This is a genomic window from Cyclobacteriaceae bacterium, assembly GCA_025808415.1.
Lineage (GTDB): Bacteria > Bacteroidota > Bacteroidia > Cytophagales > Cyclobacteriaceae > UBA2336.
This window is the reverse complement of the sequence record CP075525.1, coordinates 3,687,757-3,745,427: the sequence shown is the minus strand read 5'-3', so window position 1 is coordinate 3,745,427 and position 57,671 is coordinate 3,687,757. Positions and strand designations below refer to the sequence as shown.

Sequence of the window (57,671 nt, the reverse complement as noted above, 5' to 3'; positions counted from 1 at the left end):
CGCAGTTGAAAATTTTCTCGGGTAAGCTGGCTCACGTTAAGGGAGTAGATGTTTTTCATCATCAGGTCCCAGGTGGGTATGATGTTGCGTGCCTGGTCGCGTATGCTCACCTTTCGTGGGCGAAGCAGTTTTAAGAAAACCACTTCATTGTCGGGGCGGCTGGCGTAATCTTCAGATAGTTCGCCCACTTTGTAACTGCGGCCGTTAAACGTGTACTCATACGCCACGGCAATGGCTTCATCGTTTTGTAGTTTTCGGGTTAAAGTGATGTAACCCAATTGTCTGTGAAATGTGTATTCAGTAGGGCTAAGGATGCGTGCTCCCGTAATTTTTTCGTAGTCGGTTCCGTTATTGCCCTCACCGGCAAAGTAACTGTCAAGCAAACCGTTTATGGCATCGGCATTGCGATCAAGATTGCGCACAGCCGCAAACAGGTTGTTGGCTTCGTTGGCATTGGGCAAGTTTGATCCGCTTGGTGTAACCGAACTGTTGTAAATCCTGCTGGGCTCGGCAAGGTCCATTAAACCCACAACATTTCGAAGTGTACGGGTGTCGTTGTTTCGGTTAAGGATGTAAACCTCTACACGGGTAATGTTAATGCCTGAATAAATTTGTGGCGGGTTGGCGAGCCAGCGTTGAAAGTTATCGCGAAAGAAGTGGCCCAAAAAGAAATGACGGTTTTCGTCATAGCCGGAAGCCACCAATTGGAACGGCCGGCCTTGGCCACTGTTTCCGCCCGGTATATCAATGGAGGCTACCTTGCCGCGTTGTGTTGAGGCAATGGTGGTCACGAACAATTTACCAAACTGCAATTGGGCTTTTACACCAAACAGGTTTTGCGAACCTTGGATAAGGGTATTGTTTAGCGGTAGGCTTACGTTACCGATTTCTAATTTTTTTAAGATGTCTTCCTTGAACCCGGTATACTCCACTTTCATATTGTTCTGAAAGTCGAAAGAGTTGTTGTTGTCGAAGTTGGCGCTCACGGCAAGTTTTTCGCCTACCTTACCGATTACGCTCATGTTTATTTGTTGATCGAATTCAAACCCACCGTTGCGCTGCTGGCGGATGGGAATATTGGGGTTATCAATGCGTTGAAAGGCCACACCGAAATCAAGGGTTACGAAACCACGGGGCACCAGTTCAACATAACTTCCTCCAAAAATCCGGTCGAGCACCGGGCTTACGTAAATTTTAGGGATGAGCCCGCGGCTGCTCACTGCACTTTCACCATCCTGGCTTTTTGATTTCCCCTGCCAGTAGCCTTTAAGCATCTGCCTGTCCTGGTAGGCTTTAAACTCCTCAAACGACATGGTGGTAATGGGCCGGTAATTGAGGTCGCCAATTTTTTCGTAGATGGTGTAGTTGAGGCTGGAGTCGAGCGCTATTTCATAGTTGACCTTTGTGGGGTCTCTCAGGAATAAGGGTGATTGTGTGGTGGTATTGGAAAACGGGTCGCCATAACGGTCGCGCACCTGGAAGGTAGGTCTGCGGCTGGGGCGGTACGACTGTTGTTTGGTGGTGTCCTGGCGTGCGGGCTCCTGCTGCTGGAAAAAGTTTTCAGCGCATGCATGGGCGACAGGCTGCCCGGTAAGGAGCAGGGTGATCGCTACAGGTAGTACTAACACGAACGTTTTGAGCGTCACGCAGGCTTAGGCGTTTTTCAAAGCTTGTTTAACTAAATCTTCCAAAGTAAGTGTATTTCCCGACTTTTTAAGGACGGTATCCACACTTTTCTCCGCAGCACTTTTGGTAATCCCCAGGGTGATTAGTGCTGATAACGCTTCGCTTCGCAGGGTATTGTGCTTCATGCCCGGAATGCCCTGAATGGCTTCTTCCGAGAGGTCTTTTTTAAGTTTGTCTTTGAGGTCTATAATTACCCGCTGGGCAGTTTTTCCACCGATGCCCTTAATACGCTGTAGGGTTGTCAGGTCTTCCTGAACGATGGCTTTTTTGAGTTCATCCGATGACAGGTAGGAGAGCATGACAATGGCTGTACTTGGACCGATACCATTGACTGAGATTAGTTGCTGGAATAGTTTTTTCTCAGCCTCGGTACTGAAGCCATACAACAGGTGGGCATCTTCGCGGATGGCAAGGTGGGTGTGGATAAAAGTGTTTTCCTGCTCTTTAATGTCGGCAAAGGTTTGCAGGGAAATGGCGACATGATAGCCAACACCATTCACATCAACCACTACGTGTGTTGGATCTTTTTGAACAAGCCGGCCTTTAAGAAATGAAATCATGTCGATTTTAGAATGATGATTTACGATTTACGATTTACGATTTTTTATCCCCCAATCGTAAACCTAAATCGTAAATTTTATAGATGGTCATTTTGTTCATGAAGTTGTGCATCCACCACGGCAATGGCAGCCATGTTCACGATTTCACGAACCGAGCTTCCCAGTTGCAAAACATGAACAGGTTTTTTCATGCCTAACAATATTGGGCCGATGGCTTCAGCTCCACCAATTTCCATCAGCAGCTTATAGGCAATATTGCCGGCTGCCAGGTTAGGGAAGATGAGTGTGTTTGCACCACCGTCCACTAAATTGCTGAACGGATAATTTTCGCGTTGGATTTCAGTATTCAATGCAACATTGGCTTGTATGTCGCCATCGATAATCAGTTCAGGGTGTTTGAGTTTGGCAAGCCGCACGGCTTCGCGTGTTTTTTCAGGTACTTCACCACGCGATGATCCAAAGTTGGAGTAGGAGAGTACGGCAATGCGCGGCTCCATGTCAAAGAATTTTACCCCGCGGGCCGTTAAACTGATGATGTCAACTAACTCATGTGCATTTGGATTTAGGTTTACCGTAGTATCGGCAAAGAAAAACGTTCCGGTTTTGTTCATGATGATGTACATGCCGGCAACACGCTGTACGCCTTCGGCCATGCCAATAATCTGCAGCGAAGGCAAAATCGTTTTCGGATAATCTTTGGTAAGCCCTGAAACCAGGGCATCGGCTTCCCCAACCTCAACCATCATGGCGGCATAATAATTACGGTCGCGCATTAACTGTTGGCAATCGCGATAGGTAAGGCCTTTGCGTTGGCGTTTCTTATACAACACGGCTGCATACTCATCAACCTTTGCCGGCTCTCTGCGCGGGTAAATAATGGGGCAATCGAGTTCTAACTTATGTTCGTGTATCAGTCTTTCAATTTCATCTTTGTCACCCAACAATATCGGTTTGGCAATTTGCTGATCTTGCAGTTGTTGTGCTGCTTTCAAAATCTTTAAATGATGGGCCTCGGCAAATACTACGCGTTTGGGGTTTTGCTTTGCACGATCAATAATCCGCGACATTAGTTTTTGATCGATGCCGATACGGTTCAGCAGTTCCTGGTGGTAAGCACTAAAATCGGTAATTGGTTTTTTGGCCATGCCTGAATCCATGGCCGCTTTAGCTACGGCTGGTGAGATGGTGGTGATTAATCGGGGATCAAGAGGTTTGGGGATCAGGTATTCCCTTCCGAACGTAATTTTATCAGCACCATAGGCTTTCACTACAATATCGGGCACGGATTCTTTGGCCAGGTCAGCAATGGCATGAACGGCAGCAAGTTTCATCTCCTCGTTGATTTCGGTTGCCCGTACATCCAGTGCACCGCGGAAGATGTAAGGAAAGCCAAGCACGTTGTTCACTTGGTTAGGATGATCGGAACGGCCGGTTGCCATTATTAAATCGGGCCGGGTTTTTTTTGCCAGGTTGTAAGCAATTTCAGGGTTGGGATTGGCCAGCGCAAATACAATGGGATCTTTGGCCATGGATTTTATATCGGCTTCAGTAAGTATATCGGCTACCGAAAGCCCGATGAAGAAATCAGCACCTTTCAATGCCTCCGACAATGCGTTCAAGTTTCGTGTTGTGGCGAATTCTTTTTTAATGTCATCAAGTCCGGATCGATCGGACCTGATTACACCTTTGCTGTCGCACATGACAATATTTTCCTTTCTAACGCCCAGGCTCAGGTAAAGGCGGGTACAACTGACAGCGGCTGCGCCTGCACCGTTTACAACAACCTTAATCTCATCAATTTTTTTATTTACAATTTCCAACGCGTTGAGCAAGGCTGCACCCGATATAATTGCGGTGCCGTGCTGGTCATCGTGCATGATGGGGATGTTCATTTTTTCCCGCAGTTCGTGCTCAATCTTGAAGCACTCAGGGGCTTTAATGTCCTCCAGGTTTATGCCTCCGAATGTGGGCTCCAGGGCTTTCACAATCTGGATAAACTTGTCCGGGTCTTCTTCGTCAATTTCAATATCAAATACATCAATGCCGGCAAATTTTTTAAAGAGAACACCTTTACCTTCCATTACCGGCTTTGAAGCCTCAGGCCCAATGTTACCCAAGCCCAACACTGCTGTTCCGTTTGAAATTACGGCTACCAGGTTTCCTTTCGAGGTGTACTTGTACACATCTTCTTTGTTGGCCGCAATTTCTTTGCAGGGTTCTGCAACCCCGGGTGAATAGGCCAGTGCCAGGTCGAGTTGGGAGCTTAATACTTTTGTTGGAACAACTTCAATTTTGCCGGGCTGCCCTTGCATGTGATAATTGAGGGCATCTTGTTTTCTGATTTTCAACGACATTGGAAATGTATTAAGGAACCAAAGATAGTACTCTCCACTATCTCTAAAAATCGTTTATTCAAAGTGCAATCTGGTATGTGGTACCTTATATACCGTAAGGCTCAAGGATTATTTTTGCTAACCCCGGATTTAAATGTCCACAGGATAGCTTCTAACTCGCGAATGGTTTCGCGCTGGTCTTTACCCGGGCTGTAGCAAAATCCCTCTATGTAATAGAGGCGCTGTTGTTCATTGTCCACCAAGCCATAACTGATAAATGGCCCGCCCATCGAATTGTTATTGGTTTTCCACAGCCAGCGAAGTTCCATTGCAAACTTGTTATTGAAATTTACCTGGGTTGCCTTTAAAGGTTTAAAAGGCACGGAGGTTTCGGTTTTCACATAGCTCTCCGGGTTTTCCGGATCATCAAACAGGTATTTATGTGCAATTTCGTCTCGCCAGAGGATAAGACTATCGGGCAATAGTTGGTATTCGCTTTCATAAGGTTTCCAACTGATAAAGATATTTTTATCAACCCGGTTGTCCATCAGCCTAAGCCAAACGAAGTCATTTTGTTTATCGGCCACTTTAAAGCCAAAGGGAAGTTTAATTTCAAAGTCGAATTCTTTACGGAGCGCTTCAGTAATGCCTTTTGTTGTTGTGCTTTTTTCAAGCGCATTTAGTATGCGTTTTTTTTCAATGGTATTGAAATAATCCTGGATGCGATTTCCGTTTTGTTGTAATTTTTTGATCAGGTTCTCTTGGGTGTCGCTAAACAGGTACATTACCTCCTGGCCGCGCGAATATTCGTCTCGTGCGGTTACTAACCAAAATGAAGTGTCGGTACGTATCCGGTCAAGTGTTTCATCGGTGAAATTCTCCTTCATGATTTTTGAACCCGAAGTGGTTTGGTCAAGTGTAAAGACAAACACAAGGTTGCGGATTTGGGTAAGCAGGGTATAACCTTTTCTAGGATAAACATAAATCAAATCAAAGAGTGGTTCTTCTCGTGGCAGACCGGGAACTTCAGTTTTAAATATTTTCCGGAGTTCATGTCCCAATTCACCCTTCCATTGTACTGAGTCGAGTATGAGAATCATGTCTCCGGGTTTTCCGGTTGCGGCTGGTAAATTTTCTACCCTTGTTTTTTCAGATGTATTGCAAGACCATAAGCCTGCGGCCAGTAAACCAACCAAAAGTAATCTCATACCACAAGTTTAAGGCATAATGCAGAAATCGCTGCATTCGTCACGAAAAAAAATGCTGCTTAGCTTTGGTGGATTATCGTGAAATGATGAGGGTTTGGCCTGGCTGAATTTTGTTGTCGGTAAGGTTGTTCAGTTCTTTGATCTTTTCAATGGTCATTCCTTCGAATTGCCTGGAAATTCCCCACAATGTATCTCCGGCTTGTACTATGTAGGTCTGGGAAGCGGTTACCTGAACAGGCTGAACGGGCTTAGGTGTTGCGGTTGATGCCACGACCGGACTTTCGGCCGGTGGTTTTATCCATATGGTTAGCGGTTGGCCAATTTGAATAATATTGCTGCTCAGGTTATTCCAGCGCTTAATATCCTCAACACGTACTTTGTAACGCATGGCTATTGCACCCAGCACGTCACCGCTTTTAACGCGGTAAACGATACGGTCTTTACCATAGGTTGTTTCTTCGGTGTTGCGCGCCCAAACTTCCAGTTCGCGTTTTCCTACTTTTGATGCCGAGTCCAAAATGGCCAGCTTGTTTTCGTACAATGCTTCCTTGGCTATTACCGGTATTTTAATAATGTGAGGCTTTACGGCATCGGGAAGGGCATGGCGCAAAACGGAAGGATTTAGTTTTTGCAGGTCTTCGAGGCAAACACCGGTAAGGTTGGCAAATGTTTCGAGATGTAGGTGCTTATCAACAAGAAGCGTGTCGTAGTGCATAAGCATTTCATTTTCGCCATCAATAAAATTATGCTCTTCCAGGTAGTTCATGGTGTAAATCATGGCCACAAACTGCGGAACATACGAACGTGTTTCGCGTGGAAGGAAGGGATAGATTTCCCAGAACGATTTTTTATAACCCGACCTGCGGATAGCTTTCTTTACGTTACCGGGTCCTGCATTGTAAGCTGCCAGTGCAAGTTCCCAATCGTTAAACATACCATACAAATCGCGCAGGTAACGGCACGCTGCATCCGTAGATTTTTCAGGATCCATGCGCTCATCAATATAGCCATCGGCTTTTAAGTTGTAATGCCGGCCGGTGGCATACATAAACTGCCACAGCCCAACAGCACGGGCACGCGAAATGGCTTTGGGGTTTAACCCGGATTCAATTATGGAAAGATATTTTAACTCATCCGGTAACCCGTATTGGCTTAAATATCTTTCAAAAATGGGAAAGTAAATGTTCTTTCTCCGCATTACCATGCGGGTGTATTCACGGTCGCGTACAGTAAAATAGTTTATGAATGAATGAATGCGGTCGTTGTAATGGAGTGGAATGTTTTTTTCGATGCAACTTAACCGATCGCGTATAATGGAGGGCCTGTCGTTGCCCGGGATAAATTCAATGTCGGAACGTAAGGTATAGAAAGCAAAAGCTGTGGTGTCTTCCTTAAAAGCCATTTCTTCTTCCGCCAACGCTATTTCAAGGGAGTCGACAACAGGGTCGGTGCCTTGTGAAAAAGCGTATGAGAAAGTGGTTAGGGCAAATAAAAAAATAAATGCTCGGCTCATGTCAATTCAGTTTCATCAGGTAATCTGAAAACTGTAAAAGGCTTGCCTCCTCAAAATCATTGGCCAAAACCTGCAGTCCAATGGGCAATCCTTTATCATCTACCCCGCAAGGTACGGAAATACCCGGTACACCCGCAACATTGGCCAAAACAGAAAACAAATCGGCCAGGTACATTTCCAGGGGATCGGCAGTATGTTCGCCTAATTTAAAAGCAGTAGTTGGGGCAGTGGGCATTAGTATAAAGTCGTATGTCTTGAACGTTTCCTGCATCTTTGCCCGGATACGTTTACGTACTTTTTGTGCTTTGGTGTAGTACGCATCGTAATAGCTTGCACTCAGCACAAAAGTGCCCAATAAAATCCTGCGTTGCACTTCTTTACTGAAACCTTCCGAGCGCGATTTTTTATAGAGTGATTCTAAATCGGAAGTTGCAGTACTGCGGTGGCCATAACGAACACCATCAAAGCGTGAAAGATTTGAACTGGCCTCGGCTGTGGCAAGGATATAATATGTTGGCAAACTGTATTCCAGTAAGGGAAAATCCAGTATTTCAACTTCATGGCTATTTGTTTTCAGTTTTTCGAGCTGAAGGAGCAGGACGTTTTTTATTTCCGGTTGCAGCCCCGGGGATTCAAGCGTTTCGCGAAAGCAGGCAACCCGATACTTTCTTTCCGTGCGTTGAATAAGTTCGTGTGAATATTGAGGAACAGGTTTTTGTGAAACAGTGCTATCGTATTCATCCGGCCCGGCAATTACTTCCAGCACAAGCGCAACATCTTCAACGCTTGTTCCAAAAATCCCAACGCAGTCAAACGAAGAGGCGTAGGCAATCAACCCGTAGCGTGAAATCCGTGAGTATGTTGGCTTCAATCCAATAACTCCACAAAAGGCTGCTGGCTGTCGTACTGAACCGCCTGTGTCGGAGCCGATGGAGACCCTGCACATGCCTGCTTGTACGGCCACGGCTGATCCGCCCGATGAACCTCCGGGCACACGTGTGTTATCGGCATCGTTAAGCACGGGGCCAAAGGCAGAATTTTCATTGGAAGAGCCCATGGCAAATTCATCGCAGTTTTGTCGTCCAATAATAATGGCATCTTCATCCAGCAAACGTTGAATAGCCGTAGCGTTATATTGGGAAATAAAACCATCCAGGATTTTGCTGCCCGCTTGTAGCGGATGGTGTTGATAGGCGAGAACATCTTTAATGCCTACCACTAAACCGGCCAACCGTCCTGCAGTTCCCGATTTGATTTTATGATCAATAAAGGAGGCTTGTTTAAGCGCTTCTTCTTCGTACACGCTCAAAAATGCATTGAGGTGTTTTTTTTGATGAATGATGCTGAGGTGATGTTTGACTAAGTTCTCACAAGAGACGTTGCCGCGAGAGAGATCGTTCTGGATGTCGCGCAGTGTCGCGTAAGCTTTCAAGCCTTAGTCTTCAATTTTTTTAGGCACTTCCTTGCCTGCCTCATCCACTTCTTTCTTCACATCTTTTACGGCATCCTTGAACTCGCGGATCCCGCGGCCAACACCACGCGCAAACTCAGGGATTTTTTTCGCTCCAAAAAAGATTAAAACTGCAAGTGCAATGAGAACCCATTCCATCCCACCCGGCATTCCAAGCAAAAAAATCGAATTCATGTTTTTGTATTTATCGGGTAAAGATAGAGGTAAATCTGAATCCAAAAAAATGGTTAAAGGATGAGTGGAAACCCACAAAACACAACGAAAATCAATTTCTTAACCAGGTTTGCGGATCAAGGGCAGTGGTATTTTTGCGCAATTGGAAACGTAATTCAGAAACCCCATCGGCATTGGAAAGTACCTGGCCGATTTCCTGGTTGGTACTCACTTTCTGCCCTTTTTTTACATAAACCTCCTTTAAGCCTGAATAGACGGTAAAATATTCGCCATGACCTATAATAATGGCATACCCGATGATTTGGTAGAAGGATATAGAACGTACTTCTCCTTCAAAAATGCATTTCACCTTTTCATTCTCTTTTGTTTGGATGTTGATGCCGTCATTTTGGATAACAATGCCTTTTAACACCGGGTGATTTTGTTTTCCGAATTTTTGTGAAATAAAACCCGATGCCGGCCAGGGGAATTTGGCTTTATTTTCTTCGAATGAACTTGAAAGGGCCAGTGCTGCCGCATTGGCTGCAGTTTTGGATTCGCGTGCGGCACGCTCCATTTCTTCGCGAATAATTTCATTGATGCGTTTATCCAACACGGCCAAGGCTTTGCGGGTATCTTCCAAATCTTTCCTCAGGGTTTTTTCCTGCTTCTCCAGCGATTTCACCAGGTTGTTTTGTTTCACCTTCAGGTTAACCAGGCTGTTGTTTTCGGATATTTCCTGCTTTAACAGCTCACTTTTTTCTGCGCGCCTGGCTTCAATTTGCTTCACCTGAACACCCAATGTGGTTTGCACTTGTTGAATGGCCTCAACCTGTAGCTTTCGCCTCTCGGAATATTGACGCATGTACTGAAGTCGCATCATCAATTGATCGAATGAGGAAGCTGAAAATAAAAATGTAAGTCGCGTGGCGCTGTTGTTTGCTTTTTGTGCAGCAAACAACATAGCGGCATATTCTTCTTTTAATTTTTTTAAGTCCTCTTCTAGTGCCAGTATAAAGCCATTATTATCGGAAATGTCTTTGTCGAGTAAGCCAATTTCGGATTTGATGGATTGAATGAGGTTTTCCTGTATGCGGATGCGCTGGTTTAAGGCATTTAACTCGCCCAGCGAACTCTTTTTTTTGACAGCGGTTTCGTCAAGGATTTTTTCAACCTCTTTTATTTTTTCCAGGTTCTGTTGTTTTTCTTTTTGAAGCTGGGCTTTTGTTTTATTCTGCGCAACAGCACCCAGCACAAACAGAACAAATGCAACCGAGAGCAGGGCTTTCTTACCTACGGTCATATTTTTTGGGAATGTTGAATGGGAATTTTAATTCCTTATCTCCCACTTCAGCCTTACTGTATTCAAAAATAACGGAGGTATTCAATAGCCCGGCCGTGGTTTTGTACAAAAGAGAAATAGTGGCGTTGTAGGGAAATGTTTTTCCGGACACAGGTTGAAAGTTGCCGTAGTTCACCGTAAGGGAATTGTGCGTGTTGTTCTCGCGTAATTCAACTTTTTGGATTTTCATGGTGGTGGCGCTTATGTAATTCATAACGTCCACCGTGCCGGAAGATTGCTTCAATAAAAAGGTCAGGCTTTTTTGGTCTACCCCATCTTCTTCTTTTCGTGACATCAGCAGGTTGCCCAAAAATGCCGATTGAATCACTTTATAATTCACTTCAAAATTAAACCGTTTTGAAAGTTCAATGTAATCGAAAACGTAATATTCCTTGTCAACGTTGCTGATGACAGTAATAGAGTCTTTATTGATCAGTACGCGGCCTCCCTGCACTCCGATAACGGTAAAATTCATCCAGATTACACTGTCTTTTCTTACACGAATTACCGCTTTTACTTCACGTTCTTTGTTTCCGTCTTTGAGCACCATGCGTGCCTTGCCATGGAAATATTCAAAATCTATTTCTTCAATGGCCAATATTGATTTGGGATTTAAATCGCCTGTGGCTGGCGCTATTTTTTTACTGCAGGAAGCAAAGCCCAGAGTAATAATCGCACAACAAAGCCCGAGAAATTTATTCATATATTTTACGGTTGGCAATTTTCCTGTTTAAGGTTTCGCTGCTGGCATTGAGCATGCCTTTGGCTTTCTCCCACTGTTGTACGGCCTGGTCAACCTCTCCCAGTTGAAAAAGAATGTCGCCATAATGTTCAAAGTGGGTGGCATTGGCTTGGCCGGTAGCTATGGCGCGCTCAATAAATTTTCGGGCTTCCTTAAACTTTTGCCTGGTATACAAAACCCAGGCGTGGGTATCCAGAAAAGCTGCATTGTCGGGATTATTTTTGACCAACAGGGTTGACATTTTTTCTGCCTTGTCCAGTGAAGCTTTGCGCAACGCGAGGTAGTAGCTGTAATTGTTCAACACTATGTAGTTGTTAGGGTTGAAAGCCAAAGCCTCGTCATAGGCTTTATCTGACTTATCGTATTCTTTAGTAGCATTGTACGCATCGCCCAGCATGGAATTGATTTCGCTGGTCATGCCCGGGTTGTTTGTTGATAACCTTTTGCTTTGTTCCAGTGAGGTTATTGCTTCCTTGTACTTGCGCTTTCGAAGGTGTGCAAGTCCGTTAAAGTAATAAAGCATGCTTTGGTTTGGGTAATACTCCAGTGCTTTTTCCGAAGTGCTGATTACCGCATCAAAGTCTTCCATTTGTGTTTGCAGGTAAAGCAGGTTTTGCCATACTTCAAAATTCACTTCCCCCAGGGCTATGGCTTGCAGGTATTTTTGTTCCGCTTCTTTGTTTTTGCCTACAGAAAGATAAAGATCTCCTCCCAGTATAAATGTGTTCACTTCTTCCGGGTATTGTTTCTCTAATTTTTCCAGTAGTTCCAGCGCGAAGGTTTCTTTGTTCGTGTCGGTTGATCCTTTTGTTTTCGAGTTGTTCAACTCTGCGTTGTAGGTACCCAATACCATTAACTTGCTGTTGTAGTCCGTTTCGGGGTCATTAAAAATTTTTACCAGAAGTTCGCGTGCTTTTTTCTCCTCATTGGTATCGCGGTACAACCCGGCCAGCATTACCGAAGCCTGGGGTGCAGAAGTGTTCTCATCAATAAATTTTTCGAGTATCCGTAGGGCACGTGGAAGTTGGTTTTGCTGTGCCAGTAATTCGGCTAAGGCAACAACGTATTGTTCTTCATCCGGGTAAGCCCTGGATAATTTTTCGCCTTCTTCGATGGCTTCGTTTATCTTGTCTTGTTCCCAGTATATGCGCTGCTTTTGTGTTGATGATGTCTCGTTTATGCCAAAAAAGATTTCAGCCCGGTTGTACGTTCTTATGGCTTCGGCAGGTTTATTGGAATATTGATAGAGTATGGCAAGTTCGTAAAGATAGTCTTCGGTACCCGGTACTTCCTGAAGCATGGCTTCATAGAGTTGGGCCGCGCGTTCAAACCGTGATAAGTTTGAATAGATGCTTGCACCCAACAGGTAAAAGTATTTGTTTTTGCGCTCGTACTTTAGAGCCTGCTCAATACTTAGTGAGGCACGGATAAGATCATCCTGCTTGCTGCCCCGGGCCAGTACCTCCGCAACTTTGTAATGAATGGTTGCGTGGGTAGGGAGAATATCCAGCGCCTTTTGATAATACACCAGCGCTTTGGCAAAATCTTCTAGGATGAAGTACTTCTCGCCTTCGGTAAAATAAAATTCTGCCTCCCGCGATTTCAAACTGGCAGGAGTTGTATCATCGGCCTTCTTTTTCTTTTGCGCAACCACTAAAAGTGGCAGCAGCAACAGGATGACGAGGAAGCTATGTAGTGTCTTGGTTGTCAATGTTCTGGCAGAATAAATGAATGTCAAAAATAGGGAATTTTATCCAGTGGTGGTGTTTAATCATTTGGTGGTTGGCGAAGTATTTAACTGGGCAAATTCCGTGATAAGCTTCAACTGGCTTTCGCCTTAAATTTTTTAAATTCCACGACATAAATCATACCGGAGAAGGCAAGTACAATGGCAAGCTTTACAGAAAGTGCTGCCCATAGGTTGCTGAACTCAATCCCGTTAACCATATATATCAGTAATATGGTAACGGCCATATAGGTCAGGTCTTTTATTACCGGATAGGGAATTGGGTAATAGCGTTGCCCAATGGCATAACAAACAACAGCCATTAAAAAGTAAACAATTAACGTAACCCAACTGCTGCCCTCATAACCGGCCACCGGAATGAGGAAATAATTCAACACTATGGTAAGTATGGCACCGCCTATGGCAATCCAGGTGCTGTAATACGTTTTATCCGTTAATTTATACCAGATTGAAACGTTATAATAAATGCCCAGAAACAAATTGGCCAGTAACAAGATGGGTACCACATGCATTCCTTCACGATACTCAGGTCGCCTTAAAATATGTTCAAGCACATCAAGGTTGGTACTCACTGCCAATAAAATTATACACCCGAATAAGATGAAGCCATGCGAAACTTTACTGAACAACGCTTTCGAATTTTTTTCGGCTGCTTTGGAAAAAAAGAATGGTTCGGCAGCGTAACGGAAAGCCTGCACGGCTAACGTCATAAATACCGAGAACTTATAGACCGCGCCAAAAATGCCCAAGGCTTCAGCGCTGGTTTTGCCGGCATAAAAATTATCCGGCAACCAAAAGCGCAGCGCCAAGCGCGATAACATTTCGTTGGTTACCCATGCAAGTCCTGCAAACAGTATAGGATACGCATAAATGAGGAGAGGTTTTAGCTTTAACCAATCGAACGTGATTGTAAGCTTGCGCAACACATTCCATAAAAAGAAAACCAGCGCAGCATTTGCCAATAAATTGGAGAGAAAAACATAATCGACCCCAAGTGATGGATTATAAAAACTTTCGATGAAGGGTTTTAAAGATGCCCACGCATGACCTCGTAAAACGGCAGGGCAAACACTGAGGAAGAAAAGGTTAAAGCCGATGTTCAATCCGATATTACCAAGCTTGGCCAGGGCAAACTGTTTTGATTTTCCTTCCAGGCGGAGCTTGGCAAACGGAATGGCCATTACTGCATCGATGGCAAAAATGAGGGCAAACCAAATGATGAAGTTTTCTTTCCCGGGATAGTGCAGGTAATTAACGATGGGCGTGGCCAGTAAGATAAGAATGCCGGAAAGAACGATACTGGTAAATAGTATGGCAGTGGTAGCGTAATTGAAAACTGCTGGTTCGCCATCTTTATTCATGGTGGCAAAACGAAAGTAAGCAGTTTCGAGGCCGTAGGTATACAACACGTTGAAGAAGGCTGCATAGGCATACATTTCGGTAACCACACCGTATTCGCCACTGGCAAAAACGTGGGTGTAATAAGGAACCAATAAATAATTGAGCAAGCGCCCCAGTATGCTGCTTGCCCCGTAGATTACTGTATCGCCAGCCAGTTTTTTAAGTGTGCCCATCGAGTTCCTAAATGATTTTAAATGTAAACTGAAAATTAGTTTTATCAGGATGTTTGTAGCAGTAATTTAAATGTAATTAAGGTTCTCAGGTTATAACTCTCAAATCAGGAACCTCTGATAGCAATTTGGGATCATCACAACCTAGTGCAAAAAGCTTAACTGTAATTTAATTGGCTGTTGCAGGATGTTTATTTCCTGATTGTTCTTTAGCATTCGGAATTCTTAAAATAATCTTTGGTGCAGGTTCAGCGGCACTGTTTTGGTCTACGGTGGGGGTCTCAACAGGCCAAGCATGAAACTGACTATAAAATTCTTCCGTCCACTGAACAAAATTTTTTGGCTTCCACTTTTAATCCTTGCACAGGTTTCTTTCGGCCAGAACTACACCTCAACAAACAGCGGGCCCTGGACAACCGCAGCCAACTGGAACAATACCTCGGGCTGGGGCGGGGCAACACCCCCGCTTACATACACCTCTGGCACAATTAACGTTAACCATAACATGACCCTGGCCAGTGCGGCTTCATTTGGTGGTACAGGATTTAATGTTGCCTCAGGGGCAAGCATTACTACAAGTGCAAACTTTACTTTTTCTAACGGAACGGCCAATGTGAACGGTAATATTAGTGTTTCAGGTAATTTCACCGTATCGAACGGAACAACCAACATCTATGGCACGGTAAGCACCACCGGAAATTTTGCCGTGAGCGGAGGCGCCACGGTAAATGTTTACGGAACGCTGATTATTGCCGGCAATGCCAGCCTTAATGCGAATCTCCGGGTTCATCCTGGGGGTAAAGTAATTGTTGAGGGAAGCGTAACGGTAGTCAGTTCAACCTATCTGACTATCGGTACAGCTGTGGCTCCTCCACCATATGCCGATATGATTATCCACCAAAACCTGGTGCAGCAAAGCAGTGGTGATGTAACCATTAACCGCAATGGGCGTCTGGCTGTTTTCGGCAACGTGACCGACAGTGGAGGAGGAGGAACCTTTATACAGGTTAACAATGGCGGCCAGGCCTATGTGCATGGCAACATTACCTATTCGGGAGGCGGAAGCTCCATTCAAAATAATAATACTACAAATCCTTATGGCTTGTATGTAAACGGAACGGCAACCTCATCGGGAGGTGGTGGCTCTGTAACCGCAAACATGGGCGACCAGCAAACCATGAAAAACACCAATCCCGATTTTTTTACGTGGGTGGCCTCGCAACCCAACAGTCCAATGCCGGTAACCTTACTTTATTTTCAAATTGAAAAGATTGATAAGGGAAGTGTTCAGCTTGCGTGGGCTACTACAATGGAGCAGGACTTTAACTACTTTGAAATTGAGCGCTCAACCAACGGTATGGATTTTATTTCGATAGGGAAAATGGCCGGTGCAGGTTACAACACCGAAACAATACAGCCCTACGGATTTACCGATTCAAACCCGGTTATGGGTTCAAATTACTATCGATTAAAAGCTGTCGACCTGGATGGATCATTTGAATACTTCAACATCGTTTTTGCCCAAATTAAAACCGACAAGCAACTTAGCATCTATCCGAATCCTTCAGACGGGGACAGGGTAGTAATACAACTTAACTTTGAACCCTTGCAGATTGCAAAAATACAGGTAAGCGACTTGACCGGTGCTGTTGTTGCCGAGGCAATGGTTACGGGTATGGAGGTTGAATTTGAGTTTTCAAATCAATTAAAGCCCGGGATTTACATGGTCTCTTATTATTCGCTAGGCTTTAAGCATACCGAACGCATGCTGGTTCGGAATTAATTGATCAGGTAATTTGAATTAAGCTTCCTGTGCGAGAAGCTCCGGTAGTTTTGTTAAAATCTCTGCTGTCATTTCCGGTAACCCGAATTGATGTTTCCAACCCCAGTCTCTCCTGGCAGATGAATCGTCAATAGATTGCGGCCAGCTTTCAGCAATGCCTTGCCTGAAATCGGGGTTATAGGTTATGGTAAAGTCAGGAATATGCCTTTTAATTTCGGCTGCAATTTCTTTGGGCGAAAAACTCATGGCCGAAATGTTGTAGCTGGAACGTACTTTTATTTTTTCGGCAGGAGCCTCCATTAAATCCAGGGTTGCTTTCACCGCATCGTCCATGTACATCATGGGCAGGTACGTATCTTCTTTCAGGAAGCATTCAAATTTTTTGTCCGTTAATGCTTTGAAAAAAATATCCACGGCATAATCGGTTGTACCGCCACCGGGTTTTGTTTTGTAGCCGATCAGCCCAGGGTAGCGTAAACTACGCACGTCTACACCTTTGTTTCTAAAATACCAATCGCACCAGCGCTCACCGGCTTGCTTACTAATACCATATATCGTTGTAGGATCCATTACGGTATCCTGGGGTGTATTTTGTTTGGGTGTGGTGGGGCCAAAGGCCGCAATGGAACTGGGCCAATACACCCGGTCAAGGTTAAATTCTACGGCAGCATCAAGTACATGCACTAACCCGTCCATGTTCAGGTGCCACGCAAACTTTGGGTTCTTTTCGCCCGTGGCGGAAAGCACTGCTGCCAAATGATATACCTGTGTGATTTCATTTTTTTTGATGAAGTCAAACAACGGTTTTTGCTTCAATACATCTAATATTTCAAAATTGCCTTGCGTAAGTATCCCCTGTGGATCTTTTATGTCCGTGGCAATTACATTTTCTTTTCCGTACAAAGCCCATAGCCCCTGGGTAAGTTCAGAACCTAACTGACCACCTGCGCCTATAACTAATATTTTGTGCTTCTTCATGGTATTGATTGGGGCCGAAAGTTACTGAATTTTGGTTTTTTCCTATCGGTTGTTAGGATCAGTTTTCAAGGAAGCGATTAACTTTGCGGCCTCACCATTCCTGTCGGGTTGAGCCTGTAAAAACCTGACACATTAAAACAAACGTCAGCCTTTTGCAGGCTCAGGCTGGCAGTAAGATTTAGCTATGTACAAGAAACTAAAACCTGTATTAGAAAAAGAACTGGCCTCCATTAAAGAAGCCGGATTGTTCAAGAAAGAACGCATTATTATTTCCCCGCAAGGGGCTGCTATAAAAATTGAAGCCATTGGGCAGGGTAGTAAGGAAGTGGTAAACTTCTGTGCCAACAATTACCTGGGCCTTTCATCGCATCCACGCGTCATTGAAGCAGCCAAGCGGGCTATTGATACGCACGGTTTCGGCATGTCATCGGTAAGGTTTATTTGTGGTACGCAGGATATTCACAAAGAATTGGAACGAAAAATTTCGGAGTTCCTTCACATGGAAGATACCATTTTATACGCTGCGGCTTTTGATGCCAACGGTGGTGTGTTTGAGCCGTTGCTGGGCGCTGAAGATGCCATCATCTCCGATGAATTGAACCACGCTTCAATTATTGATGGTGTTCGCTTATGCAAAGCCATGCGGTATCGGTACAGGCATAACGATATGGCCGATCTTGAAAAGCAACTTCAGGATGCAAAAGCTGCAGGTGCAAAACAAATTATGATTGTTACCGATGGTGCATTTTCAATGGATGGCACAATTGCCCAACTCGATAAAATTTGCGACCTGGCCGATAATTACGAAGCCTTGGTAATGACGGACGAATGTCATTCAACCGGGTTTCTTGGAAAAACCGGCAGGGGTGTTCCGGAATACCGAGGTGTGATGGATCGGGTAGATATCATTACCGGAACCTTGGGCAAAGCACTGGGTGGGGCATCGGGCGGTTTCACCTCCGGCAAAAAGGAGATAATAGAATTGCTTCGCCAGCGGTCGCGCCCGTATTTGTTTTCAAACACATTGGCTCCCTCCATTGTTGGTGCATCCATTGAAGTTTTTAACATGCTGTCAGAAACCACAGCATTACGCGATAAGCTTGAACAAAACACAAAGTATTTCCGCACCGAAATGACAAAAGCCGGTTTTGATATCAAGCCGGGCGAACATCCTATCGTACCAATCATGCTGTACGAAGCACCCCTGGCCCAAAAGTTTGCCGAAAAATTATTGGACAAGGGTATTTATGTCATTGGCTTTTTCTTCCCGGTGGTGCCTAAAGGTAAGGCACGCATACGGGTTCAGCTTTCTGCGGCACATGAAAAGCATCACCTCGATAAAGCTATTGCTGCGTTTACCGAAGTAGGCAGGGAGTTGGGTGTTTTGAAATAACCGATAACCTAAAATAGTTTTTCCCGCCCATCAAAGTTCATGGTTTAGGTTAGTGAAAGTGCTTATCTTGAAAAGCCCAAAACCTAAACCATGAAAAACCTATTTGCACTTATCCCATTAACCATTTTGTTTTTTTCTGTGGAGGCGCAACGTGCTAAACCACAACCCACGGCTCCTGCACCTGCCGTAGAATATAACGAATACTTCAAACCCATGAAGTGGCGAAGCATTGGCCCGTTTCGGGGAGGGCGCTCCAATGCAGTAAGCGGTGTTATTGGCGACCCTACAACTTATTATATGGGCACTACCGGTGGGGGAGTTTGGAAAACCGATGATGCGGGAACTACCTGGAAAAATATTTCCGATGGTTTTATGAAAACAGGATCGGTAGGCGCCATTGCTGTTTCTGAAAGTGAACCAAATATTATTTACGTGGGCATGGGCGAACACGCCATACGTGGTGTAATGACACACCATGGCGATGGACTGTACAAATCACATGATGCCGGCAAGACATGGATTAAGCTTGGCCTGGATGCAACCCAACATATCGCCCGCGTGATTATCCACCCTAAAAACCCGGATATTGTTTGGGTAGCCGCACAAGGCGCACTGTACAGTAAGTCGACTGAGCGGGGCATTTATAAAACAAACGATGGGGGTAAATCATGGAAGAAGGTTTTTTATGTAGATGACAAAACCGGTTGTGCCGAACTTTCGATTGATTATAATAATCCGCAGGTGCTCTATGCCGCCATGTGGGAACATGGCCGGTTACCCTGGAAGGTGATTAGCGGTGGGCCCGGAAGCGGCCTTTATAAATCTGTTGATGGAGGCGAAAATTGGACAAAAATCCATGAGGGCCTCCCGAAAGAATTAGGTAAAATGGCCATTGCGGTCAGCCGCTCGAACTCCGAAAAAGTTTATGCGCTCATTGAAAGTGATTCCGATAAAGAACTGGGCGGACTATTTGTTTCTGACAATGCAGGTAAAAACTGGAAACGCGTTAGCAACGATCACCGGTTGGTGCAGCGTGCCTGGTATTACATTGAATTATTCATTGATCCCAAGGATGAACTTACTGTATATGTATTAAGCGCGCCATCACTTCGATCGTTGGATGGTGGGGTAACCTGGGAAGATCTGCCCGGTGTGCATGGCGATTATCACGATTTGTGGATCAATCCGCACAACCCGAAAAACATGGTAATGGCAGATGATGGCGGTGCAACGGTTACTTTCAACTATGCAAAAACATGGTCGTTTCAAAGTACCATGCCAACGGCACAACTTTACCGGATCAATGCAGACAATCAATTCCCATATCATATTTATGCAGGCCAGCAGGATAATACCTCGGTGGTGATTGCAAGCCGCGAGTTGGGCAGCAGTGGTATTACACGCGAAAGCTGGACAGCCTCTGCCGGTGGTGAAAGTGCCTTTCTGGCATTCAATCCGGACGACCCCCGGTATGTTTTAGGGGGTAGTTATTTAGGCACCATTGAAGTGCTCGACACAAAAGCAAAGGCAGGGACCAACATCATGGCCGCACCCATACAATACCTGGGGCGCGATGCAAAAGATATGAAGTATCGTTTCAACTGGAATGCCCCCATCATCTGGTCGAAGCATGAGCCGAATGCTTTTTACCACGGTGCACAAGTGTTGTTGAAAACGACTGATATGGGAAAAACCTGGGAAGAAGTTTCTCCGGACTTAACCCGAAATGAAAAAGATAAGCAAGGCAAAATGGGAGGGCCATACACCAATGAAGCCGTAGGAGCTGAAAACTATGGTACGTTAAGTTATGTCATGGAATCACCCCACGAAAAGGGAGTCATCTGGACGGGCAGCGATGACGGATTGGTCCACCTTACACGTGATGGTGGCGCAACCTGGAAAAATGTAACCCCTATTGGATTAAAGGAATGCCTGATCAACGCGATAGATGTTTCCCCACACGACCCTGCCACAGCTTACATCGCCACAACACGCTACAAGTTTAACGATCATGCACCGGGGCTTTATAAAACTACCGATTATGGTAAAACATGGACGAACATTTCGAAAGGAATTCCTACTAATGCGTTCACCCGTGTAGTGCGCGAAGACGATACGCGTAAAGGGTTACTTTTTGCCGGTACAGAGTTGGGCATTTTTATTTCCTGGAATGGTGGAAGTGATTGGCATCTGTTTCAACTCAACCTGCCGGTTACACCCATTACCGATTTGAAAGTACATCAGGGCAACCTGATTGCTTCAACCTCGGGAAGATCATTTTGGATACTGGATGATCTTAGTTTGTTGCGTCAGTTTAAAGCCGAAACAAATTCATTCACCTTGTTTAAACCGGCCGATGCTTTCCTGGTAAATGGATCAAGCCCGTTGGATAGTATTGATCCTGAATTTAACGGTGCCCATCCGTATATGGGTGTTAACCCTGCCACAGGTGTTGTATTGTACTACAACCTGCCTGAATTAAAAGAGCACGATCACATCACATTGGAGATTAAGGATGCGCAAGGAAACCTTGTTCGAAGCTATACTTCGGTTAAAGACTCGACTTTTGTACGCTATGATGGTGGCCCTTCAGCCGATCCTGTAATGACAAAGTCAAAAGGCCTTAACCGGTTTGTTTGGAATATGCGATATCCCACCATGCCTGGCGTTCCGGGAGTATATATTGAAAGCAGTTACCGCGGTCATAAAGCCATACCAGGAAAATATTCAGCAACACTTAAATCAGGAGGCCTGACCGCATCAGTTGAGTTTCAAATCCTTCCAAATCCATTGTACCCTACCGATGCGGCAACCTACCAGGAGTATCATGCAGTAATGCGTAAAATGGAGCAAGAGGTATTTACTATGCACAACCTGGTAAATACGCTTTATGAAAAGCAATTGCAGTTAGATCAGCTTATCGCAACACTTCCAGTTGGTGCGGAATTCAACGACTTAAAAAAGGATGGTAAAATATTGATCGACAGATTAAAAGCCTGGGATGAAGACATGGTGCAGCGTAAATCAAAGGCTTATGATGATGTGGAGAACTTTCCGAATAAGTTTACTGCGAATTATATGTTCCTGATCAATCAAACAGAAAGCGACATTCCAAGGGTCAATAAACCTTCGCTTGATCGATTGGGAGAACTGACCCTCGAATGGAGTGGATTACATAATCGGGCGAAGGAATTTTTGGAAAAGGATATACCGGCCATGAACAAAAAACTTGGGATGCCGGGGTGGGGGCAATCTGGAAAAAATAATTTTTGGAACAAGGCAAATAAATCCAAGCTCAGTCTGCCTTAACACCATTTTTCACTGGCGTTGTTTCAGCAACTTCGGGTATCGATTCTTCCCAGTTTGTTGGTTCGGTGTTGTGCAGGTAGGCTAATATTTTTTGTTCCACCTGCTTTAATTTGAGCGCCTTCAGGAATTTACCATTACGGGCAAGTATTAGTCGGCCGGTCTCTTCCGATATGGCCAGCACCAGTGTGTCGGTACTTTCCGACATGCCCACAGCGGCCCGATGCCGCATCCCGAAATGGGCAGGCAAATGATCATTTTCACTTACGGGCAATACACATCGGGCGGCCTTAATGCGCCCTTTATGTACAATGATGGCGCCATCATGCAACGGACTGGATTTATTGAAAATGGAAAGGATCAATGCTTTCGTGATTTCGGAGTCCAGCGGATCACCGGTTTCGGCATAGAATTTTAAGGCAGTGTCGCGTGAAAAAACGATGAGCGCACCAGTCTTGGTGCCCTTTAGTGTTTTGCAGGCTTCTATGATTTGGTGTACATCGGTTTCATCGTTGTTATCGCCCCTCCAATTGGTTAAGGTTTTCAAAAAATTATCACGAAACTCTGTACCTCTTCCAATCACCAGTAAAAATTTCCTGATCTCCGGCTGAAAGAGAATGATCATAGCCAAAACACCCACGCCCATAAATTGGCCAAGTATGGTGGCGAGCAATTCCATTTGTGCTGCACGCACAATCAGGTAAATAAGATAGAGTGCAAGTATGCCCAGGAATATATTTACTGCTATACTTCCACGAATAAGTTTATACACCTGGTACAATAAAATACTTACCAGGCCAATATCCACCAGGTCAACCCACGTAACATCCAAAAAGCCAATTTTAAAAAGTAAGATCATTGGTGTAAAGGTACTAAACTCTTCCGTCAGCGTGGGTGAGGTGTGTAAAAAGTTTGATGGTCTCAACAGCTTCCTTCACATCATGCACACGAAGGATTGACGCGCCCTTCATTAAAGCAACCATATTTAACGCAGTTGTTCCGTTAAGGGCTTGTTCAGGTGATGTTTGTAGTGTTTTCCAGATCATGGATTTACGGGAGATGCCAATCAGCAGAGGCTTTCCCAATGCCTTAAGCAACTCCAGGTTATTCATTAACTGAAAGTTTTGGTCAATAGTTTTAGCAAATCCAAACCCTGGATCAACGAGAATATCTTTTATACCTGACCTTTGCAGGTCAGCGATTTTTTGATGGAAGTAAACAATAATTTCATGCACAAGGTTGGAGTATTGCGTAAAACTGCCCATGGTTTGTGGCGTACCCTTCATGTGCATGCAGCAATAAGATACCTGTAGTTTTGCCACAGTATTGAACATTTCTGCATCAAGTTCCCCACCGGAAATATCATTGATCATATCCGCCCCTTCATCAACGGCCATGCGGGCAATGGTTGATCGAAAGGTATCCACAGAAAGAATAATTTCAGGGAATTTTCTCTTAATGGCTTTTATGCTGTTTACTACACGATTGCCCTCTTCATGTTCTGAAATATTTTCGGCACCGGGGCGCGATGAATAACCGCCCACATCAATAATGGAAGCTCCTTCAACCATCATCTGATCAACTTTGGCCAACACCTCGGCCTCATGCATTTGCCGACTGCCGGCATAAAAACTATCCGGTGTAATGTTAATCACCCCCATCACTAACGGAGTGTTTAGGCTAATCAACCGCCCGGCTATGTTCAGTGTTTTGTTTGTTGAAAATGCTGTATTTTGCCCCGCTGAAATCATGATACACGAAAAAACTGCCACCGAATATAAGCAGGTGATAGCCACTTGCAAAGGCTTGTTCCTGAAGAAGACAAAAGACTATGGAACAGCCTGGCGCATCCTTCGGTTGCCGGCCATTACCGACCAGATTTTTATTAAGGCAAAACGGATACGCAGCATCCAAGAAAAAGGCTCGCAACGGGTAAACGATCCGGTGGCCGATGAATTTATCGGTATTATCAACTATTGTATAATTGCGTTGTTGCAATTGCAATTGCAGGAGTCAGCCAAAACGGAACTTACTGTTCAGGAAGTTGAACCGCTCTATGATGCGGCCGTCAGCGAAACGTTTAACCTTCAACAGGATAAAAACCACGATTATGGCGAAGCCTGGCGCGATATGCGCGTAGCGTCCATGACAGATATTATTCTTATGAAATTGTTACGGGTGAAACAAATTGAAGACAATGCAGGTAAAACCATCGTAAGCGAAGGGGTTAAAGCCAATTATCAGGATATGATCAACTATGCTGTTTTTTGTTTAATCAAATTAAAAGAGAATAACGGAGCGATATGAGAAAGTATATTGATGGGTTCTCACGTTTTTTTGTTGGAGGGTTGTTCATTTTTTCCGGATTGATCAAACTCAACGATCCGGTAGGTACCGAAATAAAACTTGAAGAATACTTTGAAGTTTTTGCTACTGATTTTGGTTCGTTTTTCCAGGTATTCATACCGTATGCGCTACACATTGGTTTGGTGTTGGTTGTACTGGAAATTGTTTTGGGTGTTGCCGTGCTTATCAATTATCGCATGCAGTTAACTACCACGGTATTGTTGCTGCTTATCATTTTCTTCACCTTCCTTACCGGTTACTCCGCCATCTTGAATAAAGTTACCGATTGTGGGTGTTTTGGTGATGCCATTAAACTAACACCGTGGCAATCGTTTTATAAGGATCTAATCCTGATCGTGTTTATCCTGCATTTGTTTTGGTATCGAAAATCCTATGAACCGGTTTTGCGTACCCGCGAAGGGCACGCTGTTATCCTTGGTGTAACGGCAATTAGTTTTTTACTGGGCATTTATGCCATCCGGCATTTACCGTTTATTGATTTCAGGGCGTATAAGATTGGAAACAACATTCCTGAACAAATGAAGTTACCCCCCAATGCCAAACGCGACAGTGTGGTGATGACATTTATTTACGAACATGCTGGTACACGAAAAGAGTTAACTATGGATCAACTTGGCCAGGTTGATTCAACGTATACCTTTGTTGATCGAATCGATAAAGTAGTGCGTGAAGGCGACCGGCCCAAAATTATTGATTACCGTGTAGAGAGCACTGACGGTGAAAATTTTACACAACAAACTTTTGAGGGAGCAAAACTGTTGATTGTTACCTATAATGTGAAGGATGCTTCAGTTAAAAATGCTTCAACAATTTCGAAGCTCATTAACGAATTGGAAGGAAAAGTTGAGGCAATTATTCTCACGTCATCTTCTGCAGTGGATGTTGAGGCATTCCGGCATGAGCACCAGTGGGCAGCACCGTATTTCTTTGCCGATGCCACCGTGTTGAAAACGATTGTCCGTTCAAACCCCGGACTTACGTTATGGGTAAATGGTACGGTGAAGGGGATGTGGCATCATAACGATACGCCAACAGCCAGTGAGGTTTTGGAGTTAATAAAATAAGTATTTGAAAATTTTTCTAGTAGGTTTACCCGGTTCTGGCAAAAGTACCTTCGGAAAGCAATTGGCCGAAGCACTTCAATTGCCTTTTATTGATCTGGATAAAGAAATTGAACAAGCCTGCGGTATGCCTGTCGCTGAAATTTTTGCTTCCAAGGGAGAGCCATGGTTTCGTGAACAAGAATCAGTTACGTTGCGGACTATTGTTGGGAAGGATCATTCATTTGTAATGGCAACAGGTGGCGGCACACCATGCTTTCATGGAAGTATGGAGCTAATGAACCAGGCGGGAACGACTATTTTCCTGGATATACCTCTAAACATCATTGAACAACGGATTTCAGAAGTTGAAAAGTCGGCAAGACCGTTGTTTAAAAGCGAAAGGAGTGTTTCTGAAAAGCTGCAACAGCTTTATGAGCATCGATTACCTTTTTACCAGCAAGCGGTAATCCATGTAAACGAACCCCCTTTGCTGAATAAGGTATTGGCTGAATTACTATCTAAAAAGTAAACCCAACGGACATTATTACCGAAGTAAGCTGGTTTTTAAGGTTAACGATTGGCCCTGTATTATCTTGGAAAACATAAGGGCTATATTCACTGCGCCCTGTTGAACGAAGCCAAGCCATGTCGATAAAAAATTTCTGCAGGCGCACGCCCAGTCCGGCACTAATGGTTTTGATGCTGCGGTCAACATCAATGGAGGCAGCATAAGGATTTGCCATTACGTTGTACCCGGTGCGAAAGCGCAGGATGTTATAGCGAAACTCGGCCCCAATGCGATAGTTAATAGTGTTTGAAAAGAGTGCTTTAATTGCCTCGTTCTCAGGATTAAATGAAATGCCACTGATGTCTGAGTTGTATTTGGCTTTTCGGTAATTCACAAACTCAACATCTCCCGTAATAAATCCATACGACCCCAGAAAGAATGCCGTACCCAAGCTGAACTTTAGCGGGGTTACCAGATTGTATTCCGAGATTATTGGTGCATTGGATTCATAACTTAAAACATTCAGGATATCGCCTGTACCAAGGTAGTTAAAATTGTTCCATCGGGTACTAAGGCGCGCAACGTATGAATCGGTAATCTGGTAATAGGTTGGGGTAACAAGGGAAGCCCCTACCTGGATAAAATCCGTTGGCCTGTAAATAACTCCCAGTGTTAAGTTAACACCCGTTCCTTCAATGTCTATTGTTTCCTCTAACTGCAGGTTATCTAAAGGATTATAATCGGGATCCAGGTCAAAAATAAAATTTGATTCCTGGTAGGTGGATGAAAACTTATAGCGCATGGAAGTAACCCCAATGTTGGCCCCAAAAAATACTTTGTCCTGAAAATTTCCACCATAAGCAAAGGACCACTGGTATTGTGCCCCCTTTGTTGATATGCTGCCATTTCTTCTTAACCTGCGAATGTCATCCGGATCATCGTAGAGCCCCAGGGCCGAGAAATAAAAGCGTTGTGGCCCACCCCAAAACGTAGAGTCATCAATAAGAAAATTGTCGTAAGCCAGGCCCGTAGGAAAGTCAAAATTCAAATCATTGTTTAAAGTACCGTTGGCATCTTGTATAAACCAATCTACTATGGAGGATACATTGTCATTTCCGCGATAGCGCAACGATGTGTTGAGATCGTTCGTGCGGGTCATGCTGATGGCGAATGAGCCTCCTAAAAATCCGCCCCGGTCTTCGCGTGGTGAATTGAATACATAACTTAATCCGGGTATGTTCAGTTTACTGTTTGTCTCTGCTTCTTTTTCTCCGTTATGGGAAGCGTCCGTTGAAAAATAATTTAGTCCAGGGCTAAAGGTAAATTCCGACCGGTTGTACATACCCAATCCGGCAGGATTAGATAGTCCGGAACTGAAGTCGCCCCCTAACGCTATTTGCGCACCGCCCATGGCCTGCACACGGGCACTTCCTCCGGGTTTCGTACGACTAAACAATAACGCGTTATCAACAAACCCCTGTGCGAAAACCTGTGTTGAAAAAGACAACACAAGTCCTGCGAGTTGTAGAGAAACCCTGAAATTCATACCCGTAGGATGTTAAAGATTAGTTACCGCCCCGCCTGCTACCTCCGGAAGGAGCACTTCCACCCGAACTGCCACTGCTGCGACTTGGGGAAGAAAAGCCACTGCTACCGGAAGAACCGCTGGATCGGGTTGGTGACGAGAAAGTGGATGATCGGCTTTCGCGCATAAACCCTGAGTTTGAATTACCGCTTTGAATGGTGCGGTTTGAACTATTGTCCCATGTCCTTGATCCACTACTTGTGTTGTTATTGCCTAAGTCAGTTGACCTGCGAGACGGACGAACATAGTATTCATCGGCTGTTGCCCGGCTGCGCCCGCTTGAGTTATCGTTAACCAGATTATTTGATCGTGCTGGTCGGCCATCACTTACTGAGCCTACACCTGCTGAACTGGATGACGGGCGCTTTCCATAATTGGCGCGATAGCCATCATTAATAACTATTACTGTAGGGCGGTTCCAACTGTTCCAACCCCACCAGGAGTTGTAATAGGGATTACCCCAGCGATAACCCATACCCCAGTTCCAACCATTACCCCAAGTGGGTCCCCAAGTGTTGCCCCAGCCCCAGCTATAGCCGGCAGTCATGCTCCATCCATTGCCCCAGCGATTGCCCATCCATGGATTCATCCACGGATCGTTCCAACCCCATGGGTCATTCCAACCCCATGGATTGTTCCAGCTATTGTAATACGAAGGACCAAACCAACCCGGGGCATACCAATTATTAAAGTTGTTCCATTGGTTATTGTTACGACCACTGTAATAGCCGGAGTTATAATTGAAATTGTTTGCAGAAGCTGGCGTGTATCCATCTACAAAGTAATTCTGTTCATTCTCGCTTACTTGCTCAGCATACGATCGCGAAATATACTCTGGGTTAACATTGCGTGCAGAATAACTGTCCGTAGGATTGCTATACTCATCGAGCATAGTAGTTTCGTTGAAATTCTTCTTTTTGAAGGTTTCATAACTATTGCTGCTGGCGTATACTTCTCGCACATTCGTTTCCCTGGATGTTTTTAACTTTTCCCGGTCTTTGGAACGGAAATACATGTCATCAACTTCCTGCGCAAATGTATTCACACTCACCACGGTCACTAATCCGATTATCCATTTCGTTTTCATAAGCATGGTATTTAATTCCGTTACCTGTTTTTATCTAAACGTAAAAAATGCCTATTTGTGTTCAGTAAAGATATGAAAATATGCCGTTTTATCTTTAAAAATGCCGGTTTATCCGTTCTTTCGCGACTGCTCGACTGTATATTTGCCGCAGTTTTAAAATAACAAGAATTATACCAACATGGGCAAAGAAATTCCCTCCCGAAATGATGATTATTCGTTGTGGTACAATGAGTTAGTAAAGAAGGCCGACCTTGCAGAGCATTCGGATGTACGTGGGTGTATGGTTATCAAGCCCTATGGGTACAGCATTTGGGAGAAGATGCAACAAGCACTCGATAGAATGTTCAAAGACACCGGGCATGTAAATGCCTATTTTCCGCTGTTTGTCCCTAAAAGTATGTTTGAAGCGGAGGAGCAAAATGCGGAAGGTTTTGCCAAGGAATGTGCCATTGTTACGCATTATCGCCTCAAAAATGATCCTGAAAAAAAAGGAAAACTAATTGTTGATGCTGACGCAAAGCTGGAGGAAGAGTTGGTAGTAAGGCCAACCAGCGAAGCCATTATCTGGAGCACCTATAAAAAGTGGATTCAGTCTTATCGTGATTTGCCGTTGCTTATTAACCAGTGGGCCAATGTTGTTCGTTGGGAAATGCGCACACGTTTATTCCTGCGCACAGCTGAGTTTCTTTGGCAAGAGGGCCATACGGCCCATGCCACTGCTGATGAAGCTGTGAATGAAACCAAACAAATGTTGGATGTGTATGCAACCTTTGCCGAGCAATACATGGCCATGCCGGTGATAAAAGGAAAAAAGTCGGAAGGCGAAAAATTTCCCGGAGCAATAGATACGTATTGTATTGAGGGCATGATGCAGGATGGAAAGGCATTACAAGCCGGGACATCACATTTTCTGGGTCAAAATTTTGCCAAGGCATTTAACGTGCAGTATGCCGGTAAAGATGGAAAGCTTGAATATGTGTGGGGGACTTCATGGGGCGTGAGTACGCGATTGATGGGTGCTTTGATTATGGCCCATTCAGATGATGATGGTTTGGTATTGCCCCCGAAGCTTGCACCCATCCACATAGTAATTGTTCCGATTTTCAGAAATGAAGAAGAATTGAAAAAAATTACTGAGAAAGTTGACCCTATTATCAGTGTACTTCGTCAACAAGGTTTATCGGTAAAATTTGATACGCGTGATACCCACAAACCAGGATTCAAATTTGCCGAATGGGAGTTAAAAGGTGTGCCCGTGCGGCTGGCTATTGGCCCGCGCGATCTTGAAAACGGAACTGTTGAAGTGGCCAGGCGCGATACCAAAGAAAAACAAGTGATGAAACTGGATGCGGTTGGCCAACAGGTACCTGCTCTGCTTAACGCCATCCAGGAAAATATTTACAACCGGGCGCTGACCTTCAGGAATTCCATGATCACGCCTGTTGATTCTTTCGATGAATTCAAAAAGGTACTTGATGAGAAGGGCGGTTTTGTGTCAGCTCATTGGGATGGAACACCTGAAACCGAGGCCGTTATCAAGGAGCAGACGAAGGCCACCATTCGTTGTATTCCGCTGGATGCCGTAGAGGAAAGCGGCTCCTGCGTTTATTCAGGCAAGCCTTCGGGCAGGCGTGTGCTGTTTGCACGTGCCTATTAGCGTTTTGTTCAAAAATATAAAACAGGCTTGACGAAGTCGTGAGGCTTCTTTTTGTACTTTTGGTTCCTGTTGAAATTTCCCTATGCTCATGTGGTTAGCGATAGCAGCATTGATCCTTGCCGGTATTATCCTGATTGTGGTTGAGGTAATTTTTATACCGGGAACAACTATAGTTGGCTTGCTGGGGCTTGCTTTTACGATAACCGGCCTGGTATTCGGGTATAGCCAATTTGGTAGTGAAACCGGCACGTGGATTTTGCTGGGCACTTTGGTTGCCATGATTGTATTGCTCTACGTAAGTTTTAGAAAGGGTGCCTGGAAAAAGTTTTCACTTAAAACCAGCATCGATAGCAAGGTAAACGAAGGTATGCTTGACGCGTTGGCAGTAGGCACAGAAGGAATTGCTGCCTCCGCTTTGCGGCCCATGGGAACGGCCGAATTCGCTGGAAAAATGATTGAAGTTAAAACCAATGGCGACTATCTTGCCGCAGGTACCCGTGTAAAAATTATACAGCTACAAACCAACGATATTATTGTTGAACCCACTAATTAAACCCTGAATCAATATGGAACTGGAAGGTGCAATGCTTCTTTTTATGGTCTTCGCAGGAATTGTCCTGTTTTTCATTTTTCTCTACTTCGTACCCATTAACCTGTGGATTACCGCAATATTCAGTGGTGTACGGGTAGGGTTGTTCGAGCTGGTGTTTATGCGCATCCGAAAAGTTCCGCCCAGCGTTATTGTTAACTCACTCATTACCGCAACCAAGGCAGGTTTACAGTTGACCGTTCGCGACCTGGAAACACACTACCTGGCAGGCGGTAATGTACCTAATGTAATCCGTGCGCTTATATCGGCTGATAAAGCCAACATAAAAGTAGACTTTAAACAGGCTACGGCCATCGACCTGGCTGGTCGTGATGTGTTTCAGGCAGTACAAATTTCGGTAAACCCCAAAGTTATCACTACACCAAAAGTTGCCGCTGTGGCGTCTGATGGTATTCAATTGATTGCCATTGCTCGCGTTACCGTTAGGGCAAACATACAACAGTTGGTTGGTGGTGCCGGAGAAGATACCATCCTGGCCCGTGTTGGTGAAGGTATTGTATCCTCAATCGGTTCGGCTTCATCGCACAAAGAAGTACTGGAAAACCCGGATAAGATTTCAAAGCTGGTATTGTCGCGCGGATTGGATGCCGGTACAGCCTTCCAGATTCTCTCTATCGATATTGCCGATGTGGATGTTGGTGCCAACATTGGTGCTAAACTCCAAATCGATCAGGCATCGGCTGATTTGAAAGTTGCTGAAGCAAAAGCAGAAGAACGCAGGGCCATGGCGGTTGCCGAAGAGCAGGAGATGAAAGCCAAAGCACAAGAAGCACGGGCAAAAGTAATTTTAGCGGAAGCGGAAATTCCAAAGGCCATTGCCGAATCGTTTGTGAAAGGGAACCTGGGCGTAATGGATTATTATCGTATGCAAAACATCCAGGCCGATACGGGCATGCGTCAATCTATATCCGATTCAGGTAAAGGATCCGGCCCGAGCACTGCCCCCAAGAAAGATTAATTGTAAGTTGATCAATTAAAAAGAAAATGCCGGGCACTGTTCCGGCATTTTTGTTTCTAGTAGTAATTTGTTTTGAGTAAGCAACTCCTTCAAAATTTCAATTCCCGGAATTCGCTTTTCCTTAACCCAAAATAAACGTTTCGCTCCGGCTCAAAAAGAAGTAAATCGTAATGAAGCGGAATGGTGCTTATGCCTTGCAGGGTTACTAAACCGTACTGGTTATTTTGTTTTACAATAACATACCCATTGCCAAGATCGTCAATAGAATCGTACTTGGGTTGAAGCAACATATTACCATGTGCATCGCTCAGGCCAACCCCAGTATCGGAAGAAATTTTTATGCGACCGTTTTCCTGAACCGTTACCTGGTTGTACCTTATTTCCAGAGCCAGTTTTCCATCGCTTTGTAAAAGACCGTACTTATTGTTTTGCTTCACTAATGCATATCCGTTGTTAAAGGAGTTCACTTCATCAAAAACCGGTTGAATAGCGATTTTGTCCTCTTTATTTATGTACCCCCATTTACCCCTGATTTTGGCACCGGCCAGTCCTTCCTGAAAGGGTAGAATATCCTCATACCGGTTGGCAATGCGGAGCCGGCCCAGGTCATCGATAAAACCATATTTTCCATTCTTTTTAATACCACGCAAGCCTTCACTGGATGGAAAAATTTCTTCGTTATGCTCGTGATGCGGCAATTCACGATGGATGATCTGCCCGTTTAAATTGATGGTCCACCTTCCCCCGGTGGATATGGTTTCAATCAGGGTATTGCCGTCCAGTTCAAACGGGTTACTGGTAAAATAAATGGTTGTTCCATCAATTGATTTTAGAAACGTTAGGTTTTCGGTGAATTCGAAATAACGATCGTGGTTTAAAAGTTTTAACCGGTTGGGCTGCGGGGTAATTTTCCACTCTTCCTTTAGGTTAATAATGCCATAGGCTCCACGAAATTTGACTACTGCTAAATCTTCGTAAACGCTCAGTACACTATCATAGGTGCAAGCCATGATTTCTTTACCATATCGATCTACGCCACCATAGAAGTTATTTTTCCTCACCGGGTAAAATGACCCATTAAAGGCATCTATTTGATCGTAAGATTTATGCGTTAGCGGCTTTCCGTCAAGGGAATATAACGTTGAAAATTCTTTGCCCAGGTTTTGGCTTCTGGTGATAATATAATCAGGGCCAAGCAACACCTGCTGAAACGCGGCCGGTAATAAAACCGATCCGTCTTCCTTCAATACCCCCTTCAGATTTTTGTTGGAGAATATCGCCAGGCCTTGGTGAAAGGTTTGGATTTTTGAAACTACTTCTACACCAACCGTATTGAAGTCAACATCTAACAGCCGGGTTCCTGCGGTTGTTATTTGTTTAACCCGGCTTTTGCCGATTGGCAGTAAGGAGTCGGCCTCAATTTTTTTTATCAAGGTGCTGCTGGCGCTAAGAATGTGCCATTCGTTCGACAGGCGTGCCGATGCAATACCTCCGTTAAGTTTAATTTCACGGAAGGTTGGCTCCTGGATGACCATGCCTTCGCGGTTCATTAATCCCTGCTTTCCATTTTTATAGATAACCGCAAGGTCGTTCTGAAGCGGTGAAAGACTATCGATGTCGAAAGGGGTTAGTTGTTTTCCGTTTTCTGAAAACAAAGCTGTTTTCTGTTGAAAGTTTTGAACGCCAAAACGCAAACTGCCCAACGGGTAAATGTTTTGGTAAACCTGAGGGATCAACAGCTTGTGATTAAGGTCAATGAGCCCGTACTTCAATACGCCACCATCCAAGGTATATACAACGGCACGCGAATTATGTATCCTCATGCCGGCATATTGAAAGGGGATAATGATTTTACCCAAGGCATTGATACATCCTGTACTGATGCGTAACGATAAGGACGATTGCCTACTGGCAATAAATAAATTTGGTGGAGCGGGAATTAAAGAATTGTAAACCGGTTTGGTAACCTGCTGGTTGGCAATGCTGATTAATCCCCACTGATCGTTTAGTTTATAACCGGTAACGTTTTCCACTACAGAAAACTGGCCATTACTCCAGCCCAAGGCATCGTATTGGGCCGGTACGAGTACGGTACCTTGCCCATTTTTAAGCCCAACCTTTCCGTTTTCGGTAAATGTATAATAGTAGTCGGAAAAAGCCTGCTGAACTGTACCTATCAGCAGCAACGACAAAACAATCAATTTCATAAAGCGTCAAAGATACAGGTCGCGCTGCAATGAACAAGTGTTATGGGTTAGCGCTTCAGGTAAGCTTAAGTTGTTCGCGGTAGCGTCTCAAATCATCGGGGGTGTCCAGGTCAATTTCACCCCCCGGCAGATCAATGGCCACAAGGTTTGTTTGATGGTTTAGTATGATATTTTTTGCGCCCTGATTGTTGGGTAGGTTTAGTAACTCTTGAAACAGGAAATTATCAAAAACAGCAGGGACCCCAACTGTGGATGCGTAGCGCGAAGCCACAATGGAGCTGTGTGTTTGTGTGTAAGTGTTCATCAGGGTATTCAGATGATCGGTAGTTACACGGGGTTGATCGCACACTAAGACTACAATAGCGCGGGTTTGCGGAAATTTTTCCAGGCAGGCGATGAGTCCGGTTTTTAATGAACTACCCATACCTTCTTTCCACTGATGATTCATTACAACCTCAACGGCTAAATGGTTAATGGCCTCGATGTTCTTTTCTCCATCACTGCCTACTACAACCAAAACCTGATCGGCTCTGGAATTTTTAGCGATACGTACGGCATGTTCGAGAAGCGAATAGCCATTAAGTTGTATTAATTGTTTGGGCTGACCCATGCGCGAAGAGGAACCCGCGGCCAGAACAATAATGGTAATTGCGTTGTGCTGCATTGGAATCATGCTGAATGATTATCCGTTTGTTTGCTGTGCACTTTCCGAATGGGTGAGCAAAACCTGTTTAAAAATCTGATCTGTTTTTTTGTCGCGATGATGGATGGGACCAGACCGGTATTTCAGGAATCCCCCTGAGCGGTTGGCAAATTTACTTTGAATCTCGGCTAAAATGGACAGTGCAATTTCATCCGGTGTTTCAGCGCCAATGTCTAAACCAATAGGGGAGTGAATGCGATGAAACTGTTCGTTGGTTAATTCAAAGCCTTCATGTTTAAACTCTTCCAGCATTTTATCGAAGCGCTTACGCGGACCGAGAATACCTATATAGGGTGTTTCAGTAACGATTACTTTTTTTAAAACGTCACGGTCGTATTCGTAATTATGCGACATTAATACACAGGCTGTATAAGGTGTTATCACAAAATTGCGATCGATAAATTCGCGCTGGCAAAGGGACAACTTATCTGCAGTCGGGAAAAAAACAGGTGCAATGTGGGCCACGCATTCATCGGTAACTTGAACATCCCAACCCAGCGCCTTTGCCATGGTGCTTACCGGCCGGGCATCGAACCCCCCGCCAAAAATGATGAGGTTAATGCTGGGCTGGATCAGTTCAATAAATACTTCGTAGTCGCCAAAGAATTTTGTTTCGCTCCTGTGGTTTTCAAACACGCTTTTTAAATCTTTAGCAACAAAATCATTGAGTTGATTGGAAGAGAATTTTGCAAGCACATTTTTACTGTTGTCCAGTACAAATTTTTCACCTGCAAATTCGTTGGCAATACATGTGGCAAAAGCTACCGGCTCATTCAGTGCAATAATGGTTTCAAAGAGTTCTACTGTATTTTTGTTTTCATTTGAAACAGGCTCAATCAAAACATCGATTACCCCATTACAGCCCAATCCAATGCCCAGGTTTTGATTACTTTCTTCGCGGGTATCGTAGGTAACCGTCATCGGTTGATTATCCGTCATCACTTGCCGGGCTTTGCGCAGCGCGTCACCCTCCAGGCACCCTCCGCTTATGGAGCCTACCCATTTTCCATCATCGGTGATGAGCATGCGCGCCCCGGGGCTTCGGTAGGATGAGCCCCTTACTTTTACCACGGTAGCCAATGCTGCCTTCCGTTGGGAAAAATCAACTTTTCGGAATGCTTCCACTATGGTTTTTAGTTCTTTCATGGTTTCTGTTAAGTGAAAATACAATGGAATCAAACAATATCCTATGATGATTGCATCCCTAAACGTGGTTTAGATTTCTTTTACTGGTTCCCGCAGATTTCGCTGATACCCGCAGATTATTCTTATGTAAATTTCAGGGAGTTTATTTCTGAAGTGTGCTCAATAAATTCCTGCAGCGTTCTTTCCGTTGTTCATCATCCGGTTCGGCCAAGGGCAGTTTTAGTGCACGTTGCAATACTTTAATTGCCTTTTCTTTTTCTCCTAAATCGGCATACGCTGAGGCCTGGCCAAACAAATACAAAATGCTGTTCGGGTTAATGGATAAAGCTTTGTTGAAGTATTCAAGCGAGGTTTTCTTTGAGATGTCTTCCGGCAAACCTCCAAACAATAATTTACAGGCCAGTAATTCCAGCCAGTTAAGGCGCGATAATTCCAGTTGCCATTTGCCCAACACAAAATAGGCTTCCCCGTAAAGCGAATCGAGCTCAATTATTTTTTTTGCTTCTCCATGAATGAGCTTTGCATCCAACACTTTTTCACGCGGGTTTCTTGAAATCTCCGAAAGCAAGCCCAGCGAAATAATGTGTGCCAGGCGGGCATCCGGGTCAGCAGGGTTTAATTCAATGCTTTTCTCGGCATACCTGCGCGCTTTTTCCAGGTAGTTTCGTTTCTCATCCAGTTGAGTCATGGGTAAACGGCCGCCCATATTTGATAGCATACGGCTGGCATGGGTATACGCTTTGGTATGCGTAGGATTTTCCTTTATAACGCTTTCATATTTCTCAAAAGCCTGTTCAGTTTTGAAAGCTTTTTCCAAGGCCAAACCTTCTTCAAAGGTGTTGGCATATTGTGTATAAGCCAGTGTTGGAAAGAGAAACGCAAGACACAAAAAGTATTTTCGATAATCAATCTTTTTCACCGGGGTGCACATGCGTTCAAAATTTTATCTGCTTCTTTAACGTCAACAAGCCCGCGCTGGTATTCCCAAGCATTGTAAATGTAGGTGGCGAGCTGGGCGATTTCCAAATTGGTAAGGTTGGGAACACCGGGCATTGCCTGATTATAGTGCACGCCATTTACAATCAATTCGCCTTCCATTCCATACCGCATCAGGCAAAGTACCTGATCAAAGTTCTTCTCTATAAAGTCTGATTTGTTCAATGGGGGATAAACCCTGCCTAACCCGTTTCCATTGATTTGGTGGCAATTACTGCAATGTTTTACATAAAGTTGTTCCCCTTGCCGGAAGTAGTTCGTGAATTTGTTTGAAGCATTACGGTCAGGCTGACCGCAACCTTGGATTATTAAAACAGCAAGTAATGACAGGATAATGTAAGTCAAAGCCTTAGAAGCCATCTTAACAACACGTTTGGTTTGCCAAGCTGAGCCTGACGATGAAATTGACCTTCACAGGCTCAGTCTGGCAATGCTACTATTATTTTTTTAATGGCGTCTACACAAAAATTGAAAGATTACATTCGTTCAATCGTCAGGTCGGCCTGGGCAAAAGGTTGAGTGGTTAACCGTTTGCCGGTTGCGGCATACAACGCGTTGGCCAATGCTGCACCTACGGGTGGTAAACCGGGCTCACCTAATCCTGTTGGGTCAATGCCGTTATCAACAAAGAAACACTCAATTTCTCGGGGCGCTTCGCCATTCCGTATCAGTTTGTAGTTGTGAAAGTTGCTTTGATCGGCCACGCCTTCTTTAAAAGTCATGGCACTATACATGGCATGTCCTATGCCATCCACCACGCAGCCTTCCATTTGATTTTTCGCGCCTTCAGGATTTACCACAATGCCGCAATCGGCTGCACACCACACTTTTTGAATAACGGGTTTAGTGCCTTGCATGGTGAGGTCCACAACCTGGGCAACATATGAGTTATGACAAAAGTAGGCCGATACCCCACGGCTTACGCCATCTTTCTTTGTTCCTGTCCAACCTGATTTTTGGCGCACCAGTTTAAGTACATCGGCATAACGCGCAGCATCGTAATCGTTGCGCTCGCCTACAGGTTTGGTTTGGGCGCGTTCCAGCAGTTCCAACCGGAAATCAATCGGATCTTTTCCGGCAGCTTCGGCCACTTCATCCAAAAAACTTTGTTCGGCAACGGCAATAAAGTTTGAGCGTGGCGCCCGCCAGGCACCTGTGGTAATGTTTGAATCCAGCGAATGGTTTTCAACCAGGTAGTGATCAACAGTACCAGCCGGAAAGCGATTGGCAAACACCGGGCTTTCGTGAATGCCTGCGCCCCGTATTTTCAACCCAACCAGGTTATTGTTTTTATCCAGCGCGGCCGAGTACTTAACCTTGTAGGCCGGGCGGTAAGTACCTTGTGAAATATCATCTTCGCGGGTATATACCAGTTTAACCGGTGCATTTACGCGCTTGGAAATAACGGCTGCTTCAACACCAAAATGTCCGTAAAGCCTACGCCCGAAACCCCCGCCCTGGCGGGTCATGTCAACCGTTACGTTTTCTTCAGGCAAACTGAGTACGCGTGCAACGGTTGTGCGCAATTGTTCAGGTGTTTGAATAGGGCCCACCAACTCAGCTTTGTCGGCCGTTACGTGGGCAAAGAAGTTCATAGGCTCCATGGTATTGTGCGCCAGAAAGGGTGCGCTATAGGTGCGCTCCACTACTTTCGCTGCCTTCCGGAATGCTTCATCGGGGTTGCCGTCTTTGCGTGCCGGTGTGTCAGCCTTTTTCTCCAATAGTTCGGATAAAGCCTTTTCATACTCATCGGTGTTTTCCAGTTTTGAGGTGGCTTCCCACTCAATCTTCAGGGCTTTCTTTGCTTTCATTACTTCCCATGTGCTATTGCCTACCATCACCACTAATTCGGGAAAAGCATTTACATCCGACCATTGCCGCTCAATGCCTTCCGGTAATGAGTTGATGATGAATACATCTTTAATACCGGGGAGTGCGCGTGCTTCACGATCATCTACTGATTTTGGCCGCATACCAAAAGCCGGTGCATGGGCAACCATGGCAATGAGCATCCCTTCGCGCTTAATGTCAAGGCCAAATACGGGTTCGCCTTTTATTACCTTTTTGCCATCAACATTTTTTGTTGGCTTGCCAATGAGTTTAAAATCTTTTATTGCTTTCAGCTGAACTTCTTCGGGCACTGGCAACGTGGCGGCAAGCGAGGCAACTTCTCCGTAACCAATGGATTTGCCTGATGCATTTTTGATAATGCCGTTTTCGGTTTGAAGCTCACTTACCGGAACATTCCATTGTTGGGCTGCGGCTTCAACCAGCATGCGCCTGGCGGTTGCCCCTGCTGTGCGCAAGGCTTTCCATTCCTGGCGTATCGATTGGCTTCCGCCCGCCAACTGGCGTTTGAATTTTTTTGTATCTAGAGGAGCCTGTTCAACCATCACGTTACCCCAGTCAACGTCCAACTCTTCGGCAACAATCATGGGCATGGCGGTTTTTACATTTTGGCCTATTTCGGGGTTTTGCGAGAAGATGGTAACAACGCCATTGTTGCCAACTTTCAAATAGGCATTCATATCGAACCACTCATCGGGCAAGGCCAGTTGTCCCGGTTTTTCATCACCGGGTTTGCACGACATCAGCCAGTTGAAGCCGATCATGATTCCACCACCGGCAGCAGCCGATACTTTTATAAAAGATCTTCTATTAAAATGTGTTTTTACAATTTCCATGGTGTGAGATTTAAGGGTTTAACCGGAACCGATCAGCTTATTGCTGCGGCTTGTTTGATAGCCTCGCGTATGCGCACATAGGTACCACAACGGCAGATGTTTCCATTCATCGCTGTAAAAATTTCCTCATCGCTGGGGTTCGGGTTTTTCTTGAGCAGGGCAGCAGCCGACATAATCTGGCCGGCCTGGCAATATCCGCATTGCATCACGTCAACTTCTTCCCATGCCTTTTGCACCGGATGATCTCCTTTTTCTGACAGCCCTTCAATGGTAACAACTTTACCCGTGCCTACGGCCGAGATGGGCATGGCACAGGATCGCACAGCTTCACCATCAAGATGAACCGTACAAGCACCACATTGGGCAATACCGCAACCAAATTTGGTTCCTGCCAGATCGAGCGATTCACGCAATACCCATAATAAAGGAGTATCGGGTGCAACATCTACTTCGCGGGTTTTACCATTTACATGAAGTTTGAAAATTGCCATAAAAAGGAATTTAGTGTTAAACGTAATTACCGGAGATCGAAAACTAAATAGGAATTCTAAGTTACCACACTGGCACGACAATCCACAACCTGAATTAGATAATTTGAGGCCCGGAGGGATAGACGGTTATTTTGGTTCAAATAAGCCTAAACAAACAGGAAATGGTTTGTTATGATTTTGTTAATCGGGCTAGCTCAGGAAAGATTATAGGTATTACTCGGCCCTGAGCCGATGAATATCTTTGATGAGACGATTAACATCTTCCTCAACCGTACCATCATACTTTCCGCGTATTCTTCGCTGCTTATCAATCAATAAAAAGGCGCCACTGTGAATGAACCCATCGGGCTCGGTTTTGTCAACCATGGCGGTGGCGAAATAACTGGTTTGAGCGATGTCATAAATTTTATCCTGATCACCGGTAGCGAAATGCCACTTGTCACTGGTCACCCCAAGCCGGTCGGCAAAATCGTGTAGCAGCGCAACGGTATCGTGTTCCGGATCGATGGTATGCGAGAGAATGGCTACATCGGGTAATGCCTGAATAGAGTCGTATACTCTTAGTAACTGTGTTTTCATTTTCGGGCATATGGTACGGCAGGAGGTGAAGAAGAAATCAGCCACATAAATTTTTCCGGAAAAGCTTTCATTGGTTATTACCGCGCTATCCTGATTAACAAAAGAAAAATCGGCAATGGTATGATAAACCGTATCGATAACTTTTTTACCGTCAACTTCTTTGGCCACTACTTCGCGATAGCCGAGGATGGGAAGTTTTTCGTTGACCTTTTTATCGCTTCGGCAAGCTGTAAAAAGTGATGATGTAAGTACAAGGAGAATACTCCACGCTATCGAAGATTTCATTTTATAAGGAATGATTTACTGGTTTTCAAACTAAAAGTACGGTGATTAGGTTCTTACTTTCGCAGATTTCTGAAAATAAAGTAACCCACTTCCAGGCTAAAGGTACTATTCATACCGGTATCGTCAGGCATAAGTTTTACAAAACCTGAGAAACTGCGTACAGTGGTATAAAAATTATTGAATTCGGCACTTAGCCCAAACATAAAGCCGAAATCGAAGTTGCTGAATTGAGTAGGATAGTATCGGTAATAATCGCCCGGGCTTGTATACGCCCCCTCTGTTGTTGACCCGGTTCGAAAAACAAGCTGACTTCCAATCAGCAAACGCAAGTCATTCATCCGCAACGCAGGTAACTCGTAGGACAAAAAAAGCGGGACATCAATGTTATGTGTTTTAAATTTTACATGGTAATCGCTGTGCTCAAAACCCCTTCGCGTGTACTTAAGTCCGAAATGAAAGAAGGCGCGTTCAAATACAGGAATAAAATCCTCAACACCAATAGAGTAACCGGTTATGTAAGAGAGTTCGCGATAATTATTGGAGTAATAAATACCTGAGGTATTTATACCTACAAGTAAAGTCATATCATCAAATGAATAAGGCAGATTGTTCCAGTCAATTGGCCATATTTTTTTTCTTGTTTTATTTTGATGATGTGTAACTGAATGTTCAGTCTTTATTTCCTGTGCGGCCAATACTTTTAAAGAGTCCGTTGAGTGTGTTTGTTCATGCTGCCCCACGCAATGAATCATGCTCATTAAACAAAACGATAGAAGTACAACTGCTCTACGCATCACCGATGAAATAAAAACCTTGAATAAATAAATTTAATGTTTGCATCAATCTGTAAAAGTGAAAATGTTAAAAACATCTTAAATCAGCATCAAATATTATCAATTGATAATGAATAGAAAAATTCTTTTTGTTTCTAATCTGTTTCTAATGTTGTGCAATAACTGAGCTTCGATGTAAAACTATGTGCCCGATAATGGGCTTATGCCTTATATTTAGGCAAAATTTTATTTACACAAGTTTTAACATTGATGCCCGTACAAGCACTTATAAGGATTGTAATTGCGTTAGCGCTCTTCTCTTTTTCAATTGGTGCAGTGCATGCTCAACAAGTGCGGAATTTTTCAGGTAAATATACTTTGAATGGCCGAACAACCGGAACGGCTAATTATTCATACTATCAACTTGCCAATGATTCTGTTCAGTTCCACGGACGATTTTCTTTCACTTCCGATGTGATGCAGCTTGAAGATAATAATCTGCGTCAGGTTATGGTGACAGGATTTTACCGAAGAGGGAATAAAAATGGAGAGTGGACTTACGAAACCAGTGACTTTGGAATTCGATTCAAGCGCATTACAGGTGTAAGTGTTGAGACAGCAACGGATGGTGTTATCAGCCGAATGACAGCCCGGTTTAAGGATGGGCTTGCGGATGGACGTTGGTCATTGGTAATACAGCGGGTGAAAGAAGGTAAAAAGCTTCAGCCATTTGCTAATGCAAACCTGATATTTAATGAGGGAAAGGCTGTTGGTAAGTTTACATTCTCAGATCCTTCTAACGAATCATCCTTGCAGGTGGAAGGCCATTTTGATGAGCAAGGTTACTTCGATCAAAACTGGAAGTTGAGTTATTTACATGATGGTAAGAGTTACCTGGAAAATCGTGAATATGTTTCAGGCTTTTTATTGCGCCTCACACTCACGCTAGTCGACACGCAGGAAATAATTTATGATGAGCGTTTCGATGACGTTCGGGACAAGCTTAGCCGTGTTAAGGAAAATGGTGGCACTGCGCTTGGTCTCGGCAACCGAAAATTCGGTATACTATTTAATGATGGATATACAGAATCTGATGCGAGGCTTTTGGCTCAACAAACAGGTAATGAAAAACTTCACCGGGTATTCAGCTATTTCACAGATTCTACCGGATTTTTTTTAACGCTGCCCGGGTTCAGATTACCTACTACCGGTAGTACACGTAGGTTTCAATACATCTATCCGGAGAAGGAAGATGAGCTTATTGAAATTCTTCGGCCCATAGTCAAGAATATGGAGCATGAATACGATTCTATCAAAAATTCATCGGTGCTCAGGCTTAATCAACAAAAAAATGACACGTTAGCATTTTATAACGCTTTACTTGATTTCGGAGCTAACAAAATCACAATAATCACTGAGGTGCTGAACGAGATTGAATCAGGTAAATTTGATTACGAGTTCAGGGATAATTTTTATCGGCATGGTGTTACCGGTTTGCACGGTTCCGACACCATTGGCTACGAATATAAAGGAAAACAAATCCATCAGGTTATTGAACTTTCTGACAAGGTAAACTCCCCCGATAGTCTTGTGTTGAATCTATATCGCTACACAATTGGGTTAGATGCATTTATAGCGCGATACTATGATAGTGTTAGCCCAACAATTCTTAGTCTTCAACAAGAAGATCGCATTTCCCGACTCGATGAAACAATAATCAAAGCATTGGACTCACTTTTTATAACCTATATCGGAGATCCAAGAATCAACCTCAAGGCCTCTGATGATGAGCTTCGGAAAAAATTACAACCGAACGATTTGCAGTTGGAGATTTTTAAACGATACACCCGAGACATCCTGCCAAAAAAAATGCAGGAATATGTGGATACACAAGATTATACCGCTAGAGTTAACAGAGGCAATACGATACTTGATTTGATTAAGACTGTAATTTATGTGCACGATGATCTGGCGAAAATCCCGGAATTTTCAGCTGAACTTGATAAAGTGTTTACCCGATACTCAGCAAATCCGTTTTTTCCCAGGGATTTAGAGACACGAATTAAAACTGGTATTTATAGTCGTGGTGTGGAAATTTTGCTTCCCTATATGATAGATGAGCTAATGAAAACTTCAACCAAGGAGGATCTTCTCAGTAAAGTAGATTCTATTATTCGACTAGAAGCTCGCCTTCGTGAATACGCAGAGTCAGACGAGCAAGAGACCAATAGGTTAAACTCCCGGATACGGAGAGAAAATCAGCCTGAACGAATAAGACGATTACTGGGAGTTTAATACTATGAAGCGAGTTTACTGTGACAAACGTTTTTTAAAAACCTACTTTTTCATAATTGGGTTAGTGGCTGTTTTCCCTGCTCATAGTCAACAGGAACGCGAAAAGCTTGATAACCGCATTGTATATACCAAGTACACGATTTATGATTTCTTTAAAGAAGGGAGCAAATGGGGATGGGATCTTGATGTGGTGTACCGCAGGCAATCAACATTAGGTGAAAAGGGTTTAGTTAATTCACTTCAGGAGCCTTTGCGTTTTAGTATACGTCCCTGGCTGGCGTATCAGCCAACAAAGTATACGCGCATATCTTTTAATCCAATTGGACTTTTCAACTCTGCACCTCGCTATCCATTAGAAAGCGACCTGGACAGACCTTTTGAGCGAGAACTACGCACCACATTACAGATTAATCATTCAACGTATTTCAAACGTTTTAATTTCACACATCGCTTACGCTTTGAATCGAGATGGCGTGGCATCGACAACGAAGACGGCTCTGTACACAACTGGAGGATACGGTACAGGATTCGAACAAGAATACCCCTGAACACAAACTATTTCTACACCAACAGAACGGTTTATGTCAGCCAATATTCAGAGATGCATGTTGAATTTGGCAAAAATTATGGTTTCAATAATTTCAGTCAGAACAGAAACTACCTTGGAGTGGGAGTGCGTTTCTGGGATTGGGCCAGGGTCGAAGCTGGATACATTTATCAGTTAAACGTTCGGAGTAACCTTTACCAGGTGGATGTTTCCCGAGGGCCGATGTTCTATCTCTTTATTGATTACTTAAGCAAGTTGCGCTTGAGTAATTGATTCGTTTATTCTAGTCTTCTGCGCCCATTTGCACTGAAGGACAGCACATCTCGCATCAAAATAATTTTTTGACAAGTCGAAAAAATGATATAAGATTGTGCTTAAACACTACTAAAACAGTAGACATTATAGATAATTAACAAATTCTTTACCTATGCCCCGAAATTTTACCATTACTCTATTTCTGATTTTCTCAGTTTTGTCCCTGAATCTAACTGCCCAAAGCCTGATAAAGGGGCAACTATTTGATGCCTCTTCCAACGAGCCCCTTATTGGCGCAACGGTATCCGTTAAAGGGACCGGCAGCGGGGCGGCCACGGGTTCGGATGGAAAATTTGAGTTGAAGTATTCCGGGGAATTTCCCGTTACCCTACGTATTTCTTATGTGGGGTACGATTCAAAAGAAGTAGTTGTGGATGGCAAAAACGATTTGTCTGTTTCATTGATTGTATCCAGCTCTGCGCTTACAGAAGTTTTAGTAACTGCCAGGAGAAGAAAGGAAGAAGTTCAGGATATACCCATTCCCATTACAGTGCTGGGTTCATTTCAAATTGAAAACACCGTGTCGTTTAACGTGAATCGTATAAAGGAACTTGTGCCTTCCGTTCAGCTCTACTCATCCAATCCCAGAAATACAACACTAAACATACGTGGTATTGGTTCTACCTTCGGGCTCACGAATGATGGTATTGATCCGGGTGTAGGCTTTTATGTTGATGGTGTTTACTATGCCCGTCCGGCAGCCACCACTATTGATTTTATTGACATTGAACAAATAGAAGTATTGCGCGGACCACAAGGAACGCTGTTTGGAAAAAATACTACGGCCGGTACGTTCAACATCACAACACGCAGGCCGAGCTTTAAAACTGGGGGCGACTTTGAGTTGAGTTATGGCAATTTTGGATTCACACAAGCTAAGGCTTCAGTTACCGGTCCGTTGGTAAACGATAAGCTTGCGTTGCGTGTATCCTTCACCGGCACACACCGCGATGGTTTGATTTACAATCAGGCAACGGAGAAATATGTAAACACACTGAATAACGTGGGCGTACGTGGGCAACTGTTGTACCTGCCTACGGATAAGATTGAAGTATTGTTTGCGGTGGATCATACCCGCCAGCGGCCCGATGGCTACGCACAGGTATTTGCCGGTGTGGCTCCAACGCAGCGCGCTGCCTACCGGCAATTTGAAAACATTATTGCCGACTTGAATTATGATCTTCCTACACGCAACCCATTCGACAGGGTGATTGATCATGATACGCCCTGGAAGTCGGGGCAGGACATGGGAGGCATTTCAATCAATGCTGATTTTGATTTGGGAAAAGGCAAACTGACTTCAACAACAGCCTGGCGTTATTGGACATGGGATCCGTCTAACGACAGGGATTTTACCGGGCTTCAAGGTCTGCGCTTATCACAGGCGCCATCACAGCACTATCAACTTTCGCAGGAACTCCGGTATGCCGGAGAGTTTAGCTCGAAGCTAAGTGGTGTATTTGGTGTGTTTCTTTTCAGTCAGAATTTGAAATCAGATCCGGTTCACACGGAAGAAGCCGGAAGAGATCAGTGGCGGTTTTCACAAAGCACAACAAGCAATTTATGGGCAACACCGGGCTTGTTGGATGGGTATGGAATAAAGACCACGCAATTATTTGAAAACTTCAGCGGGGCTGTTTTTGGTCAGTTGGAGTGGACTGTTTCCGATAAATTTTCTGTTTTGCCCGGCATCCGGATTAACTATGATAAGAAGAGCGTTGATTTTTCACGGGTAACGTATGGCGGGTTGGAAACGGATGATCCGGCATTGATTGCCATTAAACGGTCGGTATATAATGATCAGGCCTTTGTTGCCGATGTGAACAAAACCAATTACTCAGGCCAGTTAACTGTTTCATACAAGGCCAACAAGTTTATTAGAACGTTTGCTACCTATGCTGTTGGCTTTAAACCGGTAGGATTAAATCTTGGAGGATTACCCAGCGTTGCCGGTCAACCCCTGGTAGAACTGGCCACAATAAAGCCTGAACAGGTAAACCATGTTGAGCTGGGCATTAAAACACAACCTACGGCCAACTCAATGCTTAACCTCACCGTGTTCAACTCAGATATAAAAGACTACCAAACGTTGGTGCAGGTGGCCGATCTTTCGGTAAACCGCGGCTTCCTGGCCAATGCTGAAAAAGTACGTGTACGTGGTGTGGAAATAGATGCGAGCTACCGTTATAAAAAAGTCATCGCCTTGAATGGAGCCTTGAGTTTTACTGATGGAACCTACGTTTCATTTCCCAATGCACCACCGCCATTGGAAGGTACTGGTGGGGAAACATTCAAGGATATTTCTGGCGGACAGCTTCCGGGAATTTCAAGATGGGCTGCTACTGTTGGTGCTGAATCATCCGTTAAGGGTACACTACTTGGCCAAACAGGCGACTACTTTGTTGGTGTTGATGCGTTTTATCGTTCATCGTTCTCCTCCAGTCCTTCTCCTTCACAATACCTGAATATTGATGGCTATGCATTGCTGAACGGAAGGCTTGGTTATCGGGCCACAGAAGGGGTAACTTTATTTGTGTGGAGCAGGAATTTGCTAAACGTTAATTATTTTGAGCAGCTGTTTCCGGGCGCTGGCAATGCAGGGCACTATGCTGGTGTGCTGGGCGATCAGCGAACTTTTGGTATTACCATTCGATACAACATACAATAAGCATCTATGAAGCGATTAGCGGTTGTTTGTTTTTTTCTGGTGTTGAATCTTTATACGGAAAAATTACGCGCACAATCAGAACCACAATCTCCTGATCAAAAATCAAACTGGAATGTCGGGATGGAAGGCATGCTGGGAGCATCGGCTGGTAAAAATTTTTATTCCTTTAATGTAGGCGGACCTTCGCTGCACCTTCGGTTAACCAAAGACTTAAAAATTGGTGTTGGTGCGTTGCCATCGTTTTATGTGCGCGATGGTAAAACAGGGGCAAAACTTGGCGTTGCCCCGCGCCTTGACTACAAGAGTTGGGTGCTCATTGTTCCGTTCTTTCACTTCGATAAAACAGAAGTCTGGGTTGCATCCGCTGGACTGGGGTATAAATTCCATAAGAAAATATAGGCATGAAACCATCATTTACGGATGCGCTAAAATTCTGGCTGAAGCTTGGCTTCATCAGTTTTGGCGGCCCAGCCGGGCAGGTGGCCATCATGCACGAATACCTGGTGGATAAAAAAAAATGGATCAGTGAAAGCCGGTTTATGCATGCGTTGAACTATTGCATGATTTTACCCGGTCCGGAGGCGCAGCAACTGGCCACGTATATCGGCTGGTTGATGCACGGCACACGCGGTGGCCTGGTGGCGGGTATATTGTTTGTACTTCCATCCATGTTGATTTTACTTGGCTTAAGCGCGGTCTATGTATCGTTTGGAAATTTACCTTGGATAGCTGCTCTTTTTAACGGATTGAAACCGGCAGTAATTGCCATTGTAGTGGTGGCCTTACTCAAGATCGGTAAGCGTTCGCTGCTCAGTGTGTTTCACTATGGTGTGGCCTTAGTTGCATTTGTGTTGATTTTCTTTTTTAATGTCCCGTTTCCACTCATTATTATTGGAGCTATCGGAGTAGCTGCGGTAATGCGTAAATATTTGCCCCAACTGTTTGCAACGGGAAGCAAAGCCGTTCAGACTTCAGAAAATAATGAACTGGAGTTCTATATTAATAACACTACACGGTTAGAAGATGTCGGGTTTAATCCGCTTCGTTTCTGGAACAAGGTAATGGTTAGCGCGGTGCTATGGCTGTTGCCCATTGTATTGTTTTATTTCTTGTTAACTGATTTCGCTTTCTGGAGTAAGCTTTCGGTATTCTTTACGCAGGCTGCTTTTGTAACGTTTGGAGGCGCCTATGCCGTGTTGCCTTACGTGGCACAGGTGAGTGTGGAAAAATTTCAATGGCTTAGCAGCCTGCAAATGATTGATGGTTTGGCGTTAGGTGAAACTACACCTGGCCCGCTGATTATGATATTGGCCTTCGTAGGATTTATGGCAGGATACAATCATTTTGAGCAATCCATTGCAATGGGTGCGCTAGGTCTGGTTACTACTACCTTTTACACTTTTCTTCCATGCTTCCTGTTCATCTTTGCAGGTGCGCCAATAATTGAACGTACACAGGAAAATAAAAGCATTAAAAACATTTTATCGATTGTAACGGCTGCTGTTGTTGGTGTGGTGCTTAACTTAACGATTTACCTTAGTGTGGCCGTTATTTTTCCGAATGGGTTTGCGCTCAACCAGCTTAACTTGTTTCCCATCGTTTGGACGTTAGCTTCGTTCATTGCACTCTACAGATTTCACATAAATATGATCATCTGGATTGGTGTGAGTGCGTTGGCCGGTTTGGTGGTGTATTATTTTGGATGATGATCAGGACAGGCGAATGGTGTCACCTGCATGAACAACGCCTTTTGTAACGGCCAGCACATTGTGCCCGAAATAAATTTTGTTGTTGCGCTTCCTGTAAGTTGATAAGGTTTGTAGTGGCTCTTTACCTTTTATCCCCGTTTTAGGATCAACGGTTGTGAGCACACACCGACTACAGTTTTTGACACCTACAAATTTTACTTCGCCTATCGTAAAATTTTTCCAATGATCTTCTTCGTAAGGATCACCTCCGGTAAACACAAAGTTTGGCCTGAAGCGCTGCATGGATATTGGGTCAGGAAGCCGTTTATTCAAATCATCTAACGAAGATTGCCCAATGATTAAAAACGGATAACCATCAGCAAGACTAACCTGATCGTTTTTGATAGCATAAGCAGTATCTACCGGGCGACTATTGGTTTCAGGAAAATGCATTAACCGGCATTTCATTTTCAATTGATCGGAAAACCACTTGCTGATAGTTTGATCAACTTCAAATGCCTGTACCTGATCATCCCAAATGGTTACGGTTTCAGCATAAGTCGAATGGGTATTTATATTGAACTGAACTGATTGCTGATTGGCCTGATGCAGTATTGTTAATTGCTTATTGTTAATTGTTAATTGAAAAAGCGCCAGTTCAGGGTGTTCCCGTTGAGTTATAAACCGGTTTTGTTCATCCACCAGCATCCATCGCCTGTCATGCTCCAAGCCTTTTGGCAGCACTATGGCTTTATCTAACCGAATTCCACCCAGCGATTTTATCGGGTATATCCAAATTTCACTTAACCGTAGATCAGGCATGAACTTTCTGCTGCATTTTTTGCTAACTTATCAAAAATACCCATCATCATGACAAGCACCGCATCCTTGTGGTATTTCGAAAGTGTAAACCTGTATAATGTTCTGTGTCCGCACAAAACCAAAGAACTGGATAAGAAGCATGAGTTCAGGCAGTTTAAAAAGGATCAGTTTATTTATTTTCCCAATGACGAGGCTGATCATATCTATATGGTAGCTGAGGGTAGAGTGAAAATTGGTCATTACCTGGACGATGGAAAAGAAGTGGTGAGTTCCATCCTAACAAAAGGTGAATTTTTTGGAGAGCTTGCCTTGGCAGGTGAGGATAAGCGCAGGGATTTTGCGCAGGTAATGGATAACAACACTTCTATTTGTCCATTGAGCATTGAAGCATTGAAAGCCTTGATGAAGGATGATAAGGAACTAAGTTTTCGGTTGTTGAAACTTGTTGGGCTTCGCCTGATGCGCCTGGAGCGAAAACTTGAGTTACTCGTATTTAAAGATGCCCGAACGCGCATTGTTGAGTTCTTAAAAGATTCAGCTTCGTGGAAGGGAAAAAAGGTTGGGTATGAAACCATGATCCCCACCAAACTTACCCATAAAGATATTGCTGCCCTTACCGGAACATCACGCCAAACGGTAACCACCATTTTGAATGAACTGAAAGAGCAGAACCTGATTTATTTCGATCGCAGAAAGATTCTTATCCGCGATTTGGCGAACCTGAAGTAGTTCCTTTAATAACCTTCTTGTCGGGTGCATGACATTGTAAGAGCAACGAGAACAGAACTTTATCAGACTATAAATGTTTAACTTGTACTAACATCAGGCAGATTATGAATAAGAGTATCATATTATTAACCTCATTTTTATTTTACGCGTGTATGAATTTCGGACAAGACATGAAATCAAAAATTATTGAAAAGGAGAAGCCGGTAGTGGCCGAGCAGAAAGTTTTTAAAACAGAGGAGGAATGGAAGAAAACCCTTACTCCCGAACAGTATCAGGTGCTTCGTCAAAAAGGTACAGAGCGCGCCTATACAGGTAAGTATTACAAGACCAACGACAAAGGTGTTTATTCGTGTGCGGCTTGCGATGCTGAATTATTTACATCCGATATGAAATTTGATTCCGATTGCGGGTGGCCCAGTTTTGATAAAGCCATGGAAGGCGGAAAGATCAAATATGAAGTTGACCGCGCACACGGCTGGGTACGTACCGAGATTATGTGTGCCAATTGTGGTTCTCACTTGGGTCATGTTTTTGATGACGGACCCACCATTACCGGAAAGCGATACTGTGTAAACTCCGTGTCACTCAATTTTTATAAAGAAAAGAAAGAGGAGAAGAAATAAGTAACCGATGAATCGAATGTTAGTGCCTTTAGACTTTGTCACTAAAACCAGGTAAGTCACTATTTATAAAGCTTCTGATAGTATTCATCAGCCATGCGGGCAGAATCAAAGAACGGCACTACATCTTTCATTCCGGCCTTCATCATTTTAACCCACCTGTCAGGGTTTTTATAATACAACGGAATTACTTCATTCTCCAATAAATCGTAAAGCCTGTTGGCTTCTTCCTTGTCTTTATCAGCCACGGAAAGATTATCGGGTGCCGGCTCAATTATAAAGGCATTCTTCCCATGCTTGGCAAATTCAGGCACCCATCCATCGGGGATGGAGCAATTGATGGAGCCGTTCATGGCGGCTGTCATACCTGAAGTGCCGGACGCTTCGTGGTATAACCTTGGATTGTTCAGCCACACATCCGAGCCTCTTTTTAAGTGGCCGGAAAGCCATAATTCGTAGCCGGTTAAAATGGTGCAGTTTTTAAAGCCTTGAATTTTCCAATGGATTTCGTTGAAGATATTGATGCTTTCGAAATCTTCCGGGTAAGGTTTTCCTGCCCAGATGATCTGAACGGGGAATTCTTTGTTCGACACAATTCTGGTAAACCGTTCAAAATCGCGAAGCAACAGGTTGGCCCGTTTGTAACCGGCAAACCGCCTGGCCCATACAAGGGTTAAAATATTTTCATCAAATAATTTTCCGGTTTGATTGGCCACCACACGGAACAATTTTTTCTTGAGCATTTTTTTTCGGCTCACCAGTTTCGCATCATCATCTTTGGCCAACGCCTTCTCAAGCATATAATCGTGCCAATAGGTTTTGTTTTGTGCGTTGGTAATGGCATCAATGGAGCAAATGCCTTTAAAATCCTTCCACATGTTGCGGGCTACTTCACCATGCAACTGCGAAACACCATTTGCTTTTTTGGCAATTCGTAATGCTGTAAGCGTATAGTTTAAGGTACCGTTTTCAGGATAAACATATTCTTCAACCTGTTTCATGGATAACCCGTTGAAGAAACTCATTTTTTCCAGCAACGTAATGTTGTGTTCTTCGTTGCCGGCTTTTTCGGGTGTGTGGGTGGTGAATACAACGCGCCTGCGCACTTCCTCCAGGCTTTTAAATTTATCGAGCAGGTAGAAACAAAGCGGAAGAGCGTGACCTTCGTTCATGTGATAGATCTCAGTTTCGCGGCCCAACACCTCCAGCAATTTCGCGCCACCGGCACCCAATAAAATAGATTGAGAAATACGGGTTGCTTCATTGGGGTCGTATAACCGGTGACTGATCGTTCGGGCCAGGTGATCGTTCTCTTCTATATCGGTGGTTAACAGAAATACCGGGGCGCTTTTAAATACGTTCGGCTTCAACAGGAATGCCTTTACATAAACACGTGCATCATGTATGGTTATGGGAAACAGAATTCCGGTATCCGTTAAAAAAGAATATTCCTTGTTGCGAAATCCAACCCGCATGCTTTGGTCTTCGTTGCGCTCTTGATCATAATAGCCCTTCTTCCAAAGTATGCCAATACCAACCATATTCTGCTTTAACTCGAAGGCACTGCGCATATGCGAGCCTGCCAAAAAGCCAAGACCGCCAGAATAAATTTTCAACGGCTGATCGATGGCAAACTCCATGGAGAAGTAAGCCACAGGTTTGGCGTACTGCTTATTGAATTTGTAAGGGAATAGGTTAACCAGGTCAAACATAGATTAGGATTAAAGGACGCGAAGCTAACAAATCAGGCGCGAATGGGTTCAATGTTTTTAAAAAGAGGTTTTTGCAAACGATTGAGAAAGCACATTCAGGGTGACAAAGTTTTTAACATAGCTTGCAAGGAATTGAAAACGCGATCGTGAACAATCCATTCAACTTGGTTTTCATGATGCATGATGCGGATAGCTATAGGTGCTGTTGGATCAACGGAATAACCACTTCGCTCCAGCGCATTTTTCGTCCACAAGTATTCGTGACCTTCCCCTTCCAGGGCTACCGAGACATTGCGCCAGGCTTGATGAAAAACTTTGCCGGTTTTTAAATCGAATCCTTTAAACTGGAAAATATCATCAAAGGCTCCATTCAACACCATGTCTTCCGGTATGCCGGTAAGGATGTTTTTGTTTTTGCCCGCAAGCCAGATTGTGTCGGCTGTTTGCAGCGCCAGGTCCAGTTCGTGTGTTGCCACTAAAATTCCCTTACCTGAATAATGTGCGAGGTTGCGAAGCAGGTTCATGATTTCTACACGATTGTTCAGGTCAAGGTGTGCTGTGGGTTCATCTAAAAGCAACAGGGGTGTATCCTGTGCAAGGGCACGAGCAATCATAGCCATTTGCATCTGCCCATCGCTTAATTCATAAAGTCTTTTTTGCGCCAGGTTTCCAATGTGTGTTTGTGCGATGGCTTGGTGAATAATGTTGATATCTGTCGCAGTGAGTTTTAAATTCCAATCGAGGTAAGGATATCGGCCATAGGTTACCAATTCCTGAACAGTCATGTTTACGGCCGTAATGCGGTCTGTAAGTACCAGGGAGATGTTTTTTTCAATGCCCGTTACAATTTCTTTTTGTGAGGTGTGCACGCTGCCCTTAATGGGTAACTGCAATTGGGCGAGCGTACGAATCAAGGTTGACTTGCCTATTCCATTTGGCCCCATAAAACAAACAAGTTCACCTTGGTGAATGGCCAGGTTAAGGTTATCGAGCAGGCGGTTATCTACACCGCCAACCTTGTAGCCAACAGCGAGTCCATCAGTCCATAATAATTTCTTTGGCAAAGGATTTTCAGGTCGCTTCATACCCGAACCTTTTTACTTCTAACAATAACCCAAATAACCACTGGTGCACCTACCAATGAAGTGATGGCGTTGATGGGTAGCACCAAAGAACTACCTGGTAATTGCGCCACGGTATCACAAAGCAGCATCACAGCAGCACCGGTTAGTGTGGTGCCCGGAATCAGAACCCTGTGATTGGTGGTATGGATAACCAGCCGTGCAAGATGGGGTACGGCCAGCCCTATAAAAGCTATCGGCCCGCAAAAAGCGGTAACAGATCCTGCCAACACACTGGTGCTGATAATGATGAGGATCCTAGCCCGATGTAAATTAATCCCCAAAGCCTGTGCATAGTTGTTACCCAAAAGCCAGGCATTCAATGGTTTGGAAAGAAGGAATGATAAGGTGAGACCAATCAGAAATACCACACCCAGCAAGAAGACTTCCGGCCAGTTTAACCCACCCATGTTCCCGAAGGTCCAAACCAAAAAATAATGCTGATCTTCAGAACGGCTGGTAAACTGAAGTATGCTAACCACCGATGAGGTTGCTGCGCCAATCATTAAACCGATCAAAAGAAGTGAAGTATTGTCTTTTACCCGATTGGCAACACCCAGTACAACCATAAAGATAAGGGCAGAACCAACCGAGGCGGCAAAAGCTATTGAGAAAGGGCCGGTAATGAGTGATAAAGCGGCAGGGCTGGTCATTACCAAAATGGCAACAGCCAAGCTTGCCCCCGAACTTAATCCAAGTACATCTGGCCCGGCCAAAGGGTTTCGAAAGAGGGTTTGCATCATCAATCCGCCAAGCGCAAGTGAACTGCCGGCAAAAACACACGTCATGGCCTTTGTAAGCCTGAAGTCAATAAGTATTTGTTGCCATACGGGGTTTTCCGGGTCAGCTCCAAAAAGTATTGAAAGCGTGTCCTTTACCGGGATTTCAACACTTCCCAATGAAAGATTAACCAGAAATAACAGGACGAGAAGCGCTGATAAAAATAACCATGGGTACAGGGTGAAAAGTCTTTTCATTCGGTAATCCGGCTCGGCAATGATACTTAAAAACCAGCTTTTTTGATCCCTGGATCGTCATGCCAGAGAAGTCCCCTGGGCATCCTAAAAATTTTAAATGCCACATTTGTTAACTACCCTTTATCTCATATCTTTGCAGTCCTTTTTGCGTCAAGATGGCGCAAAATCCTGAAAAACAGCATAAAAAGGTTTCAACCATGCCTGGAATTATAGGACGAAAAGTAGGAATGACCAGTGTTTACGGACCGCAAGGCGAAAATATTGCCTGTACGGTTATCGAAGCAGGTCCCTGCGTAGTCACACAAGTAAAAAACGTAGAAACTGATGGCTACCGTGCCGTTCAGTTAGCCTTTGGTGAGAAGAAGGAAAAAAATTCTACACGCGCTCACCTTGGTCATGTAAAAAAGGCCAACACAACTCCCAAGCGTAACATTATTGAGTTTCGCGACTTCCGTAAAGAATTTGACGGATTCATCGAGCTTGGCAAGGAAGTTCGCGTTCAGGATGTTTTCAAGGAAGGTGACTTCCTGGATGCCGTAGGTACCTCAAAAGGTAAAGGTTTTCAGGGTGTTGTAAAGCGTCACGGCTTTAGTGGTGTGGGTGAAGCTACCCACGGCCAGCACAACCGCTTGCGCGCACCCGGTTCAATGGGTAATGCTTCGTTTGCTTCACGTGTACCAAAAGGAAAACGTTTGGCAGGCCGCATGGGTAACGATCGTGTAAAGGTTACAAACCTTCAGGTTGTAAAAATAATGCCCGACCAAAATCTGATTGTTGTTAGTGGCTCTGTTCCAGGAGCTAAAAACTCAACTATAATCCTACAGAAGTAATGGAAGTCAGCATCGTAAAATATAGTGGAGAGCAAACCGGTAAGAAAGTGAATCTTTCCGATGCCGTGTTTGCCATTGAACCTAATGATCATGCCATCTATCTGGATGTAAAGAGTTTCCTCGCTAACCAGCGCCAGGGAACACACAAATCCAAGCAACGTAACGAGATTGCCGGATCCAGCAAGAAGATCAAAAAGCAAAAGGGTACAGGCGGAGCGCGTGCAGGTAATATTAAAAACCCTCAGTTTAAAGGTGGTGGACGTGTGTTTGGCCCACAGCCCCGCGACTACTCATTTAAGCTAAACAAGAAAGTAAAAGACCTTGCACGTAAGTCTGCACTTACCTACAAGGCTAAAGATAATGCCATTGCCGTTCTGGAGGATTTCAATTTTGAAGCCCCGAAGACCAAGCAATACATTAACCTGCTTAATGCACTATCACTTAGCGACAAGAAAACCTTGCTGGTTTTGTCTGAAGCGAGTAAGAATGTTGTGTTATCCGGACGGAATTTAAAAAATGCAAAAATCACCACGGCCGATCAAATCAATACCTATGATGTGATGAATGCCGACAACGTAATTTTTGTAGAGAGCTCTGTAAGCAAGGTTGAAAACCTATTAAACAAAGAATCATGAGCGTACTAAAGAAGCCCCTGGTTACTGAAAAGGTATCTGCTTTGAATGAAAAGGGCAAATACGGCTTCCTTGTAGACATTGAAGCCAACAAAGTTGAAATAAAGAAAGCTGTTGAAAAACAGTATGGCGTAACGGTTGAGCAGGTAAACACCATGCGCGTAATGGGTAAACAAAAATCCCGTTACACCAAAGCTGGTGTGCTTACAGGCCGCAAGCCTAATTATAAGAAGGCCATTGTAACACTGGCTGAAGGAGAAGTAATTGATTTTTACAGCAACGTATAATTTTTGAGCGATGGCGTTGAAAAAATTAAAGCCGGTAACACCAGGAACGCGACACAGACTCGCTCCTTCTTTTGATGACATAACCTCATCGAAGCCGGAGAAATCTTTGTTGAATACACGGAAAAAAACCGGAGGAAGAAACAATAACGGAAGAATGACCATGCGCTATATTGGCGGTGGACATAAGCAGAAGCTTCGTGTTATCGATTTTAAACGCGACAAATCCGGTGTACCGGCAACCGTTAAATCAATCGAATATGATCCAACCCGTTCAGCACGCATAGCTTTGCTATTCTATGCTGATGGTGCCAAGTCTTATATAATTGCTCCTTCAGGTTTAAAAGTTGGGCAAGAGGTAGTAGCTGGTGCCGATGTGGCGCCCGAGGTTGGAAACGCGCTGCCGCTCTCTAAAATTCCTTTAGGTACAGTTGTGCATAATGTAGAGTTGAAGCCTGGCAAAGGCGGGGCAATTGCCCGCAGTGCAGGTTCATTCGTACAACTGTTGGCCCGCGAAAATGGCGTGGCAACATTAAAAATGCCTTCTGGTGAAATGCGTACCGTGTTGGAGGTATGCCAGGCAACTGTTGGGTCAGTATCCAATGCTGATCACATGAATGAAAGCGTAGGTAAAGCTGGTCGTACGCGGTGGAAGGGTAAACGCCCTCGTACCCGTGCCGTTGCCATGAACCCGGTTGATCACCCGATGGGGGGTGGTGAAGGACGTGCATCCGGAGGACACCCACGTTCACGCAAGGGCTTAATTGCCAAGGGTAAGAAAACTCGTCACCCGAAGAAATATTCAGATCGACAAATTATATCCAGGAGGAAAAAATAATGGGACGCTCGATTAAAAAAGGACCGTATTGCGATTTCCGTCTGCTCAAGAAGGTGGAAGCAACCGAAAAGTCTGGTAAGAAATCCGTGATCAAAACATGGTCGCGCAGGTCAACAATAACCCCAGAA

49 protein-coding genes and 1 pseudogene (2 of these 50 only partly in view) are annotated in these 57,671 nt (G+C 44.3%); 21 read left to right on the top strand and 29 right to left on the bottom strand.

The features are described from left to right. The 11 genes from sprA to KIT51_16540 form a co-directional block, all read right to left on the bottom strand. Positions 1–1,418 carry the beginning of a cell surface protein SprA gene (sprA, locus tag KIT51_16590; GenBank protein UYN88616.1) on the bottom strand. It extends 5,512 nt beyond the left edge of the window, so 1,418 of the gene's 6,930 nt are visible here — the first part of the coding sequence; its start codon is at positions 1,416–1,418; the stop codon falls past the left edge of the window. Between the two features lie 234 nt (positions 1,419–1,652). After that, entirely contained in the window at positions 1,653–2,246 is a 594-nt protein-coding gene (gene ruvA, locus KIT51_16585) for a Holliday junction branch migration protein RuvA (protein UYN86458.1), read from the bottom strand. Between the two features lie 77 nt (positions 2,247–2,323). After that, on the bottom strand, positions 2,324–4,600 hold the full coding sequence (locus tag KIT51_16580; protein ID UYN86457.1) for an NADP-dependent malic enzyme: 2,277 nt from the start codon (positions 4,598–4,600) through the stop codon (positions 2,324–2,326). Positions 4,601–4,701: 101 nt separating this feature from the next. Then, on the bottom strand, positions 4,702–5,787 hold the full coding sequence (locus tag KIT51_16575) for a DUF4837 family protein (GenBank protein ID UYN86456.1): 1,086 nt from the start codon (positions 5,785–5,787) through the stop codon (positions 4,702–4,704). Between the two features lie 73 nt (positions 5,788–5,860). Further along, complete coding sequence (locus tag KIT51_16570; GenBank protein UYN86455.1) at positions 5,861–7,300, bottom strand: LysM peptidoglycan-binding domain-containing protein; 1,440 nt, start codon at positions 7,298–7,300, stop codon at positions 5,861–5,863. A gap of 1 nt (position 7,301) precedes the next feature. Next, entirely contained in the window at positions 7,302–8,732 is a 1,431-nt protein-coding gene (gatA, locus tag KIT51_16565) for an Asp-tRNA(Asn)/Glu-tRNA(Gln) amidotransferase subunit GatA (protein ID UYN86454.1), read from the bottom strand. Between the two features lie 3 nt (positions 8,733–8,735). Next, a complete protein-coding gene (locus KIT51_16560; GenBank protein UYN88615.1) occupies positions 8,736–8,945 on the bottom strand; it encodes a twin-arginine translocase TatA/TatE family subunit in 210 nt (69 codons plus the stop codon). A 91-nt stretch (positions 8,946–9,036) separates the two neighbouring features. Next, entirely contained in the window at positions 9,037–10,227 is a 1,191-nt protein-coding gene (locus KIT51_16555; protein ID UYN86453.1) for a peptidoglycan DD-metalloendopeptidase family protein, read from the bottom strand. After that, positions 10,214–10,969 carry a DUF4292 domain-containing protein gene (locus KIT51_16550; protein ID UYN86452.1) on the bottom strand — a complete coding sequence of 252 codons (756 nt, stop codon included), beginning with the start codon at positions 10,967–10,969 and terminating at the stop codon, positions 10,214–10,216. Before KIT51_16550 ends, KIT51_16555 begins: the two co-directional genes overlap by 14 nt. Beyond that, complete coding sequence (locus tag KIT51_16545; GenBank protein UYN86451.1) at positions 10,962–12,719, bottom strand: tetratricopeptide repeat protein; 1,758 nt, start codon at positions 12,717–12,719, stop codon at positions 10,962–10,964. Before KIT51_16545 ends, KIT51_16550 begins: the two co-directional genes overlap by 8 nt. 110 nt (positions 12,720–12,829) lie before the next feature. Next, positions 12,830–14,329, bottom strand: coding sequence for a polysaccharide biosynthesis C-terminal domain-containing protein (locus KIT51_16540; protein UYN86450.1), 1,500 nt, complete (start codon positions 14,327–14,329; stop codon positions 12,830–12,832). Between the two features lie 292 nt (positions 14,330–14,621). Here KIT51_16540 and KIT51_16535 point away from each other — a divergent pair, with 292 nt between their 5' ends. Next, positions 14,622–16,109 carry a T9SS type A sorting domain-containing protein gene (locus tag KIT51_16535; protein UYN86449.1) on the top strand — a complete coding sequence of 496 codons (1,488 nt, stop codon included), beginning with the start codon at positions 14,622–14,624 and terminating at the stop codon, positions 16,107–16,109. Between the two features lie 18 nt (positions 16,110–16,127). Here KIT51_16535 and KIT51_16530 read toward each other — a convergent pair whose 3' ends face one another. Then, the gene (locus tag KIT51_16530) at positions 16,128–17,087 is read right to left on the bottom strand and encodes an NAD-dependent epimerase/dehydratase family protein (GenBank protein ID UYN86448.1); all 960 of its coding nucleotides are present in this window, start codon (positions 17,085–17,087) and stop codon (positions 16,128–16,130) included. A gap of 184 nt (positions 17,088–17,271) precedes the next feature. On the opposite strand from KIT51_16530, the gene kbl reads away from it, so the two are divergent. Both kbl and KIT51_16520 read left to right on the top strand, forming a co-directional pair. Continuing rightward, positions 17,272–18,480, top strand: coding sequence for a glycine C-acetyltransferase (kbl, locus tag KIT51_16525; GenBank protein UYN86447.1), 1,209 nt, complete (start codon positions 17,272–17,274; stop codon positions 18,478–18,480). Between the two features lie 90 nt (positions 18,481–18,570). After that, positions 18,571–21,746: pseudogene (locus KIT51_16520) on the top strand (glycosyl hydrolase). A gap of 29 nt (positions 21,747–21,775) precedes the next feature. Here KIT51_16520 and cdaA read toward each other — a convergent pair. Together cdaA and folP are read right to left on the bottom strand one after the other, a co-directional pair. After that, positions 21,776–22,645 carry a diadenylate cyclase CdaA gene (gene cdaA / locus KIT51_16515; GenBank protein UYN86446.1) on the bottom strand — a complete coding sequence of 290 codons (870 nt, stop codon included), beginning with the start codon at positions 22,643–22,645 and terminating at the stop codon, positions 21,776–21,778. A 13-nt stretch (positions 22,646–22,658) separates the two neighbouring features. Next, positions 22,659–23,537, bottom strand: coding sequence for a dihydropteroate synthase (gene folP, locus KIT51_16510; protein ID UYN86445.1), 879 nt, complete (start codon positions 23,535–23,537; stop codon positions 22,659–22,661). Position 23,538: 1 nt separating this feature from the next. Between folP and KIT51_16505 the strand changes: the two genes are divergently transcribed. From KIT51_16505 to KIT51_16495, 3 genes are read left to right on the top strand one after another with little or no spacing between them, the layout of a single operon-like run. After that, positions 23,539–24,093 (top strand): DUF1599 domain-containing protein, encoded by a 555-nt coding sequence (locus KIT51_16505; protein ID UYN88614.1) that lies wholly within the window; start codon positions 23,539–23,541, stop codon positions 24,091–24,093. Then, positions 24,090–25,217 (top strand): DoxX family protein, encoded by a 1,128-nt coding sequence (locus tag KIT51_16500; protein UYN86444.1) that lies wholly within the window; start codon positions 24,090–24,092, stop codon positions 25,215–25,217. Before KIT51_16505 ends, KIT51_16500 begins: the two co-directional genes overlap by 4 nt. Positions 25,218–25,221: 4 nt before the next feature. Beyond that, entirely contained in the window at positions 25,222–25,725 is a 504-nt protein-coding gene (locus KIT51_16495; GenBank protein UYN86443.1) for a shikimate kinase, read from the top strand. On the opposite strand, the gene KIT51_16490 is transcribed toward KIT51_16495, so the two are convergent. Both KIT51_16490 and KIT51_16485 read right to left on the bottom strand, forming a co-directional pair. Then, positions 25,715–27,250 (bottom strand): hypothetical protein, encoded by a 1,536-nt coding sequence (locus tag KIT51_16490; protein ID UYN86442.1) that lies wholly within the window; start codon positions 27,248–27,250, stop codon positions 25,715–25,717. The genes KIT51_16495 and KIT51_16490 overlap by 11 nt on opposite strands. A gap of 19 nt (positions 27,251–27,269) precedes the next feature. Then, positions 27,270–28,376: a hypothetical protein gene (locus KIT51_16485; protein UYN86441.1), complete on the bottom strand. Its 1,107-nt coding sequence runs from the start codon at positions 28,374–28,376 to the stop codon at positions 27,270–27,272. A 178-nt stretch (positions 28,377–28,554) separates the two neighbouring features. Between KIT51_16485 and proS the strand changes: the two genes are divergently transcribed. From proS to floA, 3 genes are all read left to right on the top strand, one after another. Continuing rightward, positions 28,555–30,033, top strand: coding sequence for a proline--tRNA ligase (gene proS / locus KIT51_16480; GenBank protein ID UYN86440.1), 1,479 nt, complete (start codon positions 28,555–28,557; stop codon positions 30,031–30,033). Positions 30,034–30,115: 82 nt separating this feature from the next. Then, complete coding sequence (locus KIT51_16475) at positions 30,116–30,586, top strand: hypothetical protein (protein ID UYN86439.1); 471 nt, start codon at positions 30,116–30,118, stop codon at positions 30,584–30,586. 13 nt (positions 30,587–30,599) lie between these two features. Continuing rightward, complete coding sequence (gene floA / locus KIT51_16470) at positions 30,600–31,601, top strand: flotillin-like protein FloA (protein ID UYN86438.1); 1,002 nt, start codon at positions 30,600–30,602, stop codon at positions 31,599–31,601. Positions 31,602–31,690: 89 nt separating this feature from the next. Here the strand turns inward: floA and KIT51_16465 are convergent, their stop codons facing one another. The 9 genes from KIT51_16465 to KIT51_16425 all read right to left on the bottom strand — a co-directional run bounded on the left by KIT51_16465 (position 31,691) and on the right by KIT51_16425 (position 41,486). Next, a complete protein-coding gene (locus KIT51_16465) occupies positions 31,691–33,808 on the bottom strand; it encodes a WG repeat-containing protein (protein UYN86437.1) in 2,118 nt (705 codons plus the stop codon). A gap of 55 nt (positions 33,809–33,863) precedes the next feature. Continuing rightward, positions 33,864–34,481: a nucleotidyltransferase family protein gene (locus KIT51_16460; protein ID UYN86436.1), complete on the bottom strand. Its 618-nt coding sequence runs from the start codon at positions 34,479–34,481 to the stop codon at positions 33,864–33,866. A gap of 9 nt (positions 34,482–34,490) precedes the next feature. Next, positions 34,491–35,657: an XdhC family protein gene (locus tag KIT51_16455; GenBank protein UYN86435.1), complete on the bottom strand. Its 1,167-nt coding sequence runs from the start codon at positions 35,655–35,657 to the stop codon at positions 34,491–34,493. A gap of 142 nt (positions 35,658–35,799) precedes the next feature. Next, positions 35,800–36,588: a tetratricopeptide repeat protein gene (locus KIT51_16450; GenBank protein UYN86434.1), complete on the bottom strand. Its 789-nt coding sequence runs from the start codon at positions 36,586–36,588 to the stop codon at positions 35,800–35,802. Then, positions 36,573–37,013, bottom strand: a complete 441-nt coding sequence (locus KIT51_16445) for a cytochrome c (GenBank protein ID UYN86433.1) — start codon at positions 37,011–37,013, stop codon at positions 36,573–36,575. Before KIT51_16445 ends, KIT51_16450 begins: the two co-directional genes overlap by 16 nt. A 116-nt stretch (positions 37,014–37,129) precedes the next feature. Further along, entirely contained in the window at positions 37,130–39,337 is a 2,208-nt protein-coding gene (locus KIT51_16440) for a xanthine dehydrogenase family protein molybdopterin-binding subunit (GenBank protein ID UYN86432.1), read from the bottom strand. A 32-nt stretch (positions 39,338–39,369) separates the two neighbouring features. Next, positions 39,370–39,822: a (2Fe-2S)-binding protein gene (locus tag KIT51_16435; protein ID UYN88613.1), complete on the bottom strand. Its 453-nt coding sequence runs from the start codon at positions 39,820–39,822 to the stop codon at positions 39,370–39,372. A gap of 219 nt (positions 39,823–40,041) precedes the next feature. Beyond that, the gene (locus KIT51_16430; GenBank protein UYN86431.1) at positions 40,042–40,692 is read right to left on the bottom strand and encodes an SCO family protein; all 651 of its coding nucleotides are present in this window, start codon (positions 40,690–40,692) and stop codon (positions 40,042–40,044) included. 53 nt (positions 40,693–40,745) lie between these two features. Beyond that, entirely contained in the window at positions 40,746–41,486 is a 741-nt protein-coding gene (locus KIT51_16425; GenBank protein ID UYN86430.1) for an outer membrane beta-barrel protein, read from the bottom strand. A gap of 249 nt (positions 41,487–41,735) precedes the next feature. On the opposite strand from KIT51_16425, the gene KIT51_16420 reads away from it, so the two are divergent. The 5 genes from KIT51_16420 (at position 41,736) to chrA (ending at position 48,996) form a co-directional block, all read left to right on the top strand. Next, positions 41,736–43,760: a hypothetical protein gene (locus tag KIT51_16420; protein UYN86429.1), complete on the top strand. Its 2,025-nt coding sequence runs from the start codon at positions 41,736–41,738 to the stop codon at positions 43,758–43,760. 4 nt (positions 43,761–43,764) lie between these two features. Further along, the gene (locus KIT51_16415) at positions 43,765–44,580 is read left to right on the top strand and encodes a DUF2490 domain-containing protein (GenBank protein ID UYN86428.1); all 816 of its coding nucleotides are present in this window, start codon (positions 43,765–43,767) and stop codon (positions 44,578–44,580) included. A 154-nt stretch (positions 44,581–44,734) separates the two neighbouring features. Next, positions 44,735–47,290: a TonB-dependent receptor gene (locus tag KIT51_16410; protein ID UYN86427.1), complete on the top strand. Its 2,556-nt coding sequence runs from the start codon at positions 44,735–44,737 to the stop codon at positions 47,288–47,290. A gap of 6 nt (positions 47,291–47,296) precedes the next feature. Beyond that, entirely contained in the window at positions 47,297–47,689 is a 393-nt protein-coding gene (locus KIT51_16405; protein UYN86426.1) for a hypothetical protein, read from the top strand. 2 nt (positions 47,690–47,691) lie between these two features. After that, entirely contained in the window at positions 47,692–48,996 is a 1,305-nt protein-coding gene (gene chrA / locus KIT51_16400; GenBank protein ID UYN86425.1) for a chromate efflux transporter, read from the top strand. 3 nt (positions 48,997–48,999) lie between these two features. Here chrA and KIT51_16395 read toward each other — a convergent pair whose 3' ends face one another. Continuing rightward, entirely contained in the window at positions 49,000–49,800 is an 801-nt protein-coding gene (locus tag KIT51_16395) for an MOSC domain-containing protein (GenBank protein ID UYN86424.1), read from the bottom strand. A 48-nt stretch (positions 49,801–49,848) separates the two neighbouring features. Here KIT51_16395 and KIT51_16390 point away from each other — a divergent pair, with 48 nt between their 5' ends. Both KIT51_16390 and msrB read left to right on the top strand, forming a co-directional pair. Continuing rightward, positions 49,849–50,529 carry a Crp/Fnr family transcriptional regulator gene (locus KIT51_16390; GenBank protein ID UYN86423.1) on the top strand — a complete coding sequence of 227 codons (681 nt, stop codon included), beginning with the start codon at positions 49,849–49,851 and terminating at the stop codon, positions 50,527–50,529. Positions 50,530–50,633: 104 nt separating this feature from the next. Next, a complete protein-coding gene (gene msrB / locus KIT51_16385) occupies positions 50,634–51,152 on the top strand; it encodes a peptide-methionine (R)-S-oxide reductase MsrB (protein ID UYN86422.1) in 519 nt (172 codons plus the stop codon). Between the two features lie 59 nt (positions 51,153–51,211). On the opposite strand, the gene glgP is transcribed toward msrB, so the two are convergent. The 3 genes from glgP to KIT51_16370 all read right to left on the bottom strand — a co-directional run bounded on the left by glgP (position 51,212) and on the right by KIT51_16370 (position 54,959). After that, a complete protein-coding gene (gene glgP, locus KIT51_16380) occupies positions 51,212–52,861 on the bottom strand; it encodes an alpha-glucan family phosphorylase (protein UYN86421.1) in 1,650 nt (549 codons plus the stop codon). A 95-nt stretch (positions 52,862–52,956) separates the two neighbouring features. Then, the gene (locus KIT51_16375; GenBank protein UYN86420.1) at positions 52,957–53,946 is read right to left on the bottom strand and encodes an ABC transporter ATP-binding protein; all 990 of its coding nucleotides are present in this window, start codon (positions 53,944–53,946) and stop codon (positions 52,957–52,959) included. After that, on the bottom strand, positions 53,943–54,959 hold the full coding sequence (locus KIT51_16370) for an iron ABC transporter permease (GenBank protein ID UYN86419.1): 1,017 nt from the start codon (positions 54,957–54,959) through the stop codon (positions 53,943–53,945). The genes KIT51_16375 and KIT51_16370 overlap by 4 nt, the downstream gene beginning before the upstream one ends. A gap of 197 nt (positions 54,960–55,156) precedes the next feature. Here KIT51_16370 and rplC point away from each other — a divergent pair, with 197 nt between their 5' ends. The 5 genes in view from rplC to rpsS are tightly spaced (at most 10 nt apart) and all read left to right on the top strand, a layout consistent with a single transcriptional unit that may run on beyond the window. Then, the gene (gene rplC, locus KIT51_16365; GenBank protein UYN86418.1) at positions 55,157–55,789 is read left to right on the top strand and encodes a 50S ribosomal protein L3; all 633 of its coding nucleotides are present in this window, start codon (positions 55,157–55,159) and stop codon (positions 55,787–55,789) included. Continuing rightward, a complete protein-coding gene (rplD, locus tag KIT51_16360) occupies positions 55,789–56,424 on the top strand; it encodes a 50S ribosomal protein L4 (GenBank protein UYN86417.1) in 636 nt (211 codons plus the stop codon). The genes rplC and rplD overlap by 1 nt, the downstream gene beginning before the upstream one ends. After that, positions 56,421–56,708, top strand: coding sequence for a 50S ribosomal protein L23 (gene rplW, locus KIT51_16355; GenBank protein ID UYN86416.1), 288 nt, complete (start codon positions 56,421–56,423; stop codon positions 56,706–56,708). The genes rplD and rplW overlap by 4 nt, the downstream gene beginning before the upstream one ends. A 10-nt stretch (positions 56,709–56,718) precedes the next feature. Next, positions 56,719–57,543 carry a 50S ribosomal protein L2 gene (gene rplB, locus KIT51_16350; GenBank protein ID UYN86415.1) on the top strand — a complete coding sequence of 275 codons (825 nt, stop codon included), beginning with the start codon at positions 56,719–56,721 and terminating at the stop codon, positions 57,541–57,543. Next, positions 57,543–57,671, top strand: the beginning of a protein-coding gene (rpsS, locus tag KIT51_16345; GenBank protein ID UYN86414.1) for a 30S ribosomal protein S19. It continues 144 nt past the right edge of the window; only the first 129 of its 273 coding nucleotides appear in the window; its start codon is at positions 57,543–57,545; its stop codon lies beyond the right edge, outside the window. The genes rplB and rpsS overlap by 1 nt, the downstream gene beginning before the upstream one ends.

Bases quoted from the DNA above. Each gene is read 5' to 3' on its own strand.
- ruvA (UYN86458.1), bottom strand. From the start codon at position 2,246: ATGATTTCATTTCTTAAAGGCCGGCTTGTTCAAAAAGATCCAACACAC.
- KIT51_16580 (UYN86457.1), bottom strand. From the start codon at position 4,600: ATGTCGTTGAAAATCAGAAAACAAGATGCCCTCAATTATCACATGCAA.
- KIT51_16575 (UYN86456.1), bottom strand. From the start codon at position 5,787: ATGAGATTACTTTTGGTTGGTTTACTGGCCGCAGGCTTATGGTCTTGC.
- KIT51_16570 (UYN86455.1), bottom strand. From the start codon at position 7,300: ATGAGCCGAGCATTTATTTTTTTATTTGCCCTAACCACTTTCTCATAC.
- KIT51_16560 (UYN88615.1), bottom strand. From the start codon at position 8,945: ATGAATTCGATTTTTTTGCTTGGAATGCCGGGTGGGATGGAATGGGTT.
- KIT51_16555 (UYN86453.1), bottom strand. From the start codon at position 10,227: ATGACCGTAGGTAAGAAAGCCCTGCTCTCGGTTGCATTTGTTCTGTTT.
- KIT51_16550 (UYN86452.1), bottom strand. From the start codon at position 10,969: ATGAATAAATTTCTCGGGCTTTGTTGTGCGATTATTACTCTGGGCTTT.
- KIT51_16540 (UYN86450.1), bottom strand. From the start codon at position 14,329: ATGGGCACACTTAAAAAACTGGCTGGCGATACAGTAATCTACGGGGCA.
- KIT51_16535 (UYN86449.1), top strand. From the start codon at position 14,622: ATGAAACTGACTATAAAATTCTTCCGTCCACTGAACAAAATTTTTTGG.
- KIT51_16530 (UYN86448.1), bottom strand. From the start codon at position 17,087: ATGAAGAAGCACAAAATATTAGTTATAGGCGCAGGTGGTCAGTTAGGT.
- kbl (UYN86447.1), top strand. From the start codon at position 17,272: ATGTACAAGAAACTAAAACCTGTATTAGAAAAAGAACTGGCCTCCATT.
- cdaA (UYN86446.1), bottom strand. From the start codon at position 22,645: ATGATCTTACTTTTTAAAATTGGCTTTTTGGATGTTACGTGGGTTGAC.
- folP (UYN86445.1), bottom strand. From the start codon at position 23,537: ATGATTTCAGCGGGGCAAAATACAGCATTTTCAACAAACAAAACACTG.
- KIT51_16500 (UYN86444.1), top strand. From the start codon at position 24,090: ATGAGAAAGTATATTGATGGGTTCTCACGTTTTTTTGTTGGAGGGTTG.
- KIT51_16490 (UYN86442.1), bottom strand. From the start codon at position 27,250: ATGAATTTCAGGGTTTCTCTACAACTCGCAGGACTTGTGTTGTCTTTT.
- KIT51_16485 (UYN86441.1), bottom strand. From the start codon at position 28,376: ATGAAAACGAAATGGATAATCGGATTAGTGACCGTGGTGAGTGTGAAT.
- proS (UYN86440.1), top strand. From the start codon at position 28,555: ATGGGCAAAGAAATTCCCTCCCGAAATGATGATTATTCGTTGTGGTAC.
- KIT51_16475 (UYN86439.1), top strand. From the start codon at position 30,116: ATGCTCATGTGGTTAGCGATAGCAGCATTGATCCTTGCCGGTATTATC.
- floA (UYN86438.1), top strand. From the start codon at position 30,600: ATGGAACTGGAAGGTGCAATGCTTCTTTTTATGGTCTTCGCAGGAATT.
- KIT51_16465 (UYN86437.1), bottom strand. From the start codon at position 33,808: ATGAAATTGATTGTTTTGTCGTTGCTGCTGATAGGTACAGTTCAGCAG.
- KIT51_16460 (UYN86436.1), bottom strand. From the start codon at position 34,481: ATGATTCCAATGCAGCACAACGCAATTACCATTATTGTTCTGGCCGCG.
- KIT51_16455 (UYN86435.1), bottom strand. From the start codon at position 35,657: ATGAAAGAACTAAAAACCATAGTGGAAGCATTCCGAAAAGTTGATTTT.
- KIT51_16450 (UYN86434.1), bottom strand. From the start codon at position 36,588: ATGTGCACCCCGGTGAAAAAGATTGATTATCGAAAATACTTTTTGTGT.
- KIT51_16445 (UYN86433.1), bottom strand. From the start codon at position 37,013: ATGGCTTCTAAGGCTTTGACTTACATTATCCTGTCATTACTTGCTGTT.
- KIT51_16440 (UYN86432.1), bottom strand. From the start codon at position 39,337: ATGGAAATTGTAAAAACACATTTTAATAGAAGATCTTTTATAAAAGTA.
- KIT51_16430 (UYN86431.1), bottom strand. From the start codon at position 40,692: ATGAAATCTTCGATAGCGTGGAGTATTCTCCTTGTACTTACATCATCA.
- KIT51_16425 (UYN86430.1), bottom strand. From the start codon at position 41,486: ATGCGTAGAGCAGTTGTACTTCTATCGTTTTGTTTAATGAGCATGATT.
- KIT51_16420 (UYN86429.1), top strand. From the start codon at position 41,736: ATGCCCGTACAAGCACTTATAAGGATTGTAATTGCGTTAGCGCTCTTC.
- KIT51_16415 (UYN86428.1), top strand. From the start codon at position 43,765: ATGAAGCGAGTTTACTGTGACAAACGTTTTTTAAAAACCTACTTTTTC.
- KIT51_16410 (UYN86427.1), top strand. From the start codon at position 44,735: ATGCCCCGAAATTTTACCATTACTCTATTTCTGATTTTCTCAGTTTTG.
- KIT51_16405 (UYN86426.1), top strand. From the start codon at position 47,297: ATGAAGCGATTAGCGGTTGTTTGTTTTTTTCTGGTGTTGAATCTTTAT.
- chrA (UYN86425.1), top strand. From the start codon at position 47,692: ATGAAACCATCATTTACGGATGCGCTAAAATTCTGGCTGAAGCTTGGC.
- KIT51_16395 (UYN86424.1), bottom strand. From the start codon at position 49,800: ATGCCTGATCTACGGTTAAGTGAAATTTGGATATACCCGATAAAATCG.
- KIT51_16390 (UYN86423.1), top strand. From the start codon at position 49,849: ATGACAAGCACCGCATCCTTGTGGTATTTCGAAAGTGTAAACCTGTAT.
- msrB (UYN86422.1), top strand. From the start codon at position 50,634: ATGAATAAGAGTATCATATTATTAACCTCATTTTTATTTTACGCGTGT.
- glgP (UYN86421.1), bottom strand. From the start codon at position 52,861: ATGTTTGACCTGGTTAACCTATTCCCTTACAAATTCAATAAGCAGTAC.
- KIT51_16375 (UYN86420.1), bottom strand. From the start codon at position 53,946: ATGAAGCGACCTGAAAATCCTTTGCCAAAGAAATTATTATGGACTGAT.
- KIT51_16370 (UYN86419.1), bottom strand. From the start codon at position 54,959: ATGAAAAGACTTTTCACCCTGTACCCATGGTTATTTTTATCAGCGCTT.
- rplC (UYN86418.1), top strand. From the start codon at position 55,157: ATGCCTGGAATTATAGGACGAAAAGTAGGAATGACCAGTGTTTACGGA.
- rplD (UYN86417.1), top strand. From the start codon at position 55,789: ATGGAAGTCAGCATCGTAAAATATAGTGGAGAGCAAACCGGTAAGAAA.
- rplW (UYN86416.1), top strand. From the start codon at position 56,421: ATGAGCGTACTAAAGAAGCCCCTGGTTACTGAAAAGGTATCTGCTTTG.
- rplB (UYN86415.1), top strand. From the start codon at position 56,719: ATGGCGTTGAAAAAATTAAAGCCGGTAACACCAGGAACGCGACACAGA.